The organism is Streptomyces pseudoechinosporeus (assembly GCF_054783935.1).
In genome coordinates this window covers 204588-262258 of record NZ_BAAGPS010000091.1, presented here as the reverse complement: position 1 = coordinate 262258, position 57671 = coordinate 204588, and the positions used below count along the sequence as shown (strand labels likewise).

Genomic DNA, 57671 nt, shown 5'->3' with positions numbered 1-57671 from the left:
TTCTCACCATTCTCGAACTCCACACCCGCGTTGATCCACTGCCAGATCTGGGAGCGGGAGATCTCGGCGGTGGCCGCGTCCTCCATGAGGTTGAAGATCGCGACCGCGCCGAGGCCGCGCAGCCAGGCCTCGATGTAGCGGATGCCGACCTGGACGGCGTTGACCAGGCCCGCGTACGTGGGCTTGGCATCGAGGGAGTCGACGGCGATCAGGTCGGCGGCCTTGACGTCGACGTCCTCGCGCAGCCGGTCCTTCTGGTTCGGCTTCTCGCCGAGCACCGCGTCGAAGGACGCCATCGCGATCGGCACCAGGTCCGGGTGCGCCACCCAGGAGCCGTCGAAGCCATCCCTCGCCTCACGGTCCTTGTCGGCCTTGACCTTCTCGAAGGCGACCTTGTTGACCTCCTCGTCGCGCCGCGAGGGGATGAACGCCGCCATGCCGCCGATCGCGTGCGCCCCGCGCTTGTGGCAGGTGCGCACGAGGAGTTCGGTGTACGCGCGCATGAACGGAGCCGTCATCGTCACCGCGTTGCGGTCCGGCAGCACGAACTTCGGCCCGCCGTCACGGAAGTTCTTCACGATGGAGAAGAGATAGTCCCAGCGGCCCGCGTTCAACCCCGAGGCGTGGTCGCGGAGTTCGTAGAGGATCTCCTCCATCTCGTAGGCCGCCGTGATCGTCTCGATCAGGACGGTGGCGCGGATGGTGCCCTGCGGGACGCCGACGTAGTCCTGCGCGAAGACGAAGACGTCGTTCCAGAGGCGGGCCTCCAGATACGACTCCGTCTTGGGGAGGTAGAAGTACGGGCCCTTGCCGAGGTCGAGCAGGCGCTGCGCGTTGTGGAAGAAGTACAGACCGAAGTCGACGAGCGCGCCTGGGACGGGGGTGCCCGAATCGTCCACCAGATGGCGCTCGTTCAGGTGCCAACCGCGCGGGCGCATCACGACCGTCGCCAGCTCCTCGGCCGGCTTCAGGGCGTACGACTTGCCCTCGGGGGAGGTGAAGTCGATACGGCGCTCATACGCGTCGGTGAGGTTGAGCTGGCCGAGGACCACGTTCTCCCAGGTGGGCGCCGAGGCGTCCTCGAAGTCCGCGAGCCAGACCTTGGCACCCGAGTTGAGGGCGTTGATGGTCATCTTGCGGTCGGTGGGGCCGGTGATCTCGACGCGGCGGTCGTTCAGGGCCTCCGGTGCCGGGCCCACCTTCCAGGAGTCGTCGGCCCGGATGGCGGCGGTCTCGGGGAGGAAGTCGAGCGTGGAGGTACGGGCGATCTCGGCGCGGCGCTCGGCACGACGGGCGAGGAGCTCGTTGCGCCGGGGCGTGAACTGCCGGTGCAGCTCGCCCACGAAGGCGAGCGCCGCGTCCGTGAGGACCTCACCCTGCCGGGGCAGGGGCTCGGCGTCGACGATGGCCAGCGGGGACGGCGCTGGTGCGGACATGAGCTGTCACTTCCTTCAGCGAGCTGACTTCAGTACACGGCAGAACTGGGTGCCAATGGATACTAATTTCCTCATGGTGGAAGTTCAATGTTTTGTTGATGTCAAGATTCTCTGAGTCACAAGATTCTCCGAGTCACTCGAGGTGGATCAGATCGCTTTCCGTGTCGATGTCGTACGCCTGCGCCACGTCACCGCACTCGACGAGCGTGATCGCGTCCTCGTGGGCCTTCAGATAGGCGCGTGCCCCACGATCCCCGACCGCAGTCGCGCTGATGCCGGGCCAGTGGTCGGCGCCGAACAGCACGGGATGCCCGCGTACGCCGTCGTACGCGGCTGCCGCGAGCGATGCCCCGGAGCCGTACGCGGCGAGCACGCGGGCCACCGCCTCCGGCCCGATGCCGGGCTGGTCGACCAGCGACACCACGGCGGCCCGCGCCCCCGTACCGGCCAGCGAGTCGAGCCCGGCCCGCAGGGAGGAGCCCATGCCCTCCTCCCACCGGTCGTTGTCGACGAGGACGCAGCCGGGCAGTACGGCCCTGGAACGTACGAGGTCCGCCTGCGCCCCCAGGACCACATGCACCCGGGCGCAGCCTCCCGCCCGCAACACCCCCGCCGCGTACTCGACGAGGGGGCGCCCCCGGTGCTCGAGCAGCGCCTTGGGCCGCCCGCCGAGCCGCCGGCCCCCGCCCGCCGCGAGCAGCAGCCCCGCCACCTGGTCCCGTTTCGCTGTCATGCCTCCTGCATACCTGACGCCGGGGCGAGTTCATGGTTTCCATGGACTGAATTTCGGCTCTCGGAGTGGCGCCCACCGCTCCGGTTGGCGTTTACTGGCCCGCGGCCCCCGGTGCCTGACCAACGCCACGGGGTGCTCGACAGAGGCAGTACGTCCGGCGCACGAAGGGGTGCGAGGGGGAGAGCTGTGTTGCGGAGCTTGGGGCAGAGGCGGCCAGTGACCGGCAGCGACGAGGATCCAAGGGTGGCGGAGCTCCGGACCGCGGTGTCCAGGCTGCGTCGCGAACTCGCCGCGCATCCGGCCGAGTTCCCGGACCGCGGTATCGCGGAGGACGAACTCGCCGCGCTCGCCGCGATGACCGTCAGCGGCATCCCGGAGGTACCGCGACTGCGCCGCTCGCTGCTGCTGATCGCCGGCTCCATCGGCTCGGTCAGCGCGCTGGCGCCGGGGCTGCAGGAAGTGCGTAGCGCGGTGGAACTCTTCGGGGAGCCGCGCCGCTGAGCGCCACTGCCTCCGGCGGTTGGGCGGCTGCGGGTTGTTTGTGGCTGGTCGCGCCGTTCCCCGCGCCCCTTGGGTGCGTGCGTGGGTCGGGGCCGCGGGCCGGTGCGTCAGCCCGTCGCAGGCCGGGCGTACGGCCCTTTGCTGGTACAGGGTGCGGGTGGCCTGAGACCGAACCTACGCGACGGGCATACGACGCACCGGCCCACGGCCCCTCCCGCCGGTGGGAAGCTGCGGGTTCGTTGTGGCTTTGGCTGAGTGGAGCCGCAGGCTTTTTAGTTTGGGGGCGCGGGGAACTGCGCGACCAGCCACGACGCACCCGCAGCCGCGACACGACTGTCACCCCCACCCCCTGACGGGGGTCTGGGGCGCAGCCCCCCCACGCGGCGGAGCCGCAAATCGATACAGCCCCGCGCCCCTTACGGGGCGCTTGGCCCCGAGCTTGCCAGCGCCTCCGACAGTTCCACCGCGATCTGCTGCAGCACGGGCACGGTCTTCTCCGTCATCGCCTCTGTGACGCGGCCTGCCGGGCCGGAGATCGAAATCGCCGCCGCGGTGGGGGAGTTGGGCACGGAGACCGCGAGGCAGCGGACGCCGACCTCCTGCTCGTTGTCGTCCACCGCGTACCCGGACCGGCGGACCTCTTCGAGTGCGGTGAGGAATTCGTCCGGTGAGGTGATCGTCTTCTCCGTGGCGGCCGGCATGCCCGTACGGGACAGCAGTGCGCGTACCTCGTTCGCCGGGAGGTGCGCGAGCAGCGCCTTGCCGACGCCGGTGGAGTGCGGCAGCACGCGGCGGCCGACCTCGGTGAACATCCGCATCGAGTGCTTGGACGGGACCTGGGCGACGTATACGATCTCGTCGCCGTCGAGCAGCGCCATGTTCGCCGTCTCGCCGGTCTCCTCGACCAGGCGCGCCAGGTAGGGCCGGGCCCAGGTGCCGAGCAGCCGGGACGCGGACTCGCCGAGGCGGATCAGGCGGGGGCCGAGCGCGTACCGCCGGTTGGTCTGCTGGCGTACGTAACCGCAGGCCACCAGCGTGCGCATCAGCCGGTGGATCGTCGGCAGCGGCAGCCCGCTGCTCACGGAGAGCTCGCTGAGGCCGACCTCGCCGCCCGCGTCCGCCATTCTCTCCAGCAGGTCGAAGGCGCGCTCGAGGGACTGGACGCCACCGCTGGGTGCGGAATTCTTCGATGCGGAGGCATCCGCGGAGGCGTCGCTGGCGCTGGGCGTCGGCACGGGAGTTCCTTTCAGATCCGGCAGGAGAGGCAGCCTATCGGCCGGTCAGTTTGTTGACTGACCGGCTACGGATAACTACGTTCTGCTTGATGGAAGCTTAATTCCGCTTTATGGAAGGTGCCAGGCGCAGGGGCGCGCTCTTGACGGGGCAGGGCCCGCGGTGAAGACTCTTCAACATAACGTTGAATTTCGCATTGCGGAAGAGGCGGAAGCAGCGGCAGAGAACGGCAGAGAGGGGTCCGGGTGTCCGACGACGGATGGGGCGAGGGACAGGGCGAAGGGCGGGACGAACTGGTCCTGCGCTCGAGGCGCGTCATCACTCCCGAAGGGACGCGCGCCGCCTCGGTCGCGGTCACCGCGGGCAAGATCACGGGCGTACTGCCGTACGACGCCGAAGTGCCCCCCGGAGCGCGGCTGGAGGACTTCGGCGACGACGTCCTGCTGCCCGGCCTCGTCGACACCCACGTGCACGTCAACGACCCGGGCCGCACGGAATGGGAGGGCTTCTGGACCGCCACCCGCGCCGCGGCGGCCGGTGGCATCACGACGCTGATCGACATGCCCCTCAACTCCCTTCCGCCGACCACGACGGTCGACCACCTTCGTACCAAGAAGGACGTCGCCCGGTCCAAGGCGCACATCGACGTCGGCTTCTGGGGCGGCGCCCTGCCCGACAACGTCAAGGACCTGCGACCGCTGCACGACGCCGGAGTCTTCGGCTTCAAGGCGTTCCTGTCGCCCTCCGGAGTCGACGAGTTCCCCGAGCTGGACCAGGAGCAACTCGCCCGTTCGCTGGCCGAGATCGCCGGATTCGACGGCCTGCTGATCGTGCACGCCGAGGACCCGCACCAGCTCGCCGCCGCCCCGCAGAGGAGCGGCGGCAACTACGCCGACTTCCTCGCCTCCAGGCCGCGCGACGCCGAGAACACCGCCATCGCACAGCTCATCGCGCAGGCAGGGCGCCTCCACGCGCGCGTGCACGTGCTCCACCTCTCGTCCAGCGACGCACTGCCGCTGATCGCCGCCGCCAAACGGGAGGGCGTACGGCTGACCGTCGAGTCCTGTCCGCACTACCTCACACTCACGGCCGAGGAAGTCCCGGAGGGGGCCAGCGAGTTCAAGTGCTGCCCGCCGATCCGTGAGGCGGCCAACCAGGACGCGCTGTGGCAGGGCCTGATCGACGGCACGATCGACTGCATCGTCTCCGACCACTCGCCCTCCACCGCCGACCTCAAGACCGCCGACTTCGCCACCGCCTGGGGCGGCATCTCCTCGCTCCAGCTGGGCCTTTCGGCGATCTGGACGGAGGCACGCAGACGCGGCCGGTCCCTCGAGGACGTCGTCCGCTGGATGTCCGCGCGCCCCGCCGAACTGGCCGGGCTCTCCCAGAAGGGCGCCATCGAGGCCGGCCGCGACGCCGACTTCGCGGTCCTCGCACCCGAGGAGACCTTCACCGTCGACCCCGCCGCACTGCACCACCGCAACCGGGTCACGGCGTACGCGGGCCGGACCCTGGACGGCGTCGTCAAGTCCACCTGGCTGCGCGGCGAACGCATCGTTGCCAACGGCGAGTTCGGCGAACCCACCGGCCGACTTCTCGAGAGGAACAACTGATCACCGTGACGGCGCAGCATCAATCCCCTTTGGCTCGTTTCACCGGCGACGCGAGTCCGTACGGAGGCGGCGACCCGTACGCGGACTACCGCACCGCCGACTTCCCCTTCACTCGCTACGCCAACCTCGCCGACCGCCGCCTCGGCGCCGGTGTCATCGCCGCCAACGACGAGTTCTTCGCCCAGCGCGAGAACCTGCTCGTGCCCGAGCGCGCCGAGTTCGACCCCGAGCGCTTCGGGCACAAGGGCAAGATCATGGACGGCTGGGAGACACGGCGCCGACGGGGCGCCTCCGCCGAGCATCCGTGGCCCACGGCCGAGGACCACGACTGGGCGCTCGTACGCCTCGGCGCCCCCGGAGTCGTACGCGGCGTCGTCGTCGACACCGCGCACTTCCGCGGCAACTATCCGCAGGCGGTGTCGGTCGAGGGCGTGTCGCTGCCCGGATCCCCCTCGCCGGAGGAGCTGCTGTCGGACGACGTGAAGTGGACGACTCTCGTCCCCCGTACGGCAGTTGGCGGCCACGCGGCCAACGGCTTCGCCGTCTCCCTGGAGCAGCGCTTCACGCATCTGCGGGTCAACCAGCATCCCGACGGGGGCATCGCGCGCCTGCGCGTGTACGGCGAGGTGGTCCCGGACCCCGAGTGGCTGACGGTGCTCGGCACCTTCGACGTGGTGGCCCTGGAGAACGGCGGCCAGGTCGAGGACGCCTCCAACCTCTTCTACTCACCCGCCACCAACAGCATCCAGCCGGGCCGTTCCCGCGCGATGCACGAGTGCTGGGAGACCCGGCGCCGCCGCGACCGGGGCCACGACTGGATCCGCTACCGCCTGGCGGCGCAGGCCCAGATCCGCGCGATCGAGATCGACACGGCGTACCTGAAGGGCAACTCGGCCGGGTGGGCTTCGGTGTCGGTGAGGGACACCGAGAGCGGCGACTGGACGGAGATCCTGCCGCGCACCTGCCTCCAGCCGGATACGAACCACCGGTTCGTCCTCGCCGGGCCGGTTGTGGGTACGCATGCGCGCGTGGACATCTTTCCGGACGGAGGGATCTCGCGGTTGCGGCTGTTCGGTTCGCTGACGGAGGAGGGGGTGGCGGGGTTGCGGGGGCGGCTTCGGGAGGTGGGGGGCTGACGGGCGGGGTTTTTCGCCCCCGGCCCTACGCCGCGATCTCCGACAAACTCCTGGCAGGCGCTCTGGACGACGTGCTGGAGGCGACGGGGCTGACCGACAAGGACGGCGAGCCACTCCACTTCACACCACAGGACTTCCGGCGCATCTTCATCACCGACGCCATCCGCAGCGGTCTGCCACCCCACATTGCCCAAGTCATCGCCGGGCACGCGGACATCAACGCCCTGTGAGGACTGGTTGAAGATCGAGCCACTGGTCCGTACCCCGTTCAGGAGATCGGTCAGCGGATCGATGCCGGTCAGTCCCGAGGGATCCATGCCGGTCGGCGTAGACGAACGCGTATGGACGTGAGCCTGTGTGGCATGGGTGAGGCGGTCGGCGGCTGGTTGAGTTGAGGCCATGAGCGACGAGATCATCCTGGTGACGGGTGCTACGGGAAAGACCGGCCGCAGGGTGGCGCGGCTGCTGCAGGAGCGTGGCGTGGCGGTCTGCGCGGCCTCCCGTTCCGGTACACCGTCCTTCGACTGGACGGACCGGACTACCTGGGAGCCCGCGCTGCGGGGCGTGACGGGGATATACCTGGTGGTCCCCGACCTCGGCAGCCCGCAGGCCGCCCAGGCCATCGGTGCGTTCGCCCGGCAGGCCGCGGCGGCCGGGGCACGGCGGGCGGTGCTGCTGTCCGTGCCCGAGGGCGGGGCGGACCAGGAGCACGTCCTTGCCGCGGAGCGGGCGCTGGAGCACGCGGGCCTGGACTGGACCGTGCTGCGGCCGCGGTGGTTCTTTCAGAACTTCAGCGAGGACTTCCTGCTCGACCCCGTGCTGAGCGGCGAGGTACGGCTGCCTGCCGGAGACGGCAAGGAGGCGTTCGTCGACGCCGAGGACATCGCCGAGGTGGCGGTCGTCGCCCTCACCGAGGACGGGCACGCCGGGTGGCACTACGAGCTCAGCGGCCCGAAGCTGATGACCTTCCAGGACGCGGTCGAGGAAATCGCCCGGGCCACCGGCCGCGACATCCGCTACGTGCCGCTGACCCCGGAGGAATACGCGGACGAGCAGCGCGCCCAGGGCGTGCCCGAGGAGTGGGTGCAGCTGTCCGTCGGCCTGTACGAGTACGTCCGCTCCGGTGGCCTCGCGTCCCTCAGCGACGGCGTCCAGCGTGCCCTCGGGCGGGCCCCGAGGGACTTCTCCGACTACGCCAAGACCGCTGCCGCGCAGGGCGCTTGGTCCGCATAACGCTCATCTGACATCTGACGCCTACCTGACCTTTCCGGGCAGGGGAGCTCCGCAAGCGGACCTCCCCTGCCCGGATTTGCATGCCCGTGCGCACATACGCGCATAAATCTTGCATATCCATGTATATGCAATCAAGTAAGGAGAAGTACGTGAGAGGACTGCACGGCAAGAGGGTCGTCATCGCCGGGGGTGCTACCGGCATCGGCGCCGCGTCGGCCGCGCGGCTCGCCGAAGAAGGTGCCTCGGTCGTCGTCGGCGACATCAACATAGATGCGGCGCAGGCGACGGCCAAGCGGGTGACCGATGCCGGGGGTGTCGCGCTCGCCGTCGAGTTCGACCTGGCCGACGAACGCTCGATCCAGGCCCTGGTCAGCCAGGCCGTCAGCGAACTCGGCGGAATCGACGGGCTCTACAACGTCGGTGCCGACCTGTCTGGAGACACCATGGGCCGCGACACCGACCTGCTGGGCATGGACCCGGCGGTCTGGCGGCGCAACCACGACGTGAACCTGCTCGGTTATGCCCTCACCTGTCGGGAGGTCATCCCGCACCTGCTGGGTCAGGGTGGCGGCGTCATCGTCAACACGTCCTCCGGTGCGGCGTGGGGCGGCGACCCCTCCCGTCCCGCGTACGCCGCCTCCAAGGCGGGCGTCAGCGCGCTGACCCGCCATATCGCGGGCCGTTGGGGCAAGGAAGGCATCCGCTGCAACGGTGTCGCCCCCGGCGTGGTGATGACCGACGCCTTCAAGCAGAGCGATTCCGAGGACGTGAAGGCCTGGGCCCTGCGGTCCATCCGCGCTCCCCGGCTGGGCGAGCCCGAGGACCTGGCCGCCGTCGTGGCCTTCCTGCTCTCCGACGACGCGGCCTACGTCAGCGGTCAGGTCTGGTCGGTCTGCGGCGGCTGGAGCCTGCGCGAGTAAGTCCCGGGTCCCAATGGCTCCTTCGAGCCCGAGTGACTCCGCCAAGTCCGAGTGACACCCCCCACAGAACCATCTCCACGCGAGGAGCCAAGGAACATGAGCGAGTTAACGACAGTCGACACCGGTACCGGCTACGGCCGCAAACGCCCGTCGCACGACGCGCGCCTGACCGAGGTCGGCCCCGGAACCCCAATGGGCGAGGCGATGCGCCGCTACTGGCACCCGGTCGCCACCTCCGAAACGCTCACCAGCGACCAGCCGCACCGCATCCGCGTACTGGGCGAGGACCTGATCGTCTTCCGCGACGGACAGGGCCGCGCCGGCGTGGTCTACGAGCGGTGCGCGCACCGTGGCAGCAGCCTGTTCTACGGCCGCATCGAGGGCGACGGCATCCGCTGCTGCTACCACGGTTGGAAGTTCGACGTCCAGGGCCACTGCCTGGAGCAGGCCTGCGAGCCCGGCGGCGGGCGCCGCCGTGAGGTGGCCCGCCAGCCCTGGTACCCGGTCGAGGAGCGCTACGGCCTGGTCTTCGTCTACATGGGCCCGCCCGACCGCAAGCCGGCGATGCCACGCTACGACGCCCTGGAACCTCTCGAAGAGGGAGAGCAGTACTGGGCGGGCTGGCCGGTGCCCGGGGCGGAGGTGACGGGCATGGAGCAGGACTTCAACTGGGTCCAGATCTGGGAGAACGCGATCGACAACGTGCACGTCACCTGGCTGCACTACGCGCACAGCGGCGCGCAGCTCACGGGTACGGGCACGCCCGAAGGACTGCCGGAGAGCTTCTACGACCCGTCCCTCGTCGCGGAGGCGACCAGCTACCACAGGACGGAGTTCGGGGCGAAGTACCACCAGCGTTTCGAGGGGACCGGCCCGGACGGGCAGCCGACCGAGCTGGAGTGGCGGCTGGAGCAGCAGCTGCCCAACATCATCGCGCTGCCGGACTTCACCCAGGTCACCCCGGATGCCCGGCACAACCTGCTGATCTGGATCGTGCCCAGCGATGACACGCACCACCGCGTGTTCTTCTCCATCCGCGCCGCCGACCCCGGCCGCATGCAGCGGCTGGTCTTCGGCATCAAGCAGAACGGCAAGATGTTCTGGGAGATGACCGAGGACGACCTCCGCAAGTACCCGAGCGACATCGAGGCCCAGGGCTCCCAGGGCCCGATCACCCTGCACTCGGAGGAGACGCTGGCCACCTCGGACCGCGGCGTGGTGATGGTGCGCCGGATGCTGCGCACCATGGTCGACGACGTCGAGGCCGGGAAGGACCCGTTGGGCGTGAGCCGGGACGACGGTCCGCCGCGGCACATCGACTCCGGTGTGTTCACCGTGCCCGCCGACTCCGACGCGACTCTCCAGGAAGGCACGGCCCCGGGCGCGTTGTCCGCACCGAAGCCGGCCGCGCCCGCTCCCGGGGCGTGACGGGTGGCGACGACCTGGATGGACGCGGTCGTCGTCGCCCGGACGACGGCCACAGCGAACATCGCGGTGCTCGAACTCGCGCCGGCCCACGGCACGGACTTCCCCGCGTACACCGCCGGGGCACACATCGACGTGCTACTGGAACAGGGCGGGCTGATCCGCCAGTACTCCTTGTGCGGTCCGCCCGGCACCGGTCACTACCGGCTGGCCGTGCTGAACGACCCGGACTCCCGCGGCGGGTCCCGGGCGATGCACACACTGGAGGTGGGTGACCGGCTACGGATCTCCGCACCGCGCAACCGGTTCCCGCTCGCCGCCGCGCGCCGGCATCTGCTGTTCGCCGGCGGCATCGGCATCACGCCGCTGCTGGCCATGGTCAGAAGCCTGGATGCCGAGGGCGGCGACTACACACTGCACTACTGCGTACGCAGCCGCACCGACGCGGCCTTCATCGCCGAGCTGGCGGACAACCCCCGGGTCACCTTCCACTTCGACGACGAGGACCCAGGCCAACGGCTCGACGTGGACAGCTGTCTGGGAACACCCTCGCCGGACACGGCGGTCTATGTCTGCGGCCCCGGCGGCTTCATGGATCACGTGCTGGTCCGGGCCGAGGCGGCGGGCTGGCCGCCCGCCGCGCTCCACAAGGAACGGTTCGCCGCCAGTGCCCCGGATCCGGACGCCGCAGAGCCGGGCGCGTTCACCGTCCGGGTGGCCTCCACGGGCGCCGAGTACCAGGTCCCCGAGGACCGCAGTGCGCTCGATGTCCTGCTGGAGAACGGCATCGACGCGCCGTCCTCCTGCCAGCAGGGCATCTGCGGAGAGTGCGTCGTACGGGTCCTGGCCGGCGAGCCCGACCACCGCGACGACGTCCTCAGCCCGGACGAACAGGCCGATGGCCTCTTCGCGCCCTGCACGTCCCGGGCGCTGTCGCGGGCCCTGGAGCTGGACATGTGAACGAGCTGGACATGTGAACGGCCAGGCGGCCGACCGGTCATGGTCGGCCGCCTGGCGTCACACGGGGCCTCAATTCTCTTTCCCCTCTCTTTTCTCTTTTTCCCCTCTTTCGACCTTTCGGCTCTTTCGACCCACTCTCTTTCGACAAGGAGCGCACGTGGATCACACCCGAGCATCGCAGGCGGAATCGCGCGACGGGCAGCCCGGCTCAAGCAGTCCTCCGACCGAGTCCCACGACCCCGGAGAACCGGGCGCCCTGGCGGCGTGGGGCCCACGAGTCTGCGCGAAACTCGTCGACACCCTGGTCGTCGCGGTACCGAGCTTCCTGTTCTATTTCCTCGGCGAGCTCTTCCTCGATGCCGGCGCCTGGATCAGCACGGTCGTCAGCATGATCGGCTGGCTCTGGGTGATATACGAAATGGGCACCACCGGCCAGTCGATCGGCAAGCGCCGGTTGGACATCCGGCTGGTGGGCGAGCGAACCGGACAGCCGGTCGGCTTCGGCAAAGCCATCGTCTACGAGGTCGCACAGATCCTGGACGCGTTGCCCTTGGGAGTCGGTTACCTCTGGCCACTGATCGACAAGAAACAGCAGACCTTCTCGGACAAGCTGCTGCACACCCTCGCCGTCCGTGCCTGACCAGACTGAAGGTTCCGCATGTCTTCCAGCGCCACCCCGGTGCGCTTGGAGGCCCGAAGTCATCTTTACCCGAAGTCATCTTTACTTGTGGCTGAATGCGAGAAGGTGAACGCCTTCTGTGGATATTTGGAAAGTGCCGAACGTAATCAATTAACGGCGTCGGGGTGGGTTGCGGAGGAAATCGATGTCAGTGTGGTCGGCAGCGGCCCGATCGGCTGCTGCTCGTCGCCGAGCGGGCACTCGCAACGACCGTGGTGTCCTGCCGACCGCGAACCTCGCGTCCGCCGACACAACCCATCCCTGAGCCGACCCGCGGGCACGCGGTCCAGGTGCCGTAGTTCGCGGTGCGATCGCCGGCGAGGTCCGCCGCACCTTGCCGGCAGGGCGCCTACCCACTCCGATCCTTCCGGACGGTTACGTGTGAGTGAAATCCACGAACTTCACTCCGACGCCGATCCCGAATTCCGGATTCCGAATTCCGACTTGACGATCCAGTCAGACTCTGTACGCGCAGGGTGCTCATTTCTCCTTGCCCTATTGCTCACACGCTGACCTGCTTCGTCAAGCTCGAGATAATCACATCGAAATCGGCCTCGGGAGTGTTCGCTGTCAGTAGCGCCGGGGTGTTAAGGTCCACTTCATTCCGAGAGCCGCCGTAATGCCTTCGGATTAGACAACGGACATCGCGCTTGACTGGACGCCGTTCGCCTGTACAGCCCTCCCTTCGGGTGATCCCAGAAATGCATTTGACATCACGGGTTTCTTCCGTGCCCGAGTGACACCCTTTTTCCCTTCACCACCCCTTGGAGTTTTCCCTTGCCTTCCGACAGCACGACCACCGCCGCCCCGGCGCAGCCAGGCACCGAGGTGTCCGGGGCTCCACCCGGCGGCCGGCGTCTCGGCCTGGCGCTCTTCGTGATCGCCACGGCACAGCTGATGGTGGTTCTCGACAACACCATCACCAACATCGCGCTGCCCAGCATCCAGACCGACCTGGACGTGTCCGACGCGAACCTGGCCTGGATCGTCAACTCCTACGCGCTCGCCTTCGGCGGCCTGCTACTGCTCGGCGGCAAGGCAGGCGACCTCTTCGGCCGGCGACGCATGTTCCAGGTCGGCATCATCGTCTTCACCCTCGCCTCCGTGCTGGGCGGTCTGGCCCCGAATGAGGGCCTGCTCATCGGCGCCCGCGTGCTCCAGGGCGTCGGCGCGGCGATCGCCGCCCCCAGCGCCCTGGCATTGATCACGACCACGTTCCCGGAGGGCAAGGCGCGCAACACGGCGATGGGCGTGTACGCGGCCATGGCAGGCGTCGGCGCCACCGTCGGTCTGCTGCTGGGCGGCATCCTCACCGACGGACTCGACTGGCGCTGGGTGTTCTACGTCAACATCCCCATCGGCCTGGCCGTCCTGGCCGGAACCAAGACCCTTGTCGAGGCCGAACGCCACCCCGGCCGCCTGGACACCCCCGGCGCCATCACCGGCACCGGCGGCCTGATAGCCCTGGTCTACGGCATCACCCGCGGCGGCGAGCACGGCTGGACCAACAGCCTCACCCTCGCCTCCTTCGCGGCGGCCGTCGTACTCCTGGCCGTGTTCCTGGTCCTCCAAGCGCGCGTAGCGGACCCGATGATGCCGCTGCGCCTGTTCAAGGACCGCAACCGCTCCGGAAGCTACGCCACGATGCTGTTCATCGGCGCGGGCATGTTCGCCACGTTCTACTTCCTGACGCTGTACATGCAGCTGATCCTCGGCTACAGCGCGGTCAAGACGGGCTTTGCCTATCTGCCCTTCAGTATCGGCATGGCGGCCGCCGCGGGCGTCAGCTCCAAGCTGGTCACCCACTTCGCACCGCGGCTGATCGCCGGACCGGGTCTGATGCTCGCGGCGGGGGGCATGTTCTGGTTCGCCACCCTGGAGACCGACTCCTCGTACCCGGCGCACCTGATGCCCGCGATGTTCGTCACCGCCCTCGGACTGGGGCTGGCCTTCGTCCCGATGACGGTGAGCTCGGTGAGCGGTGTGGACCACCTGGACACGGGCGTCGCCTCGGCGCTGCTCAACACCGCGCAGCAGATCGGCGGCGCGCTCGGGCTCGCGGTCCTGTCGACGATCTCCACCTCGGCGGCCGACGACAAGCTGCCCCACGCGGCCGCCGGCCTCTATCAGGGCCTGGCCACCAAGGACTTCGGGCTGGTGGCGAAGGCGGGCGAGGCATTGACGCACGGCTACACGATGGCCTTCGTCGCCTCCGGCGCCATGTTCCTGGCGGGCCTGGTGGTCGCGGTCCTGGCCGTCAACACGGGCAAGCAGCACGCGGAGGGCGCGGCGCCCGTCCACATGGGCTGACTTCTCGGAGGGTGCGGCCCCGTCCACGTGGGCCGACACCACCAAGGATGTCGGACCGGCCGGTCCGGGCCTTCATCCGACATCCGACACAGCCACAACAACGTACGGCGCGAGGCGTCGCACCGTGATGCCTCGCGCCGCACACTGGAGCGAACACGCACCATGACCACCCCACAGCGCTCTCAGCCGACGCACCAGTGCGAACTCCCGCAGCCGACCCAGCCCATCCCGGCCCTCACCCGGGCCTTCGCCCTGCTGGGCGCAGACTGGAACGGCCTGATCATCGCGGCCCTGGCCAAGGGCCCGGCCGACTTCGCCCAGGTACGCGACCAAGTCCCCGGCATCAGCGACCGCATGCTCGCCGACCGCCTCCAGGAACTGATCACTGTCGACCTCGTCACCCGGACCGTCCACCCCGGACCGCCATCCCGCACCCACCACTACAGCCTCACCCCGCACGGCAACGCCTTCCTCATCCCGCTGGCCGCCCTGACCGTGTGGGCTGAGGACCACCTCCCGGACAGGGGCGCGTCGGCACCGGGCAGACCGCCCGCGCCGCACCACTGACCTTCACTCGCCAGCCGCCCTTGCTGCCCGGGGGAACCGGAAGCGGGGCGGACCGGCTCACTGTGAGTCGGGGGCGAGCAGCCCCGCCATTGCCGCGGCGGCTTTGTGTCCCGATCCGGTGAGGATCGCGACCACGTCATCGTCCGGATGAAGGTGTCCCGCAGCCAGGAACTGGGCCAGTGCCGGAACGACTTGAGCGCTGGTGGGTTCGGTGTACAGGCCGGTTCGGGCCAGTGTCAGGACGGCTGGACCCAGGTCTGCCTCGTCCACCGCGGTCATCGCGCCGCCGCAGGCGCGGACGGCGGCGAGCACCTCTTGATCGCGGACTGGTCGGGTGATGGCGGTGCCCTCGGCGAGTGTGGAGTGCCATTGGGCTGGTTCGACGTGGTCGTCGCCTGCCGCGAAGGCTCGCACCAGGGGGCCGCAGCGGGCGGGTTGACTGACCAGGAGCCGAGGCGGGCGGGCGATCTCGCCGGCCCGGTACAGCTCGTCGAAGCCCTGTGCGCAGCCGAGGACCAGGCTTCCGGCGCCGGCGGGTATCACGACCGCGGTGGGTGCGGTGAAGCCGCGGTCCTCCCAGATCTCGTAGGCGATCAGTTTGATGCCTTCGAGGAAGTGCGGCTGCCAGTTGTGGCTGGCGTAGAAGCGTTCGCCGGAGCGCCGCAGCGCTTCGTCGGCGGTGTCCTGCCGGGTGCCGGGCCACAGTTCGACCTCGGCACCGTGGAACCGGCTCTGCAGGAGTTTCGCCGGCGAGGTGGTGGCGGGCGCGAGGATCTGCGCGTGGATGCCGGCGGCGGCGGAGTAGGCCGCCACGGACGAGCCGCCATTGCCGCTGGAGTCCTCCAGGACCGCGGTCACGCCCTGGGCGCGGAGCACGCTGAGCATGACCGAGCTGCCCCGGTCCTTGAAGCTGCCGGTGGGGTTCTGCGTCTCCATCTTGACGGCGACGTCGAGCCCGGCCAGACGGCGGGGCAGCAGCGGTGTGCGGCCTTCGCCGAGGGTGACGGGGGCGAGGCCCGGCATGCCCAGAGCGGCTGCGTAGCGCCACTGCGAGGGTACGCCGGGGTCGATGTCGGCTCGGGTGATGCCGGGGCGCTGCGCGACGGTCAGCGGTGAGCTGTCGTCGCCGCACCAGCGAGGCCGGTCACCGGGGTACCGGCGGCCCGCTCGGTCCACGAGCGCAGGCCATGCGGTCGCCTGCCGCAGGCTGGCAGGGCTGGCAGTGTTCATAGTTCCTCCACTACGGGTCAGGGGTGGTGCGCGTCGGAGGGAGGGCTTGGTCACCAGCCTGCGATCCGTTGCCAGACGTCGGTGATGCGGGGGGCGGTGCCGGTGGTGGACGGTTCGGCGCTGTCGATGACCTGGTAGCCGTGGTGCTGGGCGGCGGTGGCGCACGCGTGGTTGGGCAGGATCCGCAGGCGCGTGCCGATGGGTAGATCGGGCAGCGGGTGACCGTCGCGGGCCGTGAGGATTCCGTGTTCCTGGCTCGCCCCGGTCATGACCAGGCCGCGGATCAGGGTGCCGGTGAGATCGGTGACCAGGCCGTATCCCTGGTCGACGCCCTGGTTTGCGGTGCCGCGGTCTCGGGACATCGCCATCCAGCCGCCGTCGGTGAGGATCCATCCGTGTTCGGGCCGGTGCCCGATCACGGTGACGGCCACGGACAGTGCGAGATCGTCGATGCCGCATACGCCCAGGCCGGCCATCACCAGGTCGAAGAAGACGTAGTTGCCGGCGCGGACCTCGGTCACTCCGGTGAGGTCGGCGGCGGCGTGCGCGGTCGGGGTGGAGCCGACGCTGACGGTTGCGACCTCCATCCCCTTCTCGCGCAGCCGTTGGGCGGCCGCGACGGCGATGTCGCGCTCGTGGGCGGCCGCTTCGCGCTGCCCTTCCGCGGTCGGGGCGAAGTAGGACTCGCCGGCGTGCACGAGGATCCCGTCGAAACAGTCGGCCTCGTGGAGCTCGTGTCCGATGGTGAGCAGTGCGTCGTCGTCGACCAGGACACCGCCCCGGTGGCCGTCGCAGTCGACTTCGATCAGCGCCGGGATTCTCACTGCGGCCTCATGGGCTGCGGTGGTCACGGCGCGCGCCTGCTCAGGGCTGTCGAGGAGGACCCGCAGCGTGATTCCGCGCCGCAGCAGCGCCACGACTCGAGGCAGCTTGTGCGGAGCGATCCCGACGGCGTAGGTGATGTCGGTGTAGCCGCCGTCGGCGAACGCCTCGGCTTCGGCCAGGGTCGAGACCGTGATCGGTCCCGGTCGGCCGTCGTGCATGAGCGCGGCGACTTGCAGGCTCTTCGCCGTCTTCGCATGCGGCCGCAGAGCCACCCCCAGTTCGTGCAGACGGCCGACGAGGCGCTGAGCGTTTCGCCGCGAGCGGGATACGTCGAGTACGGCGAACGGCGTGTCCGGGTCGGCCAGCGTGGTGAGAGGTGCAGAAGCGGTCACAGGGAGACTCCCAGGCATTCCAGCAGGGCAAGACCCAGGTGGAGGTCCTGAAGGCCGATGCCTGAGCTGTCGAAGACGGTGATGTCGTGAGGGCTGGTCCGGCCTGGTGCGTGGCCGGTCAGCACGTCGCCGAGTGCGGTCACCGGTGCGTCGGCGGGGGCGTGCTGCAACTCGCCCAGCCGGCGGGACTGCTGAGGAAGGTCGCAGAACAACGTGGCCCGTGCCAGCAGCGGCGGGGGCAGTTCCCGCTTGCCGGGGGCGTCGGCGCCCATGCAGGAGACGTGGGTGCCCGGGCGGATCCATTCGGTTGCGAAGAGCGGTGCGTCGTCGACAGTGCTGGTGGTCGCGGTAACCACGACATCGGCCGCCGCGCAGGCATCTCGGGCCTCAGCCGGTGCCGCGTCGAGGCCCATTCCGCGCAGAGTGCCGGCCATGGCTGCGGCACGCTGTTCACTGCGCCCCACCACCAGCACCTGGCGGATCGGGCGAACACGGCTGACCGCGCGTGCTTCGTGGAGTGCCTGGTGCCCTGTTCCGAAGACGGCGAGGACCTGCGAATCGGCGCGGGCCAGGGTCTGGACGGCAAGGGCGTCGGCAGCAGCAGTGCGGTAGGCGTTGGCAGCTCCGACCTCCAGCACCGCGGCGATCCGGCCGATCCGCTGGTCGAGCAGCAGCAGTGTCGAGTGGTGCCGCGGGAGCCCGTACTGGTCATTGCCCGGCCAGTAGGTTCCGATCTTGACTCCGGCATGGGTCGTCGAGGCGGCCGGTTTGACCGTGTACCGGTTGCGGGGGTCGGAACCATGAGTGACCAGGCTGTCCGGCGCCGCGCCGGTGACCGAGTCGAGGAAGGCGGCCCGGGCCGCCTCCAGGGCGAGATCGTCGTCGACGGCCGCGGCGGTCTGTTCCTCGCGCACGTGGAGCAGGCTTCGTCCGGTGATCTCCGTGGCGGCATTGTGTTCAGTCGACGGCAGCAATGGCACCTCCACAGCAGATCCGTTGTGCAGGGTGATCCCTGCACCGGCTCCGGCGGCAGGCGCGCCGGTGGCGGGTGTGCTGGTCACGGTTTCTCACTTCGCGTAGTTGTAGACGGTGGCGCGGGAGATGCCGAGCAGGTCGGCGATGACCTGCGCGGCGTCGCGGGACTCGAAGAAGCCGTCCTCGCGCAGTTGGCGGACGAGTTCTCGCTTGGCCTCCCGGGGGAGCGCGCGCGGGCTGACCGCCCGCTCGGCCGCGCGGCTTTCCACGACCCGGCGCAGCTCCCGGGTGTTGCGGCTGCGCAGCGTCTCCAGGGGCTCCCCGCGGTGCTCGGTCTCGGTCGCGACCAGGTTCGCCAGGGTCAGGGTCAGCGGTGAGAGCACGGATACGTCGAGGTTGAGGCACAGGGCGGCGATGTAGTCGCCGGAAGCGTTCTTGATGCCGATCGAGGTGCTCTTGACCGGTCGGCCGTCCGGGAAGTGATTGGCGTAGTTCTGGATGACGCTGGGGTACTCGGGGTCGCTGATCCTCGCCAGGCCCAGCTCGGTCGCCGAGTCGCCCACCTGACGTCCCGACAGGTTGTTCTCGATGACCCGAATGGCGTGGTCCGGATTCCGCAGGTCGTGGAGGACGACCTCGCACAGACCGGGCAGCGTCCTGCCCACGGCCGCTGCGATCTTCTCCGCCTCGCGGATGAGGTGCTCGTCCGCGTCCACGGCGCCCGCAGAAGCGGCAGGCCGCGAATCGGGCTGACGGCCCGGCACGTCGTTCACAGTTCTCTTCCCTTTGATCGGACCGCACCGTGCTGCAGAACCGGCAGGAGCGGTCGGTAACACGCGAATCACGCATCGGCATGTCCGTGGATACCAGGGAACATCCCAGCGTAATCAACTTTTAGTCTAGGTGTAGACAGATAGTCTAGATGGTTCTAGATTCCTCGTCCAGTGCCGGACCGGGCGGCGACGACGGGGGCGGAACGGTGTCAACAACGCGAACGACTCCTCAACGGCGCCGCGGAGAGCTCCGGCATCACGGGCGACCTGCCGACACCGGTTACGCGTAGATGCTGCGGCCGAACCAATGCCCCGGCATCGCCGGAGTTCCCGGGCGGGCCCTCTCTCCGCTGACCCGGACATCCCGACGCAGAAAGGCAATCCGCACCGAAATGAGCGCCCCAACGCGCGTCCTCTACCTGTACACCGGCGGCACGATTGGCATGGTCAACTCGCCACGAGGCTACGAGCTGGGGGTCGACGTGGCCGGCGAGATCGCTGAGCTGCTGCGCGACGCGGACCTGGGCGTCACCTTCGACGTAGTCGAGCTTGAGCGGCTGATCGACTCGTCGAACGCGGCGCCGGCCGACTGGCAGGCCATGATCGACCACATCCGCGAACGGAGCGCCGACTACGACGGCGTCGTCGTCCTGCACGGCACCAACACTCTGGCCCACTCAGCCGCGGCCGTGTCGTTCGGACTGATCGGGCCGGCCCAGCCGATCGTCTTCACCGGCTCACAGATCCCGTTCGGCGTACCTGGAACGGATGCCAGGACGAACGTGCTCGGCGCGACGCGAGCGGTGATGTCGGGGCCGCCGTCGGTGTCACTGTTCTTCGCGGGCAAACTGTTCGCCGGAACTCGCGCGACGAAAGTCTCGGCAGTGGAGCTTGAGGGATTCCAAAGCCCTCACACTGCTCCCCTGCACCCATCGAGCGGCGAGAACGGGCCCCCAACCACGGCAGCCGCCCGAAATTGGGCACGTCCCCTTCCCTACCGCGCGCAGGACATCGCCGTGATCACTGCCACCCCCGGGATGACGGCCGACCGCTTTCGCGCCGCCACGACCCCCGCACCGGCCGCCGTCATCTTCCGCACCTACGGGGCCGGGGAAGGCCCCAGCGATGAGAAAGGCCTGGCTGAGGCAATCGAAGAGCTGGTGGCCCACAAGGTGCCGGTCGTGATCACCAGCCAGTGCGTGCAGGCGCACATCGACCTGCACAAGTACGCCGCCGGGGAGTTCCTGCACCGTGCCGGCGCCATTGGAGTCAAGGACATGACCTTCGAGGCCGTCTACGTGAAACTGACGTTCCTGCTCAGCCAGGGACTCACCGGACAGGACGTCACCGACTGGCTACTGACCGACCTCGTGGGCGAGCTGACTTCCGTCGGCCTCCGGGCCACCGACCAACGTGTGGAACAGATCGCCCGGCCCCGGTAACCGCCTTCACGATCCCCGTACTGCGAGCATGGTGGTGTCCCCCGTACTACGAGCATGGCGGAGTCGTCGCAGTGCGCGCCCGACGACCGGGCTCATGTGTCATCGGCACAGGCTGCGCTCGGCGGTCGCGATCAGTGTCGTCGCGGTCTCCTCCACGGACAGGCCACGGCCGGTGTACAGCAGGTCGAAGCCGTCGAAGCTCGTCAGCAACCACAGCAGGTCGGCGGCCTGGTCGGCGGCGATGTCCGGACGCAGCCGGTCCTGGGCGGCCAGGCCCTGGGCGAGCCGGGCCAGTCCGGCGGCCCGGCCCTGCTCCATCCGCTGGATCGCGCCACCGACCGCGGCGGCGTCGAGCAGGGCCATCGAGAACAGCACGCGCAACACGTCCCGATGGGCCGCGTACAGCTCGACAACCCCGCGGATGCCGCCACGCAGACCCTCGCTCGCGTCCGGGTGCGCTGCGGCCTGCAGCATGTCCTCGAACCCGCCGCGCGCCAGTAGGTCCACGCCGACCGCGTCGAACAATCCGGCACGTGAACCGAAGACCAGATAGACGGTGGGTCGCGCCACCCGGGCCAGTTTGGCGATGCGGTCGATGCTGACCGGCTCGGTCGGTGCCTCGCGCAGCCTTTCGTAAAGCGCGTCGAGGATGCGGCGCCGAGTCTGTTCCGCACCCTCCGCGCGCAGGCGCTGCTCGTACTTCCGGACGCTCATGGCTCCCATCCTAGCATTGGCTTGACACCTTGTATTTTGGAATACATGCTGTCGTCCGAAGTTGAGCCGGAGACCGAGCCGCAGACGGCGGGGCGGCAGGCGGCTGTGGGTGACCGAGGCGAAGGAGCCGCATCGTGGACGTGATGATCCGCTGGAAGGTCAAGCCGACCGAGGTGGAACGCGAACTGGAGTCACTGGCCGCCGTTTATGAAGAGCTGCGATCGGTGCGGCCCGACGGTCTGGGCTACACGACCTTCCAACTCGACGACAAGGTCACCTTCGTGGCCGTCACGCACATGAAGGAGGGCCTCGGTGTGCTGCAGGACCTGAAGGCATTCCAGCACTACCGCGCGACCCTGGACGAGCGGTGCGACGAGCCCTCGGTGGTCACCGTGCTCCATGAGGTTGCCTCCTACGTTTCCCACTGACGGCACCCGATGACCGCCACACAGAATCCCGGGACGTCCCCGCGACGGCCGTCCACCGCGCTGCCATGCCTGTTCAGCGTCCTCACCTCGGCTGACGCTGGGCAGGGCCCGCCACGGCGGAGCTCTTCAGCGCGGTGACCAGTAGGGCAAGTTGAGTTTTGGAGGAATCGCAGTGAGGCTGCTGAGCGAACAAGAGATCGCCTACCTTCACGGACACAAGATCGGGCGACTGGCCACTGTGGGGGCGTCCGCCAACCCGCATGTGGTGCCGGTCGGATATCACCTCGACACCGAACGCGGCGCCATCAAGATCGGCGCAAACGTGCTGGAAGACCGCGGTCAGGAGCGCCTGTACGTGCGGCATCTGCGAGCCAACCCGCAGGTGGCATTCGTGGTGGACGACCTGCAGGTGGAGCCGTCCTGGACGCCGAGCGGGATCCTGTTGAAGGGCACAGCCCGTCTGCACACCGACGGCGGTGAAGTACTCGGTCCGGGCTTCGGCCCGAACTGGCTGGAGATCGTGCCCAACTGGGTGTCGTCATGGGGAGTGGACACCGGCACTACGCATCTCCCCGTCCCCCGCGAGGAATAAGCGTGGTTCGCTCCTGCCTTGGTTCAGGAAATACGTACGTGACGGCCACGTCCGCGCCGTCCCGCGCGAGCCGGAGCGCCGTCGCCGCTCCGATACCGCGGCTGCCGCCGGTCACGAGGGCGACCTTGCCGTGCATCGGATTCCGAGAAGCGTCCGTGAGGTCCTGAGAAGCCATGAGCTCTTGAGAAGTCATGGCTTCATCACACCGGCTGGCACATCCCGGTGCTGGCGGCAAACGGACTTCGAGTCCACGGACCGATGAGTTGCGGGCGCGAGAGCGGTCTGAGCTGATGGCAGAGACACCACCTCCCTCCCAGGAAGGCAGTCATCATGGGCAAGCTCAGTCTCACCAGCTTCGTCACCCTAGACGGCGTCTACCAGGCCCCCGGCGGTCCCAACGAGGACACGCGCGACGGCTTCGAGCACGGCGGCTGGAGCGTTCCGTACGGCGACGAGGACTTCGGACGGTTCATCGACGAGGTCTTCGGCCGGGCGGGCGCGTTCCTGCTCGGACGCCGTACGTACGAGATCTTCGCCGCGCACTGGCCCAGGGTCACCGACCCGGCCGACCCGGTCGCCGGCAAGCTCAACTCCCTGCCCAAGTACGTTGCCTCGTCGACCCTGACGCAGGCCGACTGGGCCGGTACCACGATCGTCCGCGGCGACCTCGCCAAGGAGGTCACCGCGATCAAGGAGAACACCGACGGGGAGCTCCAGGTCCACGGCAGCGGCGCCCTCGCCCAGTCCCTCCTGGCGCTCGATCTGGTCGACACCATGCACCTGCTGACGTTCCCCGTCGTACTCGGCACGGGCCGCCGTCTCTTCGCCGAGGGCGCCGTACCGACCGCGTTCACACACGCCGAGGCGCGCGTCACGAGTACGGGTGTCGCCATTCACACGTATGAGCTGGCAGGGCGCCCGCAGTACGGCTCGTACGAGCTGCCGACGGAGACCGCGTAGCGCCCGTGTGTCGACCTTGCGGGAGGTTAACTCCCGGAAAAATCATGCGACTTGCTGGGCGAAATTGCTGCCGTTGACATTGACATGCCAGCGTCTACGCGCGTCATGCTAGGAGCCATGAGATTCCCCCCACGCAGCACTCGCATCGGCGCTCTGGTCGCCCTCACATCCGCCCTCCTCATCGGCGGCGCCGCCACGGTCCCCGCGAACGCGGCGCCGACCGCCGTCGGCAACGTCTGCTACAGCGCACTGCCGTCCCAGGCGCACGACACGCTCGACCTGATCGAGTCGGGCGGCCCCTTCCCCTTCCCCCAGGACGGCACCGTCTTCCAGAACCGCGAAGGCATCCTTCCTGACCAGAACACCGGCTACTACCACGAGTACACGGTGATCACGCCCGGCTCCGGCGACCGCGGTGCTCGCCGCATCGTCACGGGTGAGGAGCAGCAGGAGGACTACTACACCGCGGACCACTACGAGTCGTTCCGGCTGGTCAACTACAGCTGTTGACCAGCAGCCGCCCCCCGTGCGGCTGCTGGTCACCGCTGCCGGTCACCCGGATTTCAGGCTCTCGGCGACCGCGAACAGCGCGAGCGACAGAACCACCAGCGTGACGCTCGCGTAGATCTCGTAGTCGTCGAGGAAGCCGACCCGTTGTACGAGGCCGATGTCCCAGTCGGTGAACTCGTGCACCAGGCCGGCCGCGCCCTGCAGGAAGGCGATCACGCCGAGAAACTCCAGAACCTGCTTCATGGCAGGATCCTCGCCCCGCGGACCCCCCACGCTCATCGGCCGCGGGGCGAGGTATGTCCGACGGAAGTCTGGAGTCCGCGCGGAGGGGTCGCGCCGAAAGTCTTCGGTGGTGCGACTTTGGTCGGCGATCGTGCGCGGAGGGGCGGTGCGGGTGGTCGTTGATGCGTAGATTTGTCGACCGTGAGCGGTAACGAGCGTACGTCGGGGGCGGGACCAGGAGCGGCAGGGCTGACACCCGAGCCGGAAGCTGTCCCTGGGCCGTTGCCCGGGCGGCGCTGGCTGCCCTCGGCGGTCGCCGTCGAGATCGACCCCGACCGGGTGGCGCGCGTCGGGCGGACGGGACGGCCCCGGCGTACCGTGCGGGACTGGGTCGTGGACTTCGCCGCCTTCCTGGTGGCCGTCGTCGTCGGCCTGATCGCCGCGGACGCCGTGCCCAACGAACCCCACACCCCGTACGCGATGGAGGTCATCGACCAGTGGATCGGGGCGTTCGCCTGTGCGGCGGTCTGGCTGCGCCGCCGTTGGCCGGTCGGGCTTGCCGTGGCCATGGTCCCCGTCACCTTTCTCTCGAACACGGCGGGCGGGGCGGACCTGGTCGTGCTGTTCACGCTGGCCGTGCACCGGCCCTTCAAGTACGTCGCCTGGGTCGGCGGTGGCACGACCGCGATGCTCCCGTTCTTCTACTGGCTGCGGCCCGACGCCGAGCTCGGCTACCTCGCGTCGGTGCTCTTCTTCGCGCTGCTCACCGTCGCGATCATCGGCTGGGGCATGTACGTCCGGTCCCGCCGTCAGCTTCTGCTGAGTCTGCGGGATCGCGCCCGGCGCGCCGAGACGGAGGCCGCGCTGCGTGCCGAGCAGGCGCAGCGGCTGGCCCGGGAGGGGATAGCTCGCGAGATGCACGACGTGCTGGCCCATCGGCTGACGTTGCTGAGCGTGCATGCGGGGGCGTTGGAGTTCCGGCCCGATGCGCCTCGGGAGGAGGTGGCTCGGGCTGCCGGGGTCATTCGGGAGAGTTCGCACGAAGCGTTGCAGGACCTGCGGGAGATCATCGGGGTGTTGCGGGCCGGGCCCGCGGGCGCGGAGTCGGGGGAGCCCGGGCGGCCTCAGCCGACGCTCGGGGCGCTGGAGGCTCTGGTCTCCGAGTCGCGTGAAGCCGGGATGAAGGTGAGCCTCGACAACCGCGTTGACGATGCCGCCGCTGTGCCCGCCTCTGTCGGGCGTACCGCGTATCGGATCGCCCAGGAGGGGCTGACCAATGCGCGCAAGCACGCGCCCGGGGCGGAGGTGACGGTGTCCGTTTCGGGGGTGGCGGGTTCAGGACTCACCGTGTCCGTACGCAATCCGGCTCCGCCGGGGGAGGTGCCGTTTGTGCCCGGGTCCGGGCAGGGGTTGATCGGGTTGACGGAGCGGGCGATGTTGGCGGGGGGTCGGCTTTCGCATGGGCCGGTGGGGGATGGGGGGTTCGAGGTGTCGGCGTGGTTGCCGTGGGGCTCCGGCGGTTAGGCCCGAACCCAACACCACCGTAAGAACCCCCAGTTCATGATTACGTGAGGCCCATGACTCCGATCCGTCTGCTCCTCGTCGACGATGACCCGCTGGTTCGCGCCGGTCTGGCCTTCATGATGGGCGGTGCCGATGATCTCGAGATCGTGGGGGAGGCCGCCGACGGGAGCGAGGTGGAGGAACTCGTCGAGCGGACCCGCCCCGATGTGGTCCTCATGGACATCCGGATGCCGACCGTGGACGGACTCGCCGCCACGGAGCGGCTCAGGGAGCGCAAGGACGCGCCGCAGGTCGTCGTGCTGACCACCTTTCACGCCGACGAGCAGGTCCTGAGGGCACTGCGAGCGGGCGCCGCCGGATTCGTACTCAAGGACACACCGCCGGCGGACATCATCGAGGCCGTACGCCGCGTCGCGGCCGGCGACCCCGTGCTCTCCCCCACGGTCACCCGCCAGTTGATGGAGCACGCCGCGGGCGGCAGCGGCCCGGACACCCGGCGTGCGACCGCCCGCGGACGCATCGCCGTGCTCAACGACCGCGAACGTGAGGTGGCCGTCGCCGTCGGACAGGGGCACTCGAACGCCGAGATCGCCCGCGAGTTGTTCATGAGCGTCGCCACCGTCAAGACCCACGTGTCCCGCATCCTCGCCAAGCTCGACCTCAACAACCGGGTGCAGATCGCGCTGTTGACGTACGACGCGGGCCTCCTGGAGGGCGACGAGCACTGAGCGCTGAGAGCGGCCAGCGCAGCGGACTTGCCGAAGTCCCGTGCGGTACCGCGCCCCTTCAGGGGCGCAGGGCTGTGTCAATGTGTGGCTCCGCCGCGCGGGCGCGACCAGCCACAGACGGCCCGCAGCTTTCGAACCGCCTCTCCAGCGGAGCGTTCAGTCCCGGCCGCCCGGGATCTCCGCCACTGACACCAACCGGCGCTCGCGCCGCGAGAGTTCGCACGCCTCGGCGATCCGCAGCGCCTGCAGCGCCTCGCGTCCGTCGCACGGGTTGGCCCGCTCGCCGCGTACGACCTCGACGAAGGCGTGCAACTCCGCCTCGTATGCGGGTGCGAAGCGCTCCAGGAAGCCGGTCCACGGCTTGGTCGCGGGCGGCGGCCCGGTCGGCTCCGTGGAGGCGATCGGCGTACGGTCGTCCAGGCCGACCCCGATCTGGTCCAGCTCACCGGCCAGTTCCATGCGTACGTCGTATCCGGCGCCGTTCATCCGGGTCGCCGTCGCCGTGGCGAGTGTGCCGTCGTCCAGGGTCAGGACGGCCGCGGCGGTGTCGATGTCGTGCGCCTCGCGGAACATCGCGGGCCCGGCGTCCGAGCCCATCGCGTACACCTCGGTGACCTCATGGTCCGTCACCCAGCGCAGGATGTCGAAGTCGTGCACCAGACAGTCCCGGTACAGGCCGCCCGACAGCGGGAGATGCGCGGCCGGGGGCGGCGTCTGGTCGGACGTCATCGCCCGCACGGTGTGCAGCCGCCCGAGGCTGCCCGAGCGCACCACCTCGCGCGCGGCCGTGTAGCCCTCGTCGAAACGGCGCTGGAAGCCCATCTGCAGGATCGTTCCGGCCGTCTCGACCTCGGCGAGTGCGTGGAGCGTGCCCGGCAGATCGAGGGCGATGGGCTTCTCGCAGAACACCGGGAGCCCGGCGCGTGCTGCCCGACCGATCAGTTCGGCGTGGGCCGACGTGGCCGTGGTGATGACCACGGCGTCCACACCCCAGGTGAAGATCTCATCGACGCCGGGAGCGGCCGTGGCGCCCAGGCGGTCGGCCAGCGCACGGGCCCGGGCGGTGTCCGCGTCGGTGACGATCAGAGAGCCGCCGACCTCACGATGGCGACTGAGAGCCGTCGCGTGGAATGTGCCGATACGACCCGTTCCGATAAGTCCGATGCGCATGGGACCAAACTGCGGCTGGAGCCAGCCCGCTGTCAAGCTTTGTCCTGACAATCGAACTTCACGACTTCCCGTCATCATTCACCAGAGTTACGCTCGCCCCGTGCCCAAAGCAGAAGTGGATCCGACCGTGACGCTCCAGCTCAGCGTCGACCGGAGCAGTCCGGTGCCGCTGTACTTCCAGCTGTCCCAACAGCTCGAGGCGGCGATCGAGCACGGCGAGCTCACGCCCGGCAGCCTCCTCGGCAACGAGATCGAGCTCGCCGCCCGGCTCGGCCTGTCGCGGCCGACGGTCCGCCAGGCCATCCAGTCCCTCGTCGACAAGGGCCTCCTCGTACGCCGCCGCGGCGTCGGCACCCAGGTCGTGCACAGCCAGGTCAAGCGCCCGCTGGAGCTGAGCAGCCTGTACGACGACCTGGAGGCGGCCGGCCAGCGCCCGGCGACCCGGGTCCTCGTCAACACCGTCGTCCCCGCGTCGGCCGAGATCGCCGCCGCCCTCGCGGTGGCCGAGGGCAGCGACGTACACCGGGTGGAACGGCTGCGCCTGGCCCACGGCGAGCCGATGGCGTACCTCTGCAACTTCCTGCCGCCCGGCCTCCTCGACCTGGACAGCTCCCAGCTGGAGGCCACCGGCCTGTACCGGCTGATGCGGGCCGCGGGCATCACTCTGCACAGCGCCCGCCAGACCGTCGGAGCCCGCGCCGCCACCCTCGTGGAGGCCGACCGCCTCGGCGAACCGGAAGGCGCCCCCCTCCTCACCATGCAACGCACCACGTTCGACGACACGGGGCGGGCGGTGGAGTACGGCACCCACACGTACCGGGCGTCGCGCTACTCGTTCGAGTTCCAGCTACTGGTACGTCCGTGAGTTCCCCTTTTCCCGCGGGCGGTACGGGGAGCGCCCCTTAAGGGGCGCGGGGAACTGCGCGACCAGCCACAACGAACCCGCACTCGAAAGACGGCCTTGCCTCACCCGCACCCAGCGAAGCGCAGCGCCGTCGCGTGCGGCAGAATCGGCGCGATGAGCACCTACCGCGACCTCGCCCTCGCACACCGCGGCTCCGCACGGGCCACCGTCCTGCGGACCGTCGGCACGCGTGAGCGCCGATCGCATCTGACGGCTCCCCGCGTCCCCACCGTCGGCATCGACATCGGCGGTACGAAGGTGATGGCGGGTGTCGTCGACGCGGACGGCAACATCCTCGAGAAGGTCCGCACCGAGACCCCCGACAAGTCCAAGAGCCCCAGGGTCGTCGAGGACACCATCGTCGAACTGGTCCTGGACCTCTCCGACCGGCACGACGTGCACGCCGTCGGCATAGGAGCGGCCGGCTGGGTCGACGCCGACCGCAACCGCGTCCTGTTCGCGCCCCACTTGTCGTGGCGCAACGAGCCTCTCCGGGACCGGATCTCCGGGCGCCTCGCCGTGCCCGTCCTCGTCGACAACGACGCCAACACCGCGGCCTGGGCGGAGTGGCGTTTCGGCGCGGGCCGTGGCGACGACCACCTGGTCATGATCACGCTGGGCACTGGTATCGGCGGCGCGATCCTGGAGGACGGCCAGGTCAAGCGCGGCAAGTTCGGTGTGGCGGGCGAGTTCGGCCATATGCAGGTCGTGCCCGGCGGCCACCGCTGCCCCTGCGGCAACCGCGGCTGCTGGGAGCAGTACAGCTCCGGCAACGCGCTGGTGCGCGAGGCCCGCGAACTCGCCGCCGCCGACTCCCCGGTGGCGTACGGCATCATCGAGCACGTCAAGGGTGACATCTCCGAGATAACGGGCCCGATGATCACCGAGCTGGCCCGTGAGGGCGACGCCATGTGCGTCGAGCTGCTCCAGGACATCGGCCAGTGGCTCGGCGTCGGCATCGCGAACCTGGCCGCCGCGCTCGACCCCTCCTGCTTCGTCATCGGCGGCGGTGTCTCGGCGGCCGACGACCTGCTGATCGGCCCCGCGCGGGACGCCTTCCGACGCCATCTGACCGGCCGCGGCTACCGCCCCGAGGCCCGTATCGCCCGCGCTCAGCTCGGCCCCGAGGCCGGCATGGTCGGCGCCGCCGATCTCGCCCGGCTCGTCGCCCGCCGTTTCCGGCGTGCCAATCGGCGCAGGGTGGAGCGCTATGAGCGATACGAGCGGTATGTGCAGTCGCGCCGTACGACACAGGGGTCGCTGTGACGGCCGCCGCGCTGTCCCACCAGGTGCCGTCGCCGGACGATCCGCGCCCGCCCGAGGGCCGGGGCCACAAGATCCGCCGACGCGCACTGACGCTGCTGATCATCGTGCTGCTGATCGGCATCCCGGCCGGCTATCTGGTGATCTCCGCCAACCAGAGTCGCGACAGCGGCAGGACCAAGGAAGAGAAGTACGCCGCGAGGGGCCTCACTCCGGACTGGCCCTCGCGCGTCCAGCGCCGCCTCTACCATGTGCCGATCCCGCCGGCCTCGAAGAAGGTCGCGTACTACGAGACGAACAACTGGAAGACCAGCCGTCTGTACGTCCAGTTCCTCACCAGCGATGACGGCCTCGACACGTTCCTCAAGAACATCGGCACCAGCCGCGCCGCCCTGGAGAAGGACGACTTCCCTATCAGCGCCCGCCACCGGAACATCGTCGACTGGGACTTCACGACACCCGGCCCCTGGTCGGGCCTCATCCGCGCGCGGAAGAACCCGACTCCCACGCTGGACATGGTCGTGAACTGGTCGAAGCCCGGCCATCCCATGGTGTACGTGGTCTCCAGAACGACGCCCTGACCTTCCGGTGACCTCCCGGTTCGGCCGCCGAGCCCGATTGTCAGACCCGGCCCGTACAGTCGAAGACAAGTGATCCGACTGGTCCGACGACCAGTGGTCCTACTGGTCCGACCGGGGTGAGGGAGGTGGCAGGGAGCATGAGCGTGGGGGAGGCCGAGCGGCGCGTGGCAGAAGCCGCGCGGACCGCGCTGCCGGTCCGGCTCGCCGCCGTCTTTCTGCCGGCCGGACTGCCGCGGGACGGGCGGATCGCGTTCTGGGACCCGGACGGCGGGGCGCTGCCGGAGGGCGAGCAGGCCGAACTGACGGTGGTACGGCGGCATGGCGCGGGAGTCCGGCGGGCATCGGCGCCCGCACTGACCGTCGCGGTCGGCGAGGCGCTGCCCTTGCTCGTACGGGCGAGGCGGGACCCCGCGGCGCATCCCGCCACGGCATGCTGGGGCGCCGCCGCGCTGCACGCGCTGCGGCTCCTCGCGCGCGGGCGACTGCTGCCCGGACTGACGCAGGACGGCCACGACGCGTGGCGCGCCGGGCCACTGGATCCGGACGACATCGCCCACCTGAGGGCGGTGGCCGCGGCCCTCCCGTACGAGGGACATGCCGTACCGCTCCCCGGCCGGAGCCCACTCCAACTGCCCGACCCGGAAGCGCTGATGCGCGCCTTCCTCGATGCCGTCGCCGACACCCTGCCGCGCACCGAGGCCGCGCCGTACGCCGTCGGGAAACCCTTTGCCGCGCGCGAGCCGCAGCGGCTGCCGGGCGCCCGGCACTGGGCGGCGGAGGTCGCCGCGGGCATGGACGCGGGCGTACGGATCTCGCTGCGCCTGGACCTGTCCGCGTACGACCTCTTCGACGACAGCGACACCGGCGACGGCGAGGCCGCGCGGCGGGCGGGCGCGGCCGTCGTGCAGGTGCACAGCCTCGCCGACCCCACCCTCGTCGTCGACGCCGCGGCCCTGTGGGCGGGCGAGGCCGACGCGACGTTCGGGCCACGCGCGCGTGTGGACGCCGCCCTGGCCGTGCGGCGCGCGGCCCGCGTCTGGCCGCCGCTGGACCGGCTGTCGGAGCAGTACGTACCAGACGTACTCGCGCTGTCCGAGGACGAGTTGTCCGATCTGCTCGGCGTCGCGGCGACCCGCCTCGGCGCGGCCGGAGTCGCCGTGCACTGGCCTCGCGACCTCGCCCAGGACCTGAGCGCGGCGGCGGTGGTGCGTCCGGCGCCCGGTTCGGCGACGGACGGCACCGGGTTCTTCGAGAGCGAGGAACTGCTCCAGTTCCGCTGGCAGTTGGCGCTCGGCGGCGATCCGCTCACGGAGGCCGAGATGGACACGCTGGCCGAGGCGCACCGGCCGGTCGTACGGCTGCGGGACCAGTGGGTGCTCGTCGATCCGGCCCTGGTCCGCAAGGCGCGTAAACGCGAACTGGGGCTGCTCGACCCGGTCGACGCGCTCTCCGCCGCGCTCACCGGCAGCGCGGAGGTCGACGGCGAGACGGTCGAGGCGGTGCCCGTCGGCGCGCTGGCCGCGCTGCGCGACCGGCTGACGGCGGGGGTACGGCCCGCCGAGCCGCCCGCCGGTCTGACGGCGCGGCTGCGGGACTACCAACTGCGCGGGCTGGCCTGGCTCGACCTCATGACCTCGCTCGGCCTCGGCGGCTGCCTCGCCGACGACATGGGGCTCGGCAAGACCGTCACCGTCATCGCCCTCCACCTGAAGCGGGCGCGCCGCGAGCCGACCCTCGTGGTCTGCCCGGCCTCGCTGCTCGGCAACTGGCAGCGGGAGATCAACCGCTTCGCCCCCGGCGTCCCCGTCCGCCGCTACCACGGAGCGGGCCGCACGCTGGAGGACCTGGACGGCGGATTCGTCCTCACCACGTACGGGACGATGCGGTCGGCGGCGGCCCGGCTCGCCCAGCAGCGATGGGGCATGGTCGTCGCGGACGAGGCGCAGCACGTCAAGAACCCGTACTCGGCGACCGCGAAGGCACTGCGTACGATCCCCGCGCCGGCCCGGGTCGCCCTGAGCGGGACGCCCGTGGAGAACAACCTCTCCGAACTCTGGGCCCTGCTCGACTGGACGACCCCCGGACTGCTCGGCCCGCTGAAGTCCTTCCGCGCCCGGCACGCGCGCGCGGTGGAGAGCGGCGAGGACGAGGAGGCCGTGTCCCGCCTCGCCCGGCTGATCCGCCCCTTCCTGCTGCGCCGCAAGAAGTCCGACCCGGGCATCGTCCCCGAGCTCCCGCCCAAGACGGAGACGGACCACCCCGTCCCGCTCACCCGCGAACAGGCCGCGCTCTACGAGGCGGTGGTGCGCGAGTCGATGCTGGCGATCGAGACGACGGAGGGCATCGCCCGGCGCGGCCTGGTCCTCAAGCTCCTCACCTCGCTCAAGCAGATCTGTAATCACCCGGCGCTGTACTTGCGGGAGGACACGGGAGCCGTGGGTTCGCCGGGTGCCGGTGGGACGGCCCGGCTCGCCGCCCGGTCCGGCAAACTGGCCCTGCTCGACGAGTTGTTGGACACGCTGCTCGCCGAGGACGGTTCGGCGCTCGTCTTCACCCAGTACGTGGGGATGGCGCGACTGATCACCTCCCACCTCGCGGCCAGGGCGGTACCGGTCGAGCTGCTGCACGGGGGTACGCCGGTGCCCGAGCGCGAACACATGGTGGACCGCTTCCAGAGCGGGGCGACGCCTGTCCTGGTCCTGTCCCTGAAGGCGGCCGGCACGGGCCTCAACCTCACGCGCGCGGGCCATGTCGTCCACTTCGACCGCTGGTGGAACCCAGCCGTCGAGGAACAGGCCACCGACCGCGCCTACCGCATCGGCCAGACCCAGCCCGTCCAGGTCCACCGCCTCATCACCGAGGGCACAGTAGAGGACCGCATCGCCGAAATGCTCGCCTCGAAGCGGGCGCTGGCCGAAGCGATCCTGGGCTCCGGCGAGGCCTCCTTCACGGAGCTCACCGACCGCGAACTGTCCGATCTGGTCTCACTCCGGAGGTCGGCGTGATGTCTTCGACAGGGCGACCGGATCCGGCGCGCTCATCGGGTGAGCCCCGGCCCGCCGATGTGGCCCGTCGTGCCCTGTGGGCCGCGCGGCGCGGTCAGGTCGAGAACGACGAGGTCGACTCGGAGGATGATCACTCCGCCACCCCCGAGGCGCGACCGGCGGCACGAGGTACGGACCAGGCGGCCTCCGAGGCGACCGCCGCCCGGCGGCGGACGCGGCGGACTCCGCAGGGGCTCCGGCCGGGTGATGTGGCGCGTGAGGCTCTGCGGGGTGCGGGCGGGCCACGCACCGTGCGTACCGAGGACGAGAACGAGGACGCGTCCGAGCCCTCGGTCGCCGACCGTCCCGGCGATGGCGTGGGCTCCGGTGCGCCGCGTCCCGGTGACGTGGCCCGCGAGGCCTTGCGCGCCGCCCGAACCGGCGCGAGTCGGGCCCGTACAGCCGTTGGGGCCAAGGGAGTTGATGGCCCGCGCCGCCCCGCTGACGCGAAGCCGAAGCCTTCCGCCTCGGCACCGTCACCGAGCACAGCAGACCGCCGCGCGGCGCCTCCCCACAGCACCGTCCACTCGGCAACGACCCCGGAGGCCGCCCCTCCGCCCACCGAGCGAAGGTTCCCACCCGGCGCGGCGCCCGCTGTAGGCCCCGTCGGCCGAAGCGCCCGTACGCGACCCACCGGACCCGCACCCGACGCGGACGGTCCATCGCCCCGTTCCCCCTCCGCGCCCAGAGGAGCCCCCCAGCCGCACACCACGCCCCCAGCCCCCGCCAGCGACCTGCGGCGAACCTTCCCCGCCCTTCCGCGGCGGTCGCCCGGAGGCGGCAGATTCGCCGAGACGTGGTGGGGTGACGCCTGGGTGAGGGCACTGGAGGAGGCGGCGCTGGATCCGGCGCGGCTTGCGCGCGGGCGGGTGTACGCGGGGGAGGGGCACGTGGATGCCGTGACCGTCACGCCCGGGCTCGTGCTCGCGTATGTGCACGGGAGTCGGCCGCGGCCGTACCGGGTGCAGATCCGGATGCGTACGCTCACGGACGAGGACTGGGAGCGGTTCCTGGACGCCGCTGCCGAACGGCCGGGGCACATCGCGGCGTTGCTCGACAAGGACATGCCCCAGTCGCTCGCCGAGTGCGGGGTCGAACTGCTCCCCGGCTCCGGAGACCTCGAACCGCACTGCAGCTGCCCCGACTTCGGACACCCCTGCAAGCACGCCGCAGCCCTCTGCTACCAGACGGCACGACTGCTGGACGAAGACCCCTTCGTGCTGCTCCTGCTGCGCGGCCGAGGCGAGCGCGAGCTGCTGGACGCGCTGTCGCGCCGCAACGCCGCCCTGGCCGCCCGCTCGGCCAGCGCAGGTCAGGAAGGAGGCCAAGAACCCGAACTTCCCGGCGTACGCGCCCGTGACGCCCTGGCCCTCCGCCAACTCCCGCCGCTGCCACAGCCGTTGCCCCCGCCCGCACACCCCGAACAGCCGCCGGTCTATCCGGCCTCCCCGGGCGGCCCGGACCCGATGGCCCTCGACCAGCTGGCCACCGACGCGGCCACCCGAGCACACGCGCTGCTCACGACGGGACGCGACCCGGTCGCGGAGCTGACGCTCTGGCAGGACGCCGTCCGCCTCGCCGCCACCCGCCCCGGCTCCGGTCTCACCGCCACCACCCGCGCCCTGTACGCGTCCCTCGCCTCCGCCGCCGGCCGCACCCCCGCCGAGTTGGCGCGCGCGGTCGCCGCCTGGCGCCAGGGCGGACTCGAAGGGCTCGCCGTCCTCGAGGAATCCTGGGACCCACCGGCGGGCCGCTTCGACCGCGCCCGTCCCCTCCTCCTGGCCGCCGACTTCCCCGCCTTCCGCCCCTGGCACAACCACCTCACCCACCCTCGCGGCCACATACAGCTCCGCCTCGGCCACGACGGCCTCTGGTACGCGTACGAGTCGGAACCGGGCCACGACGACTGGTGGCCCCGGGGCACCCCCGACCTCGACCCGGTCGGCGCCCTCACCGGCCTGGGCACACCGGACGCCCCATGAGCCCCGGCTGAACTCCCCAGTGTGCCGCCGCCTCACATGTGGCGGCCCCGTGCAGGCAATGTGGACAAACCGGTCCCGTTTTCGCGGCCACAGGTGCGGAAGCTAGCTTGGAGCGGTGAGTGAGATGAAGACCCCTGCCCTCCAGTACCGCTTCGACGGCCCGGAAGACGCCCCGGTCCTCGTCCTCGGTCCCTCACTCGGGACCACCTGGCACAGGTCGTACAAAGTGTCTCCGGCAGTCCAGGACAGGGGTGTACGTGCAGGTCAGGGCCTTGCGGTCCGGGAGCGTCGGCTCTGTTGGTGAGATGCGTGTGATAGCGCGTGAGACGTGAGGACCCCGTCGGAGTGTTCCGGCGGGGGTTCTGCGCGTGGCAACAGGTCGCTCTGTGGGGAGTTCGACGCCGTCTTGGTGATGTTCCTGGCTCGCCAGGAGTTGAACGGCCCTCCTACCGGAACTGCTGACAGCGGCCAGCGTAAGAGAGTCCCTTTGGTCGTCCTTCGGCCTGCGATGCTGTTTGGCACGTAGCGGTGGATGGGTGCGCCGCAGCCCGCGCACGGGCCGATGCGCCAGTCGGCGCGGTCGCGCCACGGAGGCCGTCCGGCCGGCGAGGCCATCGCATGGAAAGAACCGCATCGGTGACAGCGTCCAGCATCGGTGCGGACTCCTGACGCTTGAGTGACGCTCGAAGGCGGTGCCTGAAGGGGTGCGACCGATGCTCCAGGGCTGCGCGTAGCGCCCGCTGGTGAGGCGGTCTGCACCGGGGGGCAGGACGAGGTGCCCCGGCAACCGTGGTCCTGGTCCGCCTCGAGCCGGCCCTGTCTTCATGCGCTTCACCAACGGCCCGCTGCCCCCCGAGCGCTACGCTCTCACCCAGTCCTCCACGCGGTTGTTCGTCCAGGACGAGGCCATGCCCCCCCCGGTTGCGCACCTTCAGGAAGGCCAGTGATGACACGCCTGATCGTCGGCATCGGCGGTACCACCCGCCCCCGGTCCAGCAGCGAACTCGCCATACGCGCCGTCCTGCAGGCCGCCGAGGACCGGGGTGCCGAGACCATGCACCTCGGCGGTACGTTCCTCGCCCAGCTCCCGCTGTACGCGCCGGAGAATCCGACCCGTACCGCCGAACAGCAGGCCCTGGTCGAAGCCGTGCGGCGGGCGGACGGCCTCGTCATCGGCACCCCCGGCTACCACGGCGGCATCTCCGGCCTGGTCAAGAACGCCCTCGACCTCCTGGAAGACCTCCGCGACGACACCCGGGCCTACGTCGACGGCCGCGCCGTGGGTCTCGTGGTCACCGCCGCCGGGACGCAGGCCTGCGGGACCACGCTGGCCGCCCTGCGGTCCGTGGTCCACGCGCTGCGAGGCTGGCCCACCCCGCTCGGTGTCACCCTCAATACCGGCGGCACCAAACTCTTCGGCACCGACGGCGCCTGCGTGGATGCCGGCGCCGCGGCCCAGCTGGACCTGCTCGGTGAGCAGGTCACCTCCTTCGCCGACGCCCTCTCTCCCATCCGGTGAAGAGCCGCATGTCGTGACTCCCTCGCCCGGCTCGCTGTCGGCGCAGGCATGTACACCACCGGAACCACCCCCACCTCGGCCTGCCCACCTCGCTGCTGCACGACGTCCCCATGGGCGTGATGGGTCTGACGACTCCGAGAGTGGCCGCCGCCGCCTCGATGCGACGCTCAACGACCCTATTCCGCACGGGGTGTGGTGCCCTTCGGGGCCGTCGGGCAACTGCCCGGCCACGTGGAGACGACCGTTCGGCGACCGCTCAACCAGTCGGCATCGATCGAATGTGCAGCGGTGTGTGCTCTGCAACCGTCCGCTCAAGTGCCCTCCGCCCCTGTCCAGTCGTCCTCGACGCCCGTACGACCGACCCGCCGCATCGTCGAACCCGGCAATCAACGGGTCAGTGCTGTCGCTGGTGAGAAGGGGTCGTCATGGGGGAACGTCGCGTCGCCGTCACCGGGATCGGGATCGTCGCGCCAGGAGGTACTGGGACCAAGGCCTTCTGGGAGCGCGTCGTCTCCGGCAGGCCCGCTACCCGCCGCGTCACGGCCTTTGATCCGGCCCCCTTCCGCTCGCAGATCGCCGCCGAATGCGACTTCGACCCGCTAGCCGAAGGACTCGGCGAGCAGGACACCGACCGCCTCGACCGGGCTGCCCAGATGCTGATGATCGCTGCCCGTGAGGCGCTTGGCGACAGCCAGCTGCGGATCGCGCCCGAGGAGGCCCACCGGGCCGGAGTCAGCATCGGCAACGCCGTCGGCCTCACCCAGAAGCTGGAGCGCGAATACCTCGCCGTCAGCGACGCGGGCCGCCGCTGGGTCGTCGACCCCGACCGTGCCTCACCGCACCTCTACGACTACTTCGTCCCCAGCTCCCTGTCCGCCGAGGTCGCCTGGTTCGCCGGCGCCGAGGGCCCCAACGCTGTGGTCTCCGCGGGCTGCACCTCCGGCATTGACGCCACCGGCTACGCCTGCGACCTCATCCGCGAGGGCAGCGCCGACATCATGATCACCGGTGGTGCCGATGCCCCAATCGCCCCCATCACCGTCGCCTGCTTCGACGCGATCAAGGCGACCTCGCCCCGCAACGACGACGCCGAACACGCCCTGCGGCCCTTCGACAAGACCCGCAACGGCTTCGTCCTCGGCGAGGGCGCGGCGGTCCTCGTCCTGGAGGAGCTGGACCGGGCGCGACGCCGCGGCGCCCATATTTATGCGGAGATCGCCGGGTACGCCTCCCACGGCAACGCCCACCACATGACCGGGCTGCGCTCCGACGGACGGGAGATGGCCGCCGCCATCACCTCCGCCCTGGACCGGGCCCGGCTCGATGCGGGCGCCGTCGACTACGTCAACGCCCACGGGACCGCCACCCAGCAGAACGACCGCCACGAGACCGCCGCCTTCAAACGCAGCCTTGGCGACCACGCCCATGCCGTGCCGATCAGTTCCATCAAGGCTGTGGTCGGCCACTCGCTCGGCGCGATCGGCGCGATCGAGATCGCCGCCTGCGCACTGGCGATGGAGCACGGAGTCGTGCCACCGACCGCGAACCTGCACCACCCCGATCCCGAACTGGACCTTGACTACGTGCCGTTGAACGCACGGGAGCAGCGGCTCGACACGGTCCTGACAGTCGGCAGTGGCTTCGGCGGGTTCCAGAGCGCCATGGTGCTCACCGACGCGGACAGGAGGACCGCATGACAACGGCCGTAGTGACCGGAGCCGGGGTCGTCGCCCCCAACGGCCTCGGGACGGAGGCATTCTGGTCGGCGACCTTGCGCGGCGACCACGTCATCAAGCCGATCGACCGGTACGACACCACACACTTCACCAGCCGGCTGGCAGGAGAGGTACAGGACTTCGACGCCGCCCGGCACCTGCCGAGCCGGCTCATACCCCAGACCGACCGGATGACCCAGTTCGCGCTCGCCGCCGCCGACTGGGCCTTCGCCGACGCGGCCCTCGACACCAGCGACCTCGCCAGGACCGACCTCGGCGTCGTCACCGCCAGCGCCGCCGGCGGTTTCGACTTTGGCCAACGCGAGCTGCAGAACCTCTGGGGCGAAGGCCCCGACCACGTCAGTGCCTACATGTCCTTCGCCTGGTTCTACGCGGTCAACACTGGCCAGATCTCCATCAAGAACGATCTGCGGGGCCCCACCGGGGTCCTCGTTGCCGAGCAGGCCGGCGGCATCGACGCTATTGCCCACGCCCGGCGCGCCCTGCGCGGCGGCGCCGCGGTGGTCCTCTCCGGAGGCATGGACTCCTCGCTCTGTCCGTACGGGATGGCGGCCCGCATGGCCGGCGGCCGGCTCTCCGCCCGGGACGATCCCGACCGTGCCTTCCTCCCCTTCGACCCGGACACCGACGGACACGTGCCGGGCGAGGGCGGAGCGATCCTCGTCCTGGAGGAGGAGGGACGGGCCCTGCAGCGCGGGGCGACCATCCACGGGGAGATCGCCGGACACGGGGCCACCTTCGACCCGCAGCCCGGCTCCGGGCGCCCCCGCAACCTCGGCCGCGCCATCGAACTCGCCCTTGCCGACGCGGGGTTGGTCTCTGACGACATCGGCGTCGTCTTCGCCGACGCCGACGGCTCCCCGGAGAGCGACCACGCCGAGGCGGAGGCCCTCGTCCGGCTCTTCGGCCCCTACGGCGTTCCCGTCACCGCCCCCAAGACCATGATTGGCCGTCTCTACTCCGGCGGCGCGCCCCTCGACGTCGTTCTCGCCCTGCGCGCCCTGCGTGAGGGCCTCATCCCCCCGACCATCAAGGTCACCCCCGGCTACGCACTCGACCTGGTGCGCGACCGGCCCCGGCCGTTCGCCGGCACCGCCGCCCTGGTGCTGGCCCGCGGACACAACGGATTCAACAGCGCCCTCGTACTGCGTGGGCGAGGAAAGGACCACCGATGAGCGAGCTCACCCTGCCCGTACTGATCGACATCATGCGTGAATGCGCGGGCGAGGACGAGGCGGTCACCGCCGAGGGCGGGGACATCGGCGACGTCGAGCTGGAGTACCTCGGCTACGACTCGCTGGCGCTGATGGAGGCTGCCGGCCGGGTCAAGCGCCAGTTCAACGCCGAACTCTCCGACGACGCCCTCGCCGAGATCCGCACCCTCAATCAGTTCGTGGCAGCCGTCAACGACACCCTGGCCTCGGCCGGGGCGCGCCCGTCCGCCTGACGAGGCCGCCCATGGACCCGCTCTACATCGCCGCCACCGGCAGCAGGCTGCCGCCCCCGGTCCCTACCGAGGACGCCGTCGCCGACGGCAGATGCTCCGCCGCCCTCGCGCGGACCACCGGCAGCCTCGCCGTCGCCGTCGCCGGGGACGACGAATCGGCCCCGCAGATGGCCGTACGCGCCGCCCGCTCCGCACTGGAGCGGGCGGGCACCACCCCCGGCGACATCGACCTCGTCCTGCACGCCAGCTTCTTCCACCAGGGCCACGACTTGTGGGCCCCCGCCTCGTACGTCCAGCGGGAGGCTGTCGGCAACAACTGCCCCGCCATGGAGGTCGGCCAGGTCTCCAACGGCGGCATGGCCGCCCTCGAACTTGCCTCCGCCTACCTGGCCGTCGACCCCGGCCGCTCAGCCGCACTGATCACCACCGGCGACAAGTTCTGCCCACCCGGCTTCGACCGCTGGCACAGCGATCCCGGCACCGTGTACGCCGACGGCGGGACCGCCCTCGTGCTCTCCCGCCGTGGCGGGTTCGCCCGGATCCGCAGCCTCGTCACGGTCTCCGTACCGGAGCTGGAGGGGATGCACCGCGGCGACGACCCGTTCGCGCAGGAGCCGTTCAGCCACCGCCCCCGGGTCGACCTGGAGGCCTGCAAGCGTGCCTTCCTCGCGAAGACCGGCGTTTCCTACGCCGTCTCCCGGGTTGCCGCCGCGCAGGAGACCGCCGTCAAACAGGCCCTGGCCGAGGCGGAACTCGATCTCGGCGACATCACCCGCATCGTCCTGCCCCACCTCGGACGGCGCAGACTCCAGGCCGCCTACTTCGGCCCGTTCGGCATCGACCCGGAGCGGACCACCTGGCCGTGGAGCAGGCAGGTGGGCCACCTGGGGGCCGGCGACCCGATCGCCGGCCTCGACCATCTCGCCGCGACAGGGGCCCTCGACCGGGGAGACACCTGTCTGCTCGTCAGTGTCGGGGCCGGATTCTCCTGGTCCTGCGCCGTGCTCGACATACGCGAACGCCCCCGGTGGGCCGGACCATGAACGGATATGGAGGACGGGGACAGTGGCCAACCGAAGGACGATGGAGTCAGTGGCAGACCGAAGGACGATGGGGACAGTGGCGAACCGACGGACGATGGTGCTCCTCCTGCCGGGCCAGGGCGCTCAGCACCCACGGATGGCCGCCGGTCTGTACGGGACCGAACCGGTGTTCACCACAGCCATTGACGAGGTCTTCGACCTCGTCGACACCGAGACGGCGGGGGAGGGCGAACGGCTCCGGGCCGACTGGCTGAGCGAGCGCCCGGCCGTAGACCTCGACCACGTCACCCGCTCCCAGCCGCTGCTGTTCGCCGTCGACCACGCGCTCGGTCGGCTGGTACGGAGCTGGGGAGCCCGGCCGGACGCCCTGCTCGGCCACAGCATCGGCGAACTGGCAGGAGCCGTACTCTCCGGAGTCTTCACCCTGGCCGACGCCACCCGGCTCGTCCTCGACCGCGTCCGGCTTCTCGCCGACGCGCCGCCCGGAGGCATGCTCGCCGTCGCCGCGACCCCGCAGGAGCTCGCGCCCTTCCTCGACGGCGACGTCGTCGTCGGCGCGGTCAACGCCCCGCGGCAGACCGTGCTCGCGGGACCCGACCCGGCCCTCGAAATGGTCCACAAGGCCCTGGACGCACAGGACTTCACCTGTCGGCGCCTTCCGTCCCTCAGCCCCTTCCACAGCCCCGCTGTCGGGCCCGCTCTTGCCGGATCCGAGGCGGCCGTGGCCGCGCTGCCGACCTCCGCGCCGGTGATCGCCCTGCACTCCTGCTACACCGCGCGGCCACTGGGGCAGGAGGACGTCGCGGACCCCCTCTACTGGGCACGTCAGCCCGTCGCCCCGGTGCTCTTCTGGAGCGCGCTCGACGCCGTCCTGTCCGAGGGGGACGCCGTACTGGTGGAGACCGGCCCCGGGCAGGGGCTCGCCCAGCTCGCCCGGCGCCACCCCGCCGTACGGGCCGGCCGCAGCGCGGTCGTCCCGCTGTTGCCGGCCCGCCCCGGCCCTCCCGAGCGGGACCGCGCCTGGGCGGAGGCCGCCCGGGAGAGTCTCGCCTCGTACGGCCTCACCGGAGAACCGTCGCGGTGACGTAACGCACCGGAGTGTCGATCGTCAGCGGCCCGTCACCGTCCCGCATCGCGTCGAGGGCGGTGATCAGCCGCTGACGCAGCCGTGCGCTCTCCTCCGCCGGCAGGTGCGTCCACAGCAGCCGCATCCCCTGGGTGTGCGACCAGTCCACCCATGCCTCACCCGAGTTCGCCACCAGCTCCACCGGCTCGTCGATCACCTCGACGTCCCGGAACCCGGCCTTCTCCATCGTCCGGCGCAGATCGGTGACTTGCCCCAGCCAGCTGTTGAAGCGGCGCTGCAGCGCTTCCGGCTGCCACTCGGGCGGCAGATTACCCAGCAGGGACCGAGGAATGAGGTCGGTGAACACAGGCGGCAGGAACGGAAACGTGTCGTCCGTGAAGACCGGGCTGGTGAAACCGATCCGGCCGCCGTCCCGCAGCAGTTCCGCATAGCGGGCGAGCGCCGCCGGCGCGTCCGGCAGGAAGATCACGCTGTAGCTGCCGGTGATCAAGTCGAAGGAACGGGGCGGGAGTTCAGGGCGCTCCCCGTCCATCGTCCGCAGCTCCACGTTCGTGACGCCCTGCCGCTCGGCCTCCCGGCGCGCCTCGTCGATCATCGCCGGAGCGATGTCGATGCCCAGCACGGAGCCCTCGGGCCCGGCCAGTGCCGCCGCTGGGAACAACGCCGCGCCTCGGCCGCATCCCACGTCGAGCACCCGGTCACCCGATCCCGGAGCGACCCGCTCCACCAAACGCCTGCCCATCGGTGTGAAGAACTCGACGCCCATCCGGTCGTAGCGCGCCGCCGCCCGGTCGAAGGCGCGGGTCACCGCCGCCTTGTACGCCGTGTCGTCCACCGTGCCATCACTGTTCGCTGCCATACGCCGAGCGTGCAGCTGCCGTCTCGCACTCGCGTCGTGGCCGGTTCGAACACGCCTCGACCGCCCCTACAGCGGAAGCCGAGGGAAGTGACAGCCGCCCTGCCTAGCGTGAGCCGCGCTTGGAAAGACACTTCACGGGGGAAGGAACGGTGTTCACGTGGGCAAGTTGCCACGTCGTCGCATACTGCAGGGAACGGCCGTCGCGGGCGGTGCCGCGGCACTCACCGGACTGGGCGGCACGGCCGCCGCGCGGCCAGGACGGATCCACCCTCCGGTGCCCGGACCGGTCACGGTCGTACCGGCGGATCCCCGGTACGCGAGCATGAACAAGAGCTACAACGGACAGTTCACCCCGCGCCCCGACGCGGTCCGGGCCGTTTACTCGGCCGAGCAGGTCCTCCAGGCCGTCGACGAGGCGGTACGAACGGGGAAGCAGATCGCCGTCCGCAGCGGCGGCCACTGCTACGAGGACTTCGTCACCAACCCCGACGTCAAGATCGTCCTCGATGTCTCGCAGATGAACGAGGTCAGCTTCGACCCCGAGCACCAGGCCTTCGCCGTGGAGACGGGCGCCACCCTGGGCCAGGTCTACAAGAGCCTCTACTACGGCTGGGGCGTCACCATCCCCGGCGGCAGCTGCCCCAGCGTCGGTGCCGGCGGCCACATCGCGGGCGGCGGCTACGGCGCCCTCTCGCGTCGGTACGGCATGGTCGTCGACCACCTCTACGGCGTCGACGTCGTCGTCGTGGACAAGAACGGAAAGGCACGGCGGGTGGTCGCCACCCGGCGCGCCGACGACCCCCACCGTGACCTGTGGTGGGCCCACACCGGTGGAGGCGGCGGCAACTTCGGCGTCGTACTGCGCTATCTCCTGCGCTCCCCGCAGGCCCGTGGCAAGGACCCGTCGACGCTGCTGCCCACCCCGCCCGCCACCGCCCCCGGTCTGGCCGTCACCTGGCAGTGGGCGGACGTCGACGAGCGGGCGTTCACCACCCTCGTCCGCAACCACGGCACCTGGCACGAACGCCACCCGCGGAGCCCGGTCTCCAGCTCCCTGGCGCTGTCCCACCGGGCAGTCGGCCAGTTCCAGCTCCTCGTCGACGTCGACGCCCAGCAGCCCGAAGCCACCCGGCTCATGGACGCCTACGTCAAGGACGTCACGGCCGGAGTCGGCGTCCCCTCCTCCACCACCCGCTCCGACCAGCCCTGGCTCACCGCCACCCTCGGCGCGGAGACCTACGCGGGCGGCACCCCCTTCAAGTCCAAGGCGGGCTTCCTGCGCAGACGCTGGACCGACCGGCAGATCGCCGTCGTGCACAAGTACCTCAACGACGGCGACCAGCGCTGGGGCGCCTCCGTCTACGTCACCTCCTTCGGCGGGACGATCAACACCGTCGCCCCCGACGCGACCGCCTTCCCGCACCGCGACGCACTCTTCAGCGTCTCCTACGACCTGTACTGGGCGGACCCCGCGGACAAGGAGGAGATCAACTGGATCCGCCGCTTCTACCAGGAGGTGTACGCCGACACCGGCGGTGTGCCCGTCCCCGGCGACGCCAACAGCGGCGCTTACGTCAACTACCCGGACGCCGACCTCGCCGACCCGAAGTGGAACACCTCCAAAGTCCCCTGGCACACCCTCTACTACCGCGACAACTACCCCCGGCTCCAGCAGGCCAAGGCCCGCTGGGACCCCAGGAACGTCTTCCACCACGCCTTGTCCGTCCGCCCGCAGGCCTGACCGGGAGAGTCACTGATGGAGCTCATCGGCAGCGGGTTCCTCGCCCGCCACCTGAGGCCCCTGGCCGGTGCCCACCCCGGCGCGACCGTCCTCGCCGCAGGGGTGCCGCGGCACCCGCTGCCGGACTCCGCGCACACACGCGAACACCGGCTCGTGAGCGACACCATCCAGCGCTGCCTCGACCGGGACCACCAGCTCGTCTTCTTCTCCACCGTCTCCATGTACGGCGCCCCCGGCTGCAGCGGACGGGAGGACGAACCGGTGGTTCCGGCGCTCCGCTACGGACAGCACAAACTCGACCTGGAGACGCTGGTCCGCGACTCCGGCGTACGGCACCTGATCCTGCGCCTGGGTTACGTCCTGGGCCCCGGCGAACCGGAGTACCGGCTGCTCTCCGTGCTCGTCCGTCAGCTGCGCGCCGGACAGGTCACCGTCCAGCAGGGCGCCCGCAGGGACATGCTCCATGTCGACGAGTTCGTCGCGGTCCTCGATCTGCTGCTGCGCGCGCGCATCACCGACGAAACCGTCAACGTGGCCTCCGGGGACTGCGCGGAGATCATCGACGTCCTCGACCACCTCGAACTCCGCCTCGGCACCGCGGCCGAGCGCCGGACCGCCGGACACACCGTTTCGCACTGCCCGTCGGTCGCCAAGCTCCACCGGCTCGTGCCCGAGGTGTCGGGTCTGGGATTTCGGTCCGGCTACTTCCGTACCGCCATCGACCGGTACCTCGCAGCGAGCCCGCAGGGCCTCGACTGCCCGGTCGGGCACACACCCCCCTGAGGAAGGACCCCATGATCAGCGAAGTCGGCGTCACGCTCCCGCACCTGGCCGACCTCGGCGCCCCGGTGACCCCGGAGGGACGGCAGCTCCTGGAAGTCCTCGCCCGTCATCTGCCCCGCATCGCCGAGGCCGCCGACGCACACGACCGCCCGGGCACCTTCCCCACCGAGGTGTTCCACGTCCTGCGCGCCGACGGGGTGCTGTCCGCCACCGTGCCGCGCGAGTTCGGCGGGGGAGGGGTGAGCAGCGTCCACGACCTGACCCTGGCGGTCATGCGGGTCGCCGAGGCCGACGCCGCCACCGCGCTCTGCCTGCACATGCAGCTCTGCCGCGGCATCACCATGTCGTACGAGCTGCGCCACGCCACCCCCGCCGGACAGGCCCTCGCCGAACGCGTCCTCCGGCTGATGGGCACCGGCGACGCCCTGATCGGCGGGGCTCTCAAGGACGCCGGGCAGGTCACCGACCTGCGCCCGGACGGCGACGGCGGCTGGCTGCTCGCGGGCCGCAAGATCCTCGTCTCCATGGCCCCGGTCGCCACCCACTTCGTGGTCGCCACCCGCACCCGCCCGGACTCCGGTCCTGCCCGGGGAGCCTCCGCCTTCCTGGAGGCCGGGACCAAAGGCCTCTCCGTCCCCGACAACTGGGACGGCATGGGCATGCGGGCCTCTGCCAGCTCCGAGGTCGTCTTCGACGACTGTCCGGTCCCCGAGGAGGACCTGTTCCTGCGCGGACCCGTCGGCGAGGTCAATCACGCGGCGATGGCCGGCCAGACCGTCAGCTCCATCGGCCTGCTCGGCGTGTACGCGGGCATCGCCCAGTCCGCCCGCGACATCGCCGTCGCCGGTGTCAGGCGCCGCGGTGGCGCTGCGGCCGCCGCGGTCCGCACGCTGGTCGCCGAGCTGGACGTCAAGCTCTACTCCCTGCGCACCGCGCTCGGCGCGGCGCTGCTGCACACCGATCACCACGCGGCGCGGACCGCCGACGACCCGGCCGAGCGCGGATTGCGGATGATCGCCCCGTTCCAGTACGCCAAGCTCGTCGTCAACCGGAACGCGGCTGCCGTCGTCGAGGACTGCATGACCCTCGCCGGTGGGGCTTCCTTCACCGCCGGACACCCCCTGGCCCGCCGCTACCGGGACGTCCGCGCCGGCTGGTTCATGCAGCCCTTCACCTACGCGGACGCCATCGACCATCTGAGCGCCCGTGCCCTGGACCTGGAGTCCTGACGACAGCACGCCGGAACGGACCGAGGGCCCCGGGAGCGCGACGCCTCCCGGGGCCCTCGGACGCCTCACCGGTCAACCGGTGATGAGGGGGAACAACTTCTCGTCGTCCAGCGGCTGTCCCGGCTGCATGTGGGAGAGGTACTCGTCCATGACCCCGGGAAGATAGGTGGTGCCGGCGTCCATGAAGATCACGCCGTGGCCCACCCGCCGCTCCTCGGTGCTGTTGGCCCCGGCCATGTGGATCGTACGGCAATGATGGAACGCCACGTCCCCGGCCCTCAGCGGCACGGTCACCCGCGGCTGCCAGGGATAGTCCGGCCACACCTCCTCGGCCGACTTGAAGTGCTCGAAGCTGGTCATGTGGACCAGGCGTTCCGAGGTCTTGCGCAGGTGCGAGCCCGGGATGTAGCTCAGGCAGCCCCGTTCCACCGGTACGTCGACCAGCGCGATCCAGGCGGTCAGCGTCAGCGACAGGTTGTCCATCGGTAACCCGGCCTCGTCGTCGTGGACCAGGGTCGGCGGCGCCTCGCGGGGTTCCTTCACCAGGACTTCGCTGCTGTAGAGCCGCAGCGGTCCGCCGGCCAGCCGGGCAGCGATGCCGGTGAGGCTCGGATGGAGAGCGAGCCCCCGCAGCGTCTCGTCCTTGCGCCAGGCCTGGGTCACGTAGTTGACCTCGACCTGGCCGCCGTCCTCGCCGCCGGCCCAGATCTCCATGTCACGCTCCAGGATCCGCTCGGCGGCCGCCCGGTAGGTGGTCACTTCCCCCGGCGAGAGCACCTGGGGGACATGGACGAAGCCGTCGTCGCGATAACGGCAGACGGTTTCCTCGGACAGATTCTCGGGCGTGGTCAGCTCGCTCAGGTGCGGCACGTGACGGTCTCCTTGTGGTCAGGCTCCGGCTGGGCGGAGCGCGGTGTCAGGCGATACGGGGCGGGTGAGCGCACCGGTGAACAGGCCCCGGCCGCCGTGCAGTCCTTCGGTGTACTCGACGGTCAGCCCGGCCGCAGTGAACGCCGCTTCGTACTGTTCGCGGGTGAACAGCGTGATCAGATGCGTTTCGCCGAAGTGACGGACACCCGACTCCGCGTCCGCGACGAGGTAGTGCACCTCCATCCGTGACGCGTTCCCGGCGCGCACCGCGTGCGACACCCGGGCCAGCGTCCGGCCCTCCGCGGTGGCGGTGCCGCTCGACACGTAGCCGTCGAGGAAGGTGTCGGGGAACCACCAGGGGTCGATCGCGACCACCCCTCCGGGAAACAGGTGCCGGGCGAACCGGACGAGCGCGGCGTTCAGTTCGGCGGTGTCGGCGAGATAGCCGATCGAGCCGAACATGCAGGTGATCGCGGAGAAGGAGGAGCCGAGCGCGAAGTCGCGCATGTCACCGCCGTGAACGGTCACTCCCGGCAGCCGCCGACGCGCGGCGGCTGCCATCGGCTCCGACATCTCCAAGCCCTCGACGCGGGCGAATTCCTTGCGGAAGTGCTGAAGATGGGCACCGGTGCCGCAGGCCACGTCGAGCAGCGAATCGGCGTCCGGCAGCAGGGCCCGGACCCGCCTGGCGATCTCCTCCGCCTCGCCGTTGTAGTCCTTGCCCTTGCCCTGGTGGAGCAGTTCGTAGATCTCGCTGGCGTCAGCGCCGTACAAAGCGACTCCTCAGTGCCTCATCGCAGCCGCACGCGGCTGTCCTGTCCGTCCCATCGTCCGAACCGGGGCTAGAAGGCCCGCCGAGACCCGTTGGAGGCACAGGGGGTCGAGCCGTCGTCGACATGGCTGCGAGAGCCGGGCGGCACGCTGTTCACCATGACGAGCTGCCGTATCTGCGGCGGCCGACTTCACGAGTTCGGTGATTTCGGCACGCAGCCGCTGTCCAGCGGGTTTCTCGAGCCCGACTACATCGGGGACGAGTACTTCTTCCGGCTCGCACTGGGCGTGTGCGCCTCGTGCAGCATGGTCCAACTCATGGAGGAGGTACCGCGCCATCTGATGTTCAACGGGCACTACCCGTATCTGTCGTCCGGGTCGTCGGTCATGAGGAAGCACTTCGAGCAGACCGCTCAGTACTTCCTGAAGACCGAGCTGACGTCCCCCGATTCACTCGCGGTCGAACTCGGCTGCAACGACGGCATCATGCTCAAGGCCCTCGCCGAGGCCGGTGTACGGCACCTGGGTGTGGAGCCGTCCGAGAGCGTGGCCGACATCGCCCGTAGGCTCGGCATCCGGGTGACGACCGAGTTCTTCCAGGAATCCACCGCCACCGAGATCCGCGAGGCCGAGGGCCCGGCCCAGCTGATCTACGCGGCGAACACCATCTGCCACATCCCGTACATGGACTCGATCTTCCGTGGCGTCGACGCCCTGCTCGCCCCGGACGGAGTCTTTGTCTTCGAGGACCCCTATCTCGCCGACATCATCGAGAAGACCTCCTACGACCAGATCTACGACGAGCACTTCTACTTCTTCAGCGTCACCTCCGTGGCCGCGATGGCCGAACGGTTCGGCTTCGAGCTGGTCAATGCCGAGCGGCTGCAGGTCCACGGCGGCGAGGTCCGTTACACGATCGCCCGCAAGGGCCGGCGTACTCCCGAACCCTCGGTCGCGGACCTGCTCGCCGAGGAGAAGACGAAGCAGCTCACCCAACTGGACACCCTGAAGGCGTTCTTCGGGAAGGTCGAGCAGTCCCGCGACGATCTGGTGACCCTGCTGAAGAAACTCAAGGCGGAGGGGCGCACGGTCGTCGGGTACGGCGCCACCGCGAAGAGCGCCACCGTGGCCAACTACTGCGGCATCGGCCCCGACCTGGTGTCCTTCGTCTCCGACACCACGCCGAACAAGCAGGGGCGGCTCACCCCCGGCTCGCACATTCCGGTGCGTCCGCGCGAGGCGTTCGAGAACCCGTATCCCGACTACGCGCTGCTCTTCGCCTGGAACCACTCCGAGGAGATCATCGCGAAGGAGACCCGGTTCCGGGAGGTGGGCGGGAAGTGGATCCTCTACATCCCGCACGTCCGCGTGGTCTGAGCACCTGGTTCCGTACGGGACACCTGGATCAGTACGGGGACGAGCGTGCGCACGGAGGGACCGCTCCCTCTCCGCACGCACGCTCGTGGTGGTCGGAACGCCTGGTGCTCAGAACACGGCGATGTGTCCACTGCCCTGGTGGACATGGCTGTCGACGAGGACAGGCCGCACGTGTCCGCCCCGCTCGGCAGGGTGTCCGCGCTGGTCCCCGGGCCCGCCGCGCGGGTTCGGGGCGAGCGTGGCGTCGAGCCGCGACCGGGCGTACTTCCAGGTCAGTGGTGGGTAGGCGAAGTGGGCGTCGTGGTGGTCGTAGCGGACGATCCGGATCAGATAGCTGTTGACGAAGCGGTTGAGCACGCGCTCCACCATCGGGAGCTCCCAGCCCAGGAGCCGGGCCGCGGCGTCCGCGGTGAACGCATCGGCCGGGAGCATGCTGAGCAGCCGGAAGACGGCCTGTTCGGAGCGGGTGAGCCGGCCGTACGCGGCGTCGAAGCCGGCCTTCACGTCGAGATCGCCGAGGCGCAGTTCGGCCAGGAAGTCCCGGGAGCGGGCCAGTTGGTCGGCGACGCGGGTCAGCGGCAGACCCGGCATGGCGGCCAGTCGGCCCCCGATGCACCGCAACGCGAGCGGCAGGGCACCGCCCAGCGCCACCAGTCGGTCGGCGGCCTCCGGTTCCTTCTCCAGCCGCTGCCGCCCGATCAGGGAGGCCAACAGGTCGAGGCCCTGCGGGTATTCGAGGGCTTCGAGGTCGACGTGCTGCGCTCCGGCCAGACCGTGCAGCCGCTGCCGACTGGTCAGGATCACGGCGCACTGTGCGCCGCCCGGCAGCAGCGGGCGCACATCCGCCGGCGACGAGGCGTCGTCGAGGACGAGCAGCAGGCGCTGGGGGGCCGTCGTCGACCGCAGCAGCTTGCTGCGCTCCTCCAGGCTCTCCGGTATCAGGGTGTCCTGCACCCCCAGGGAGCGAAGGATCTCGTGGAGGACTTCTCTGATGTCCCTGGGGGCAGCCGAGGATCCGTCCAGTTGGACATGGAGCTGACCGTCCTGGAACCGGTGGCGCAGTCGGTGGGCCAGATGGACCGCGAGGGCCGTCTTGCCCACCCCGGGCATGCCCGCGATCACCACGACCCGGCTCGCCGTGCCGTGCGGCTCGGCGGGGGTCAGATGTGTGCCGATTCTCTCGATGAGGGGGGCGCGTCCGGTGAAGTCGGCGACGTCGGCGGGGAGTTCGGCCGGGACGGTGAGCGGCGTCCCCGTGCCCTCCGCCGGCCCGCAGGCCGGTGCGGCCCGGGTTGCGGGCTCGGGTCTGCGCTCCGGCTCCTGGCCCGGTGACCGGGGCGGGGCGGCGACGGCGTGCCGCGCCCCGGCGCCGGGGGAATCACCTGGGGCCTTCTCGGCCGCGTGTCGCGCGGCACCCGAGGGCGGGGCGAGCCGGACGGCCTGCCGGGCCTCGAGCGGTGGACCGATGGGGGCGTCCGCGAGCAGCGCCTGGTGGAGTTGACGCAGTTCCTCACCGGGTTCGAGGCCCAGGTCCTCGATCATGTTGCGCCGCAGCAGCCGGAAGATCTCCAGCGCCTCGTGGCGCCGTCCCGACCGGTGCAGCGCGATCATGAGGGACGCATGAAGGTGCTCGTGCAGAGGGTGGGTGAGCACGAGCGATTTCAGTTCGCTCACCAATTCCCGGTGGTGGCCGAGCCGAAGGTCTGCCTCTATGCGCAGTTCCAGTGTGCGGGACCTGAATTCCTCGAGTCGTGTGGCGTACGAGGAAAGGAGTCCGCCCTGGTCCACGTCGACCAAGGCCGGCGCCCGCCAGGTGGAGAGCGCCTCCGTCAGGATCTCCCGGGCGCGGGCCGGATTTCCGCTCTCCAGTGAAGCCTGCCCTTCGCTCGCCGCGTGCTCGACCCGGTGCAGGTCGATGGAAGAGTCGGGTATTTCGAGTACATAGCCGCCGGGCCGCGTATGGAGAAGTTCTTTTCCGTCGTGGCACATCAGAATCTTGCGGAGCTTGTACACATACGTTTGGAGAGTGGTGAGTGCGCTTACGGGCGGGCCACCCTCCCACAATTCATCAATTAATTCGGTGGTTTGCACCACCGCGTTGCGCCGCATGATCAAGAGGGCGATGACTTGCCGAGGTTTGGGTGCCGTTGGTGCGACGTTCTGCCCTTTGTCGAGCATTTCTAAAGGTCCGAGAACCCGGAATTCCATGAAATCCCCCAGTTGCTCAGCAGTTGGGTCGAACTGCCGTCGGAAACTAGTTTACGACCTTATGCTTCCAGTAAAGGCTTTGTCAACGACATCCTAGGGTAAGGTCAACGGTCGGTAAATTGGTTGACGTGTGAACGTCCGACCGGTTTCTTCCCGATTGACCTGTGTGAGCAGGTGATGAGGAAATGAGGCCGTCATCGTCGAAATTCAGCCGAAAGGCGTTTGAGGGTGGGGATGATGTCGGCGGGGGCAGGCGTGGCCAGCATCTCGCTGCGGACCCTGGCCGTACCGGCCGCGAACGACGGCTCCTCCAGCACCCGCCGCACCAGGGCGCGGAGTTCGACGGCCGTGAAGCACTGCGGATCGGCCACCGCCAGGCCGGCGCCCGCCGCGACGAGTCGTTCGGCCTTGCGAGCCGCGTCCCACAGCGGATCCGGGACCAAGACCTGCGGAACCCCGTGGTGCAGGGCGGTGTGCATCGTCCCCGCGCCGGCATGGCTGACTACCACCGCGCACGACGGCAGCAGGGAGTCCAGCGGAACGAATCCCACCGCTCGTACGTTCTGCGGCAGCTCCATGCCCAGGGAGGCCACTTGGTCCTCGTTCAGGGTGGCGACCACCTCGACGTCGAGTTCGGCGACCGCGGTGAGGATCTCGCCGACGGAAGCCCGGTGCGCACCGAACACCTCCTGCTGGGAAACGCCCAGCGTCACACAGATCCGCGGCCTGGCCGGCCGCTCGTGGACCCACGACGGCATGACGGACGGCCCGTTGTACGGCACGTACCGTACGGGTACCCGCGGGCCCGGCACGGGGAGCGCCAGCGAGGTCGGCATCGGGTCGACCGTCCACTGGCCGACCACCGCCTCCTCGGAGAAGGCGCAGCCATACGCGTCGAGCGTCCAGCCCAGCCAGTCGGCCAGCGGATCGTCCCGCAACAGCGGATGCCGGGAGGCGAGGGCCTCCCGGTAGTGCCGGCGCATCCACCCGATCAGATCCAGGCCGAACAGCAGCCGGGCATGGGCGGCGCCGGACGCCATGGCGGCGACCGGACCCGCGAAGGTCATCGTGTCCCACACCACCAGGTCGGGCCGCCACCAGCGGGCGAACCGCACCAGATCGTCGATCATGCCCGGATCGGACTGGGAGGGGAACGCCCCCAGGGCCAGCACGAGTTGCTTGGCGTGCATGTCGGTGTAGGACATCCGCTCGGGGCGGGTCTCGCTGATGTCCGTCAGCGAGAGGTAGTCGAGCGTCTCAGGGCCGGACCCGCCGGACTCCAGCGCGTCGGCCCGGCGCTCGTCCAGCTCCTGGACGAGCGCCTCCTGGGCGAGCGGCTCGCCGACCGGGACGGCAGGGAGGCCGGCCCGCCGGATGTGCTCCACCGCGTCGGGCTGGCTGGTCATACGTACCTCGTGCCCGGCCGCGCGCAGCGCCCACGCCAGCGGGACCTGTGTGTGGACGTGGGTCGCGGCGGCGAGAGTGGTGAACAGGACACGCATGACACTGCCTTCCGGTTCGGCGTTCAGCCGCGTGCGACGCCCTCGGCGTATTCCTTCGCATGCAGCATGGTGACGGTGCTGTTGCGGCCGAGCGCGTCGCGGACGAAGGTCCGAGCCTCGGCGACACCGGCGTCCGCGCCGAGGATTTCGGGAATCGCCCCGGGGTTGACGACGACGGTGTGCGTACTGGTGACCAGCGTGTCCGGGCCGTCCTCCCGGACGGTCCACTCACCGGTGTGCGCGGACATCAGCGCGGGTGTCAGCAACTGCTTGTAGACGATCCGGTCGTACGGGAAGCAGACCCGCACCGACTTCGTGGTGTGCGTCGATCCGTCCGCCGTCCTGGTGTCCATCTCCAGGGTCTGCAACCCGGGCGTATCCTCGGTGAGTTCGACCCGGCCCACATGAGGCAGCCGCCGGGGCCACTCGTCCGCCCGGTCGAGGAAGTCGTACACGTCCTTGGCGGCGCCGGCCACCCGTACCGTGTCCGAGAACGTCAGCAACAGATCGGCCCGCTGCTCCCGCTGTTCGGCCGCGTCGCGCAGGGCGGCCAGCTCCTTGTCGCTGTTGCGGTTCACCGCCTGCCGGATCCACTCCGTGGACGCGGGATCGTCGTCCACCGCGCGGAAGTCGTGCAGCAGCCGTACCAGCGTCCCGCCCCCGGGCAGCGGCTCGATCACCCACTCGCCGCCCATCGCGGCCACCGGCGCCTGGGACATCTCCTGACGGAAGCGGACCCGCAGGCTCTTCAGGTCCAGCTCACGGCGTGACGTCCAGCCCTTCACCGCGCCGTTGGCGGTCGCCCAGAGACGGATCCGCTCGGTGTCCCCGCTCCGCTCGATCTGCTCCGCGTGCACCGTGGGCGGGAAGATCACGGGCCACTGGCCCACGTTCTCGATCAGCCCGAACACCACATCGGCGGCGGCCGCCACCGTGATCGTGTGCTCGGTCTCGTGCGTCACCGGCTGTGCCATGGTCTCCGTCTCCCTCGGTCCTTGGTCAGTAATTGCCGAGCCCGCCGCAGACATTGAGCGCCTGCGCGGTGATCGACGCCGACGTGTCCGTGACCAGATAGCCGACCAGGCCCGCCACCTCCTGCGGCGTGGAGTACCGCCCCAGCGGGATCTTCGCCTCGAACCTGTTCAACACCTCCTCCTCGGACGTCTCCCAGAACGCCGCGTACCCCTGCCGCACACGCTGTGCCATCGGCGTCTCGACATAGCCGGGGCAGACGGCGTTCACGGTCACCCCCGACTTGGCCAGCTCCAGACCCAGTGCCTTGGTGAAGCCGACGACACCGTGCTTGGAGGCGGAGTACGGCGCCCCGAACATCACGCCCTGCTTGCCACCGGTGGAGGCGATGTTGATGATCCGGCCGCTGGCGCACTCCAGCATCCCGCCCTCGGTGAGCACCGCCCTCGTCATCCGGAAGACACCGTCGAGATTGGTCTCCATCACCTCGCGCCACAACTCGTCAGTGATCTCGGCGGTCGTGCCGCCGCCGCTGCGGCCCGCGTTGTTCACCAGCACGCCGACCGGCCCGTACCGCTCCACCGCGGCCTTCACGAAGGCGTCGATCTCCTCCGTGGAACGGATGTCGCAGGTCCGCCCGTCGACCTCGTACCCCTCCTTGCGCAGCCGCTCCACCGTCGCGCCGACGTTGTCCTTGTCGCGGGCGCAGAGGAACACCCGGTGGCCGCGCTCGGCCAGCAGGGTCGCCACCGCCTCACCTATTCCGCTGGTCGCGCCCGTCACCACGGCCACGCCTCGATCTTGGTTCGTCATGCCCTTCCTCTCGCCAGAGTTCTGGCGGCCCAGGCTGCCAGCGAGCGCTCGTAGCGCACTGGACATGGGCGAGTGCGACGTTCCGCGCTCGCCCACTGATCGTCGAGAGGCCTGCGAGAGCGAGGGCGCACACTCACCGGGCAACGGCCGTGAGCAAGGGCCGGCCGGCGACCGACTCCGGGAGAAACCCCACGTGACGAGTTCCAGCAGGCAGCACGACGGCACCCCCATGGACGCCCTGATCAGCATGTGCGACCTGGTGACCCCCATGGCGCTGCGGGTCGCGGCCACGCTGCGGCTGACCGACCACATGCTGTCCGGCGCCACCACGGCCGACGCCCTGGCCGAGGCCACAGGAAACGACAGCGGCGCACTGCACCGGCTCGTCCGCCACCTTGCCGCCGTCGGGGTGTACCGGGAGACCGAACCCGGCACGTTCGTCCCCACCGACGTCGGACTGCTGCTCGCCGACGACCATCCCGTCCAGCAGCGGCACTGGCTTGCCCTCGACGAGCCGATCGGCCGCGCCGACCTCGCCTTCACCCAGCTCCTGGAGGCCGTCAGGACCGGCCGCCCCACCTACGAAGCGCTGTACGGACGCCCGTTCTGGGACGACCTGTCGGCCGTGCCCGAGCTCGGCGAGTCCTTCGACCGGCTGATGGCCACGGAGGAGGAAGCCGTCCACGCCGCACCCATCGCCGCCTACGACTGGAGCGGGGTGCGCCACGTCCTCGACGTCGGCGGCGCCCCCGGCGGCTTCCTCCAGTCGGTCGTCCGCAGCGCACCCCACATCCGCGGCACCGTGCTCGACCTGCCGGGCCCGGCCGACCGCACCCGCGAACGGCTCACCGCCGCCGACCCGGACACGCCCATCGACGTCGTCGGCGGCGACTTCTTCGACGAACTGCCGGTATCGGCCGACCTGGTGCTGCTCTCCATGGTCCTGCTCAACTGGCAGGACGAGGAAGCCCGGCGCATCCTCATACGCTGCCGGGAAGCCCTGGAGCCAGGCGGTCGCATCCTGCTGCGCGAACGCGCCGAACCCCGCAAGGACTCGGTGGTCTCCACCTCCGACCGCTACTTCAGCGTTCTGGACATGCGCATGCTGGTCTTCCTCGGCGGCCGGGTCCGCACCGACGAGGAGTGGACCGCGCTCGCCGCGTCCGCCGGCCTCGCCGTCACCTCGCTGGTGTCGCCCATCAGCTCGCCCGTCGTCCCCTTCGACTTCTGCCTCATCGAAATGAGCCCCGTATGACCGAGCGCATCGCGTTGTCCAGGGACGTCCGGCTGTGGAGCGAGGCCCTCGGCGACCCCGAAGGCCCGCCCCTGCTCCTGATCGCAGGCGGCAACCAGTCCTCCCGGGCCTGGCCGCGCGACTTCGTCGACCTGCTGACCGCGGCCGGACACCGGGTGATCCGCTACGACCACCGTGACACCGGCCGCTCCACCACCCGAGACTTCGCCGAACATCCCTATGGATACGCGGAGTTGACCGCCGACGCCATCGCCGTTCTGGACGCCCACGGCGTCGCCGCCGCCCATGTGGTCACCATGTCCATGGGTACGATCACGGGTCAGCTCCTCGCCCTCGACCACCCCGGTCGGCTGCTCAGCCTGACCTTGATGCTCGGTGGCGGACTCGACATCGACTTCGACGGCAACATCGAGCGGCTCTTCAAGGGGGAGCCGTCCGTGGACGGTCTCCCCCTGCCGGGACAGGCCCTGCTCGACGTGCTCGCCCTGATGTCCGAGCCCGTCGACGGCCCCGACGCCGAGATCGAACGCCGCGTCGAGCGGGCCCGGATCTTCTCCGGCGACCAGATACCCTCCGACCCGGCCGAGTTCCGCCGCTGGGAACGGGAAGCCGCCGACCACGCCGGTACCGCCGTCGAACCGACCGCCCACCACATGCTCGGCTCCCATCCACGGGAACGCACCCCCGAACTCGCCGGGGTCCGCGTGCCCACCCAGGTCGTACAGGCCCTCAACGACCCCATCGCCCCGCCCCCGCACGGCCGCCACCTGGCAGAACTGATCCCGGGCGCCACCCTCGTGGAGATCCCCGGCATGGGCCACGCCCTCCCCGGCTCCGTCCACGCCGTGCTCACCGAGGCGATCACCACCCACGTCCGGGGCTCCAGCCCCCGTCTCCGAGGAGAGCAATGACCTTGTCACCCGCCGACAACAAACGCCGTGCCCTGGACATGGTCGCCGCCTGGAACCGCGGTGAACCCGACGGTGTCATCGCCTACTGGGCACCCGACGCGGTCCATTACGACGAGGACGGCCGGCCCATGCCCGCCGAACAGATCGCGGACATCATGCGCGGCTCCCTGGACTCCTTCCCCGACCTCCACCTGGAGGCGAAGAGCATCGTCGCCGAGGAAGACCGCGTCATGCTCCGGATCACCGTCACCGCCACCCACACAGGCGACTTCATGGGCGTACCCGCCACCGGGAAGCCGGTCACCTGGCACTACCTGGAGGAACTGCGTTTCAACGACCGGGGCCAGGTCGTCGAACACTGGGACGTCATGAACTTCTCGCCCCTCTTCCGCGCGCTCGGGCACGTCCCCGACGGCCTCTGACCCGCGGGCTCGGAACGCACCAAGAGGTCACGACGTCCGCCGGACGGTCACATACCGATTTTCACGCCCACAGGGTGTCGCCGTCAGGCGACCGGATTACTGACCCGCCCCGCGCACG

At 70.1% G+C, this 57671-nt stretch carries 53 protein-coding genes and 1 pseudogene (1 of these 54 only partly in view); 36 read left to right on the top strand and 18 right to left on the bottom strand.

The window, feature by feature from the left end; translation table 11 throughout:
* Together aceB and ACYVO6_RS48040 are read right to left on the bottom strand one after the other, a co-directional pair.
* Positions 1-1436: the 5' portion of a malate synthase A gene (aceB, locus tag ACYVO6_RS48045; protein WP_461073101.1), read on the bottom strand. 187 nt of this gene lie to the left of the window's left edge; 1436 of the gene's 1623 nt are visible here — the first part of the coding sequence; the start codon lies at positions 1434-1436; its stop codon lies off the left edge, out of view.
* Positions 1437-1569: 133 nt separating this feature from the next.
* Complete coding sequence (locus tag ACYVO6_RS48040; RefSeq protein WP_461073099.1) at positions 1570-2169, bottom strand: nucleotidyltransferase family protein; 600 nt, start codon at positions 2167-2169, stop codon at positions 1570-1572.
* A gap of 216 nt (positions 2170-2385) precedes the next feature.
* On the opposite strand from ACYVO6_RS48040, the gene ACYVO6_RS48035 reads away from it, so the two are divergent.
* Positions 2386-2670, top strand: coding sequence for a DUF5955 family protein (locus tag ACYVO6_RS48035; RefSeq protein WP_461073097.1), 285 nt, complete (start codon positions 2386-2388; stop codon positions 2668-2670).
* Between the two features lie 416 nt (positions 2671-3086).
* Here the strand turns inward: ACYVO6_RS48035 and ACYVO6_RS48030 are convergent, their stop codons facing one another.
* Positions 3087-3905, bottom strand: a complete 819-nt coding sequence (locus ACYVO6_RS48030; RefSeq protein ID WP_461073095.1) for an IclR family transcriptional regulator — start codon at positions 3903-3905, stop codon at positions 3087-3089.
* Between the two features lie 243 nt (positions 3906-4148).
* Between ACYVO6_RS48030 and allB the strand changes: the two genes are divergently transcribed.
* The 10 genes from allB (at position 4149) to ACYVO6_RS47980 (ending at position 14749) form a co-directional block, all read left to right on the top strand.
* Positions 4149-5519 (top strand): allantoinase AllB, encoded by a 1371-nt coding sequence (gene allB, locus ACYVO6_RS48025; protein WP_461073093.1) that lies wholly within the window; start codon positions 4149-4151, stop codon positions 5517-5519.
* A gap of 5 nt (positions 5520-5524) precedes the next feature.
* Positions 5525-6655 (top strand): allantoicase, encoded by a 1131-nt coding sequence (gene alc / locus ACYVO6_RS48020; protein WP_461073091.1) that lies wholly within the window; start codon positions 5525-5527, stop codon positions 6653-6655.
* Positions 6656-6726: 71 nt separating this feature from the next.
* Entirely contained in the window at positions 6727-6885 is a 159-nt protein-coding gene (locus ACYVO6_RS48015; protein WP_461073089.1) for a hypothetical protein, read from the top strand.
* A gap of 169 nt (positions 6886-7054) precedes the next feature.
* A complete protein-coding gene (locus ACYVO6_RS48010; RefSeq protein ID WP_461073087.1) occupies positions 7055-7888 on the top strand; it encodes an NAD(P)H-binding protein in 834 nt (277 codons plus the stop codon).
* A 149-nt stretch (positions 7889-8037) separates the two neighbouring features.
* Positions 8038-8808 carry an SDR family NAD(P)-dependent oxidoreductase gene (locus ACYVO6_RS48005; protein ID WP_461073085.1) on the top strand — a complete coding sequence of 257 codons (771 nt, stop codon included), beginning with the start codon at positions 8038-8040 and terminating at the stop codon, positions 8806-8808.
* 96 nt (positions 8809-8904) lie between these two features.
* Positions 8905-10236 (top strand): Rieske 2Fe-2S domain-containing protein, encoded by a 1332-nt coding sequence (locus ACYVO6_RS48000; protein ID WP_461073083.1) that lies wholly within the window; start codon positions 8905-8907, stop codon positions 10234-10236.
* Between the two features lie 3 nt (positions 10237-10239).
* Complete coding sequence (locus ACYVO6_RS47995) at positions 10240-11193, top strand: PDR/VanB family oxidoreductase (RefSeq protein ID WP_461073081.1); 954 nt, start codon at positions 10240-10242, stop codon at positions 11191-11193.
* A 157-nt stretch (positions 11194-11350) separates the two neighbouring features.
* On the top strand, positions 11351-11833 hold the full coding sequence (locus ACYVO6_RS47990) for an RDD family protein (protein ID WP_461073079.1): 483 nt from the start codon (positions 11351-11353) through the stop codon (positions 11831-11833).
* Between the two features lie 816 nt (positions 11834-12649).
* Positions 12650-14182 (top strand): MFS transporter, encoded by a 1533-nt coding sequence (locus ACYVO6_RS47985; protein WP_461073077.1) that lies wholly within the window; start codon positions 12650-12652, stop codon positions 14180-14182.
* A gap of 162 nt (positions 14183-14344) precedes the next feature.
* Positions 14345-14749, top strand: a complete 405-nt coding sequence (locus ACYVO6_RS47980) for a winged helix-turn-helix transcriptional regulator (protein ID WP_461073075.1) — start codon at positions 14345-14347, stop codon at positions 14747-14749.
* Positions 14750-14806: 57 nt separating this feature from the next.
* Here ACYVO6_RS47980 and ACYVO6_RS47975 read toward each other — a convergent pair whose 3' ends face one another.
* Genes ACYVO6_RS47975 through ACYVO6_RS47960 form a run of 4 tightly spaced genes read right to left on the bottom strand, consistent with a single transcriptional unit; the run spans position 14807 to position 18935 of the window.
* Positions 14807-15979, bottom strand: coding sequence for a pyridoxal-phosphate dependent enzyme (locus ACYVO6_RS47975; protein WP_461073073.1), 1173 nt, complete (start codon positions 15977-15979; stop codon positions 14807-14809).
* 50 nt (positions 15980-16029) lie between these two features.
* Complete coding sequence (locus ACYVO6_RS47970; protein ID WP_461073071.1) at positions 16030-17214, bottom strand: alanine racemase; 1185 nt, start codon at positions 17212-17214, stop codon at positions 16030-16032.
* Positions 17193-18257, bottom strand: a complete 1065-nt coding sequence (locus ACYVO6_RS47965; RefSeq protein WP_461073069.1) for an ornithine cyclodeaminase family protein — start codon at positions 18255-18257, stop codon at positions 17193-17195. The genes ACYVO6_RS47970 and ACYVO6_RS47965 overlap by 22 nt, the downstream gene beginning before the upstream one ends.
* Positions 18258-18263: 6 nt before the next feature.
* The gene (locus ACYVO6_RS47960) at positions 18264-18935 is read right to left on the bottom strand and encodes a helix-turn-helix transcriptional regulator (RefSeq protein WP_461073150.1); all 672 of its coding nucleotides are present in this window, start codon (positions 18933-18935) and stop codon (positions 18264-18266) included.
* 299 nt (positions 18936-19234) lie between these two features.
* Here ACYVO6_RS47960 and ACYVO6_RS47955 point away from each other — a divergent pair, with 299 nt between their 5' ends.
* On the top strand, positions 19235-20386 hold the full coding sequence (locus tag ACYVO6_RS47955; RefSeq protein WP_461073067.1) for an asparaginase: 1152 nt from the start codon (positions 19235-19237) through the stop codon (positions 20384-20386).
* A 99-nt stretch (positions 20387-20485) separates the two neighbouring features.
* Here the strand turns inward: ACYVO6_RS47955 and ACYVO6_RS47950 are convergent, their stop codons facing one another.
* Positions 20486-21100 (bottom strand): TetR/AcrR family transcriptional regulator, encoded by a 615-nt coding sequence (locus tag ACYVO6_RS47950; protein WP_461073065.1) that lies wholly within the window; start codon positions 21098-21100, stop codon positions 20486-20488.
* A gap of 134 nt (positions 21101-21234) precedes the next feature.
* Here ACYVO6_RS47950 and ACYVO6_RS47945 point away from each other — a divergent pair, with 134 nt between their 5' ends.
* Both ACYVO6_RS47945 and ACYVO6_RS47940 read left to right on the top strand, forming a co-directional pair.
* Positions 21235-21528: a hypothetical protein gene (locus tag ACYVO6_RS47945; RefSeq protein ID WP_461073063.1), complete on the top strand. Its 294-nt coding sequence runs from the start codon at positions 21235-21237 to the stop codon at positions 21526-21528.
* Between the two features lie 172 nt (positions 21529-21700).
* Positions 21701-22120 (top strand): pyridoxamine 5'-phosphate oxidase family protein, encoded by a 420-nt coding sequence (locus tag ACYVO6_RS47940; protein WP_461073061.1) that lies wholly within the window; start codon positions 21701-21703, stop codon positions 22118-22120.
* A gap of 31 nt (positions 22121-22151) precedes the next feature.
* On the opposite strand, the pseudogene ACYVO6_RS47935 reads toward ACYVO6_RS47940, so the two are convergent.
* Positions 22152-22256 (bottom strand): annotated as a pseudogene (locus tag ACYVO6_RS47935) (SDR family NAD(P)-dependent oxidoreductase); the annotation flags it as partial.
* A 194-nt stretch (positions 22257-22450) separates the two neighbouring features.
* Here ACYVO6_RS47935 and ACYVO6_RS47930 point away from each other — a divergent pair.
* Together ACYVO6_RS47930 and ACYVO6_RS47925 are read left to right on the top strand one after the other, a co-directional pair.
* The gene (locus ACYVO6_RS47930; protein WP_461073059.1) at positions 22451-23080 is read left to right on the top strand and encodes a dihydrofolate reductase family protein; all 630 of its coding nucleotides are present in this window, start codon (positions 22451-22453) and stop codon (positions 23078-23080) included.
* Between the two features lie 117 nt (positions 23081-23197).
* A complete protein-coding gene (locus ACYVO6_RS47925; protein ID WP_461073057.1) occupies positions 23198-23590 on the top strand; it encodes a guanyl-specific ribonuclease in 393 nt (130 codons plus the stop codon).
* 42 nt (positions 23591-23632) lie between these two features.
* Here ACYVO6_RS47925 and ACYVO6_RS47920 read toward each other — a convergent pair whose 3' ends face one another.
* On the bottom strand, positions 23633-23833 hold the full coding sequence (locus ACYVO6_RS47920; RefSeq protein ID WP_461073055.1) for a hypothetical protein: 201 nt from the start codon (positions 23831-23833) through the stop codon (positions 23633-23635).
* Positions 23834-24004: 171 nt separating this feature from the next.
* On the opposite strand from ACYVO6_RS47920, the gene ACYVO6_RS47915 reads away from it, so the two are divergent.
* Together ACYVO6_RS47915 and ACYVO6_RS47910 are read left to right on the top strand one after the other, a co-directional pair.
* Complete coding sequence (locus ACYVO6_RS47915; RefSeq protein WP_461073053.1) at positions 24005-25336, top strand: sensor histidine kinase; 1332 nt, start codon at positions 24005-24007, stop codon at positions 25334-25336.
* A 53-nt stretch (positions 25337-25389) separates the two neighbouring features.
* On the top strand, positions 25390-26064 hold the full coding sequence (locus ACYVO6_RS47910) for a response regulator (RefSeq protein WP_461073051.1): 675 nt from the start codon (positions 25390-25392) through the stop codon (positions 26062-26064).
* Positions 26065-26220: 156 nt separating this feature from the next.
* On the opposite strand, the gene ACYVO6_RS47905 is transcribed toward ACYVO6_RS47910, so the two are convergent.
* Entirely contained in the window at positions 26221-27234 is a 1014-nt protein-coding gene (locus ACYVO6_RS47905; protein ID WP_461073049.1) for a Gfo/Idh/MocA family protein, read from the bottom strand.
* Between the two features lie 127 nt (positions 27235-27361).
* Between ACYVO6_RS47905 and ACYVO6_RS47900 the strand changes: the two genes are divergently transcribed.
* The 11 genes from ACYVO6_RS47900 (at position 27362) to ACYVO6_RS47850 (ending at position 41837) form a co-directional block, all read left to right on the top strand.
* Entirely contained in the window at positions 27362-28099 is a 738-nt protein-coding gene (locus tag ACYVO6_RS47900) for a GntR family transcriptional regulator (RefSeq protein ID WP_461073148.1), read from the top strand.
* 153 nt (positions 28100-28252) lie between these two features.
* Entirely contained in the window at positions 28253-29404 is a 1152-nt protein-coding gene (locus tag ACYVO6_RS47895; protein ID WP_461073047.1) for an ROK family glucokinase, read from the top strand.
* A complete protein-coding gene (locus tag ACYVO6_RS47890; protein ID WP_461073045.1) occupies positions 29401-29982 on the top strand; it encodes a sugar kinase in 582 nt (193 codons plus the stop codon). The genes ACYVO6_RS47895 and ACYVO6_RS47890 overlap by 4 nt, the downstream gene beginning before the upstream one ends.
* 137 nt (positions 29983-30119) lie before the next feature.
* Positions 30120-32987, top strand: a complete 2868-nt coding sequence (locus ACYVO6_RS47885) for a DEAD/DEAH box helicase (RefSeq protein ID WP_461073043.1) — start codon at positions 30120-30122, stop codon at positions 32985-32987.
* The gene (locus tag ACYVO6_RS47880; protein WP_461073041.1) at positions 32987-35008 is read left to right on the top strand and encodes an SWIM zinc finger family protein; all 2022 of its coding nucleotides are present in this window, start codon (positions 32987-32989) and stop codon (positions 35006-35008) included. The genes ACYVO6_RS47885 and ACYVO6_RS47880 overlap by 1 nt, the downstream gene beginning before the upstream one ends.
* Before the next feature lie 946 nt (positions 35009-35954).
* The gene (locus tag ACYVO6_RS47875) at positions 35955-36527 is read left to right on the top strand and encodes an NADPH-dependent FMN reductase (RefSeq protein WP_461073039.1); all 573 of its coding nucleotides are present in this window, start codon (positions 35955-35957) and stop codon (positions 36525-36527) included.
* A 425-nt stretch (positions 36528-36952) separates the two neighbouring features.
* Positions 36953-38224, top strand: a complete 1272-nt coding sequence (locus ACYVO6_RS47870) for a beta-ketoacyl-[acyl-carrier-protein] synthase family protein (RefSeq protein WP_461073037.1) — start codon at positions 36953-36955, stop codon at positions 38222-38224.
* Entirely contained in the window at positions 38221-39438 is a 1218-nt protein-coding gene (locus ACYVO6_RS47865) for a ketosynthase chain-length factor (RefSeq protein ID WP_461073035.1), read from the top strand. Before ACYVO6_RS47870 ends, ACYVO6_RS47865 begins: the two co-directional genes overlap by 4 nt.
* A complete protein-coding gene (locus ACYVO6_RS47860) occupies positions 39435-39710 on the top strand; it encodes an acyl carrier protein (RefSeq protein ID WP_461073033.1) in 276 nt (91 codons plus the stop codon). Before ACYVO6_RS47865 ends, ACYVO6_RS47860 begins: the two co-directional genes overlap by 4 nt.
* 11 nt (positions 39711-39721) lie before the next feature.
* Positions 39722-40753 (top strand): ketoacyl-ACP synthase III family protein, encoded by a 1032-nt coding sequence (locus tag ACYVO6_RS47855; RefSeq protein ID WP_461073031.1) that lies wholly within the window; start codon positions 39722-39724, stop codon positions 40751-40753.
* Positions 40754-40820: 67 nt separating this feature from the next.
* A complete protein-coding gene (locus ACYVO6_RS47850; protein WP_461073146.1) occupies positions 40821-41837 on the top strand; it encodes an acyltransferase domain-containing protein in 1017 nt (338 codons plus the stop codon).
* Here ACYVO6_RS47850 and ACYVO6_RS47845 read toward each other — a convergent pair.
* Positions 41815-42675 carry a class I SAM-dependent methyltransferase gene (locus ACYVO6_RS47845; protein ID WP_461073144.1) on the bottom strand — a complete coding sequence of 287 codons (861 nt, stop codon included), beginning with the start codon at positions 42673-42675 and terminating at the stop codon, positions 41815-41817. The two genes, ACYVO6_RS47850 and ACYVO6_RS47845, sit on opposite strands and share 23 nt — an antisense overlap.
* A gap of 181 nt (positions 42676-42856) precedes the next feature.
* Here ACYVO6_RS47845 and ACYVO6_RS47840 point away from each other — a divergent pair, with 181 nt between their 5' ends.
* The 3 genes from ACYVO6_RS47840 to ACYVO6_RS47830 are packed head-to-tail and all read left to right on the top strand — an operon-like array spanning position 42857 to position 46452.
* On the top strand, positions 42857-44440 hold the full coding sequence (locus tag ACYVO6_RS47840; RefSeq protein ID WP_461073029.1) for an FAD-binding oxidoreductase: 1584 nt from the start codon (positions 42857-42859) through the stop codon (positions 44438-44440).
* Positions 44441-44455: 15 nt separating this feature from the next.
* Positions 44456-45223: an NAD-dependent epimerase/dehydratase family protein gene (locus tag ACYVO6_RS47835; RefSeq protein WP_461073028.1), complete on the top strand. Its 768-nt coding sequence runs from the start codon at positions 44456-44458 to the stop codon at positions 45221-45223.
* 11 nt (positions 45224-45234) lie between these two features.
* Positions 45235-46452, top strand: coding sequence for an acyl-CoA dehydrogenase family protein (locus ACYVO6_RS47830; RefSeq protein ID WP_461073026.1), 1218 nt, complete (start codon positions 45235-45237; stop codon positions 46450-46452).
* Positions 46453-46524: 72 nt separating this feature from the next.
* Here the strand turns inward: ACYVO6_RS47830 and ACYVO6_RS47825 are convergent, their stop codons facing one another.
* Together ACYVO6_RS47825 and ACYVO6_RS47820 are read right to left on the bottom strand one after the other, a co-directional pair.
* Positions 46525-47322 (bottom strand): phytanoyl-CoA dioxygenase family protein, encoded by a 798-nt coding sequence (locus ACYVO6_RS47825; protein WP_461073025.1) that lies wholly within the window; start codon positions 47320-47322, stop codon positions 46525-46527.
* Positions 47323-47340: 18 nt separating this feature from the next.
* A complete protein-coding gene (locus ACYVO6_RS47820; RefSeq protein WP_461073024.1) occupies positions 47341-48096 on the bottom strand; it encodes a class I SAM-dependent DNA methyltransferase in 756 nt (251 codons plus the stop codon).
* 156 nt (positions 48097-48252) lie between these two features.
* On the opposite strand from ACYVO6_RS47820, the gene ACYVO6_RS47815 reads away from it, so the two are divergent.
* Complete coding sequence (locus ACYVO6_RS47815) at positions 48253-49470, top strand: methyltransferase domain-containing protein (RefSeq protein ID WP_461073022.1); 1218 nt, start codon at positions 48253-48255, stop codon at positions 49468-49470.
* A 108-nt stretch (positions 49471-49578) separates the two neighbouring features.
* Here the strand turns inward: ACYVO6_RS47815 and ACYVO6_RS47810 are convergent, their stop codons facing one another.
* The 4 genes from ACYVO6_RS47810 to fabG all read right to left on the bottom strand — a co-directional run bounded on the left by ACYVO6_RS47810 (position 49579) and on the right by fabG (position 54965).
* Positions 49579-51648, bottom strand: a complete 2070-nt coding sequence (locus tag ACYVO6_RS47810; RefSeq protein ID WP_461073021.1) for an AfsR/SARP family transcriptional regulator — start codon at positions 51646-51648, stop codon at positions 49579-49581.
* Between the two features lie 224 nt (positions 51649-51872).
* Entirely contained in the window at positions 51873-53180 is a 1308-nt protein-coding gene (locus tag ACYVO6_RS47805; RefSeq protein ID WP_461073020.1) for an activator-dependent family glycosyltransferase, read from the bottom strand.
* 23 nt (positions 53181-53203) lie between these two features.
* A complete protein-coding gene (locus tag ACYVO6_RS47800; protein WP_461073019.1) occupies positions 53204-54154 on the bottom strand; it encodes an aromatase/cyclase in 951 nt (316 codons plus the stop codon).
* 25 nt (positions 54155-54179) lie between these two features.
* On the bottom strand, positions 54180-54965 hold the full coding sequence (gene fabG / locus ACYVO6_RS47795; RefSeq protein ID WP_461073018.1) for a 3-oxoacyl-ACP reductase FabG: 786 nt from the start codon (positions 54963-54965) through the stop codon (positions 54180-54182).
* Between the two features lie 193 nt (positions 54966-55158).
* Here fabG and ACYVO6_RS47790 point away from each other — a divergent pair, with 193 nt between their 5' ends.
* The 3 genes from ACYVO6_RS47790 to ACYVO6_RS47780 are packed head-to-tail and all read left to right on the top strand — an operon-like array spanning position 55159 to position 57553.
* Positions 55159-56220 (top strand): methyltransferase, encoded by a 1062-nt coding sequence (locus tag ACYVO6_RS47790; RefSeq protein ID WP_461073017.1) that lies wholly within the window; start codon positions 55159-55161, stop codon positions 56218-56220.
* Positions 56217-57131, top strand: a complete 915-nt coding sequence (locus tag ACYVO6_RS47785) for an alpha/beta fold hydrolase (RefSeq protein ID WP_461073016.1) — start codon at positions 56217-56219, stop codon at positions 57129-57131. Before ACYVO6_RS47790 ends, ACYVO6_RS47785 begins: the two co-directional genes overlap by 4 nt.
* Positions 57128-57553, top strand: coding sequence for an ester cyclase (locus tag ACYVO6_RS47780; RefSeq protein ID WP_461073015.1), 426 nt, complete (start codon positions 57128-57130; stop codon positions 57551-57553). The genes ACYVO6_RS47785 and ACYVO6_RS47780 overlap by 4 nt, the downstream gene beginning before the upstream one ends.
* Positions 57554-57671: the final 118 nt, after the last annotated feature.

Coding starts and splice junctions, on each gene's coding strand:
- ACYVO6_RS47815 (WP_461073022.1), top strand. CDS start 48,253: ATGACGAGCTGCCGTATCTGCGGCGGCCGACTTCACGAGTTCGGTGAT.
- ACYVO6_RS48010 (WP_461073087.1), top strand. CDS start 7,055: ATGAGCGACGAGATCATCCTGGTGACGGGTGCTACGGGAAAGACCGGC.
- ACYVO6_RS47855 (WP_461073031.1), top strand. CDS start 39,722: ATGGACCCGCTCTACATCGCCGCCACCGGCAGCAGGCTGCCGCCCCCG.
- ACYVO6_RS47835 (WP_461073028.1), top strand. CDS start 44,456: ATGGAGCTCATCGGCAGCGGGTTCCTCGCCCGCCACCTGAGGCCCCTG.
- ACYVO6_RS47895 (WP_461073047.1), top strand. CDS start 28,253: ATGAGCACCTACCGCGACCTCGCCCTCGCACACCGCGGCTCCGCACGG.
- ACYVO6_RS47875 (WP_461073039.1), top strand. CDS start 35,955: ATGACACGCCTGATCGTCGGCATCGGCGGTACCACCCGCCCCCGGTCC.
- ACYVO6_RS48000 (WP_461073083.1), top strand. CDS start 8,905: ATGAGCGAGTTAACGACAGTCGACACCGGTACCGGCTACGGCCGCAAA.
- ACYVO6_RS47785 (WP_461073016.1), top strand. CDS start 56,217: ATGACCGAGCGCATCGCGTTGTCCAGGGACGTCCGGCTGTGGAGCGAG.
- ACYVO6_RS47910 (WP_461073051.1), top strand. CDS start 25,390: ATGACTCCGATCCGTCTGCTCCTCGTCGACGATGACCCGCTGGTTCGC.
- ACYVO6_RS47870 (WP_461073037.1), top strand. CDS start 36,953: ATGGGGGAACGTCGCGTCGCCGTCACCGGGATCGGGATCGTCGCGCCA.
- ACYVO6_RS47810 (WP_461073021.1), bottom strand. CDS start 51,648: ATGCTCGACAAAGGGCAGAACGTCGCACCAACGGCACCCAAACCTCGG.
- ACYVO6_RS47865 (WP_461073035.1), top strand. CDS start 38,221: ATGACAACGGCCGTAGTGACCGGAGCCGGGGTCGTCGCCCCCAACGGC.
- ACYVO6_RS47830 (WP_461073026.1), top strand. CDS start 45,235: ATGATCAGCGAAGTCGGCGTCACGCTCCCGCACCTGGCCGACCTCGGC.
- ACYVO6_RS47955 (WP_461073067.1), top strand. CDS start 19,235: ATGCTGCGGCCGAACCAATGCCCCGGCATCGCCGGAGTTCCCGGGCGG.
- ACYVO6_RS47950 (WP_461073065.1), bottom strand. CDS start 21,100: ATGAGCGTCCGGAAGTACGAGCAGCGCCTGCGCGCGGAGGGTGCGGAA.
- ACYVO6_RS47800 (WP_461073019.1), bottom strand. CDS start 54,154: ATGGCACAGCCGGTGACGCACGAGACCGAGCACACGATCACGGTGGCG.
- ACYVO6_RS47920 (WP_461073055.1), bottom strand. CDS start 23,833: ATGAAGCAGGTTCTGGAGTTTCTCGGCGTGATCGCCTTCCTGCAGGGC.
- ACYVO6_RS47885 (WP_461073043.1), top strand. CDS start 30,120: ATGAGCGTGGGGGAGGCCGAGCGGCGCGTGGCAGAAGCCGCGCGGACC.
- ACYVO6_RS47805 (WP_461073020.1), bottom strand. CDS start 53,180: ATGCGTGTCCTGTTCACCACTCTCGCCGCCGCGACCCACGTCCACACA.
- ACYVO6_RS47850 (WP_461073146.1), top strand. CDS start 40,821: ATGGGGACAGTGGCGAACCGACGGACGATGGTGCTCCTCCTGCCGGGC.
- ACYVO6_RS47860 (WP_461073033.1), top strand. CDS start 39,435: ATGAGCGAGCTCACCCTGCCCGTACTGATCGACATCATGCGTGAATGC.
- ACYVO6_RS47905 (WP_461073049.1), bottom strand. CDS start 27,234: ATGCGCATCGGACTTATCGGAACGGGTCGTATCGGCACATTCCACGCG.
- ACYVO6_RS47780 (WP_461073015.1), top strand. CDS start 57,128: ATGACCTTGTCACCCGCCGACAACAAACGCCGTGCCCTGGACATGGTC.
- fabG (WP_461073018.1), bottom strand. CDS start 54,965: ATGACGAACCAAGATCGAGGCGTGGCCGTGGTGACGGGCGCGACCAGC.
- ACYVO6_RS47975 (WP_461073073.1), bottom strand. CDS start 15,979: ATGAACACTGCCAGCCCTGCCAGCCTGCGGCAGGCGACCGCATGGCCT.
- ACYVO6_RS48040 (WP_461073099.1), bottom strand. CDS start 2,169: ATGACAGCGAAACGGGACCAGGTGGCGGGGCTGCTGCTCGCGGCGGGC.
- ACYVO6_RS47880 (WP_461073041.1), top strand. CDS start 32,987: ATGTCTTCGACAGGGCGACCGGATCCGGCGCGCTCATCGGGTGAGCCC.
- ACYVO6_RS47930 (WP_461073059.1), top strand. CDS start 22,451: ATGGGCAAGCTCAGTCTCACCAGCTTCGTCACCCTAGACGGCGTCTAC.
- ACYVO6_RS47925 (WP_461073057.1), top strand. CDS start 23,198: ATGAGATTCCCCCCACGCAGCACTCGCATCGGCGCTCTGGTCGCCCTC.
- ACYVO6_RS47970 (WP_461073071.1), bottom strand. CDS start 17,214: ATGCCTGGGAGTCTCCCTGTGACCGCTTCTGCACCTCTCACCACGCTG.
- ACYVO6_RS47980 (WP_461073075.1), top strand. CDS start 14,345: ATGACCACCCCACAGCGCTCTCAGCCGACGCACCAGTGCGAACTCCCG.